Origin of the sequence: Acinetobacter gyllenbergii (genome assembly GCF_001682515.1) — a bacterium.
Lineage (GTDB): Bacteria > Pseudomonadota > Gammaproteobacteria > Pseudomonadales > Moraxellaceae > Acinetobacter > Acinetobacter gyllenbergii.
In genome coordinates this window covers 978,678-1,036,348 of sequence record NZ_KV575261.1, presented here as the reverse complement: position 1 = coordinate 1,036,348, position 57,671 = coordinate 978,678, and the positions used below count along the sequence as shown (strand labels likewise).

Here is a 57,671-nt window from a genome sequence, read left to right as displayed (position 1 = left end):
AGATTCACCATTCAGTCATTACCATGGATGGCGGTCCACAAATTGCCAATCAATATCGCTTGCGTCTGCATGAACATTTCCAAGGCCCATTTGGTTTTGGTACCCCAGATGATTCGGAAGCGTGGGAGCGTGTGCAACACGGTGCCAATGCGGGCAATGACCTGTGGATCATGCTCAATCGTGGCCTGCCTGGTGAAGTCAAAACTGAAGATGGCTTAAAGAGCGATGTCAGTGCCGAAACGGGGATGCGCGCTGCCTATCAGCAGTGGAAAAAGATGATGACGGCTTAAGGAGAGCGCCATGAAAATCGATTTAAATTTACTCAATGAAGTGACCGCTTTTATCTGGGCTGAAGCCGATATGCTGGACCATTCTGAGCATGACACTTGGCTGGATCTGTGGAATGAAAAAGGGGTGTACATCATCCCGATTGATCCAAAACTGACCGATTATGAAAATAATTTGAACTATGCCTATGACGATCATCATATGCGGAAGTTACGAGTACAGCGTTTGGAAAATGGTGAGGCGATTTCAACTGCGCCCAAAGCCAATACGGTGCGCAGTGTTTCGCGTATCCGCATCGTAAAAGATCAAGATGGTGAAATCATTCTACGTTGTGCACAGAACTTGCGTGAATTCCGTAAAGAAAACCTCAAACACTATACCGCTGATGTAACTTTCCATTTGGTTCGTGATGCGGAACAAGGCTTTAAGATCAATCGTAAAATTATCAATTTAGTCAACTCAACCGATACCTTGGCGGGTATTAGCTACATTCTTTAGGAGCAAAAAATGAAACAGGTTGTATTAGTCACAGGTGCTGCTTCGGGTTTAGGGAATGTCATTGCTGAGTATTTTGCAGCACAGGGACATCAGGTGATTGTCTCTGCCAGCACTTTAGAAAAGGCTGAGCAGGCCAAAGCACGCAGTCCACATGCACAGAATATGTCTGCCTTAAAACTAGATATCTCGGTTGAGGCGGATTTTCATGCCGCCGTACAGTGGATTCAGCAAAAATTTTCGAAACTGGATGTATTGATTAACAATGCCACCATGACCAAGGCAACTCCTGTTTTAGAGATTAGTGCAGCGGATTTTGACATGATCACGCAAGTGAATCAGCGTGGCACGTTCCAGTCTTGCCAGATCATTGGCAAATATATGGCCGATCAAGGCTATGGCCGTATCGTCAACATGGCGTCTTTGGCAGGACAAAATGGTGGCACTGCCACTGGTGCACATTATGCCTCTACTAAAGGTGCAATTATTACCCTGACCAAGATCTTTGCCAAAGAGTTTGCCGCCAAAGGGGTGACTGTGAATGCGATTGCTCCGGGGCCAATGGAATCACCGATTGTGCATAGCGTGGTCTCTGACGAGAAAATGGCGCAATTTATTCAAAATATCCCCGTCAAAGCTTTGGGAAGCATGGAATTTATTGCGGAAACCTGTGCGCTATTGGCCAGCCCAAGTGCAGCTTTTGTGACTGGGGCAACATGGGATATTAACGGTGGCTTATTTATGCGTTAAGCCTTCGGCGAGATGCATATCAGGGAGAGAAATCATGACGATACTTTATAACGTGGTGGTAAAAAACCGTCATGTCGAAGGTGGAAATGTTGCAGTCATGGAGTTTGAATCTGCAAATTCGACCGTTTTACCCAAAATTGAAGCAGGTGCACATATCGATGTGCATCTGCCCAATGGCATGGTGCGTCAGTATTCATTATGCCAAAACCCAAATGATGTCGGGACGTTCCGACTTGGAATTTTACGTGATCCAGAATCGCGTGGTGGTTCAGTGTCGGCATTTGATGATTTAAAAGATGGCATGCAGATTCAGGTCAGCGAACCGAAAAATCTATTTCCACTGGTCAAATCCAAACATGCGGTATTAGTGGGCGGTGGTATCGGGATTACGCCACTGATTACTATGGCTTATCAGTTGGCGCAGGAAGGCACTTCTTTTGAACTGCATTACTGCGGCGCAAGCCCAGAACGTTGTGCTTTTGTCGATGAAATTAAACATGGCATCTTAGCGCCTTTCACCACTTTCCATTTTAAATCGGAAGGGGCGAGTCACCGCGAATTTTTCCAATCCGCCATTCAGGACATTGATCCAGACAGCCATATTTATACTTGTGGCCCCAATGGTTTTATGGATTGGGTGATTAATCTAGCCCTCACTCAACATTTCCCTGAACAGCAGATTCATAAGGAATATTTTCAGGTTGAAGTGGAAACTGGTGGTGATGCTTTTGAGGTGGTGGCGCAGCAAAGTGGCAAGATTATTCTGGTTGATGCTGAAGAAACCATTTTACAGGCCTTGGCACGTGAAGGCATTGAGATTGAAATGTCATGTGAACAAGGCGTTTGCGGTACCTGTATGTGCGATGTGATCGAAGGCGAACCTGACCATCGTGACGTGTATTTTACCGATGAAGAAAAAGCCAGTAATGAGCAGATATTGGTGTGCTGTTCACGTTCCAAATCGGCCCGATTGGTACTGGATATTTAAGGGATTTAGGGACAGCGAACGGCCCAAGTAGGACAAAAGATTCAGGAGAGAAGAATGAATTCACTAAAATCAATGGATGAAATCACAATAGATCCAATGCAGTTCAGACGTGCTTTGGGCAATTTTGCCACAGGCGTCACCATTGTGACTGCGCAAAATGAACAGGGTGAAAAGGTCGGGGTGACCGCCAATAGTTTTAATTCAGTGTCTCTAGATCCACCGTTGATTTTATGGAGTATTGATAAGAACTCGTCCAGTTTCCCTGTGTTTGAGCAAGCGACGCATTTTGCAGTCAACATCTTATCAGGCTCACAAATTGAGCTGTCTAATAAATTTTCACGCCGCAATATTGATAAATATGAAGGTACCAGTTATCAAATCGGTTCAGGTCAAGCCCCGATTTTAGATCACTGTTCTGCGGTATTTGAATGTGAACGCCATGAGGTGATTGAAGGCGGTGATCACTGGATCATTATTGGTAAAGTGGTACGTTTTCGTGATGAAGGGCGTAGTCCGCTGGTGTATCACCAAGGGGCTTATTCGGGGGTAATTCCACATCCGTTATTGCAGTTAAAAGACACCGTTGAAGCTGAAGATATTGGTGAAATGCATCAAGGGCATTTATATAGCAATGTCTGCTATTTGATGAGCCGTGCATTTAAGTTCTATCAAACTGATTATATTCCCAAGCAGTTAGTGACAGGGTTCCGTACCAGTGAGGCGCGTTTATTGCTGGTACTGGGCAGCGGTACTGCATCCAATAAAGCAGATTTACCGCGTGATATTGCCATGCCGATGCGCGAAGTGGAGCAGGCAGCATCGATTCTGAAAAAAGATGGTTTGCTGATCGAAACAGATGGCTTTTTCAAACTCACTGAAAAGGGCAAGAAAACCGCACATTATCTATTTGATATTGCCGATAGCCATCAAAATGAGGTGTTTGAAAAATATCCTGACCAAGAGAAGGAGATTTTCATTAAAATTTTGAAGGATATTGCAGGGATTGTTTAAGCTTTAAGTTGCCGGCAAATTTTTATATGAATTTGTCGGTCATTTGGGGGAAGGACACCCTATATTTTAACTGAATGAAAAGTGAGATCAGTGTAATTTACCTATATGATTAAATCGATCTATCCGAGGGAAATGGATATGAATCAAGATCAAAAAAATGAAATGGTGCAGTGGACTGAATGCATTCAAAAAGTTTGCGGTGATTTTGAGACAGCTTTTGATAAACACCGTAGTTTATTTATTGGTGAGGTGAAGTCTTTTTTATTGGGTGAGACCGAGGTTGCATTTATCAAAAGTAATGCCAGTCATATTTCTCGGAAAAGTGGTATGCCTGATCGAGTCAAAGATCGATTCTGCTTCTTGGTGATTCAATATACAGGCAAGATGCGTATTGCATATAAAGATCAAAGTATTCAGTTAAATGAAGGAGATATTGCATTACTTGATCCAGATGAAACGATTGATATGTATCCACAAGGTCTGTTTAGTCATGTGTCAGTTCATTTGTCACGGGAGAAATTGTTCAGGCTAGGTATTACGGTCGACCATTTTGGCAAACTGATTACTTCCAATATGAGTGGGCATTTATTGAAGTGCATGCTGCAAAATCTGTCCCCTGAAAAGATTGAACTCTGGTATGCAAAAGAGGATGAAAATGCTTTTGAAGATGCCTTGATTGCACTGATTAAGCCAACCATTAATTATAAAAATGTTGAAATTGTTGATCATCTCAAAATAAAAGCAGAACGATTTATTTTCGAACACCTAGGCCAACAGGGTTTAAATGCTCAAATGATTGCAGATCATTTAGGGATTTCGCTTCGGCATTTACATCGAATATTTGAACATCAGCAGCAATCTGTGCATAAGTTTATTCAAATGCATCGCATTAAAAAAATTCAGTATGAATTAAAAGATAGCAAAAATAAAAGTTTGTCGATCACCGAAATTGCTTTGAAATGGGGCTTTGGTGACAGTGCACATTTTTCCAAATTGTTTCGTAAGATGATTGGACTGACGCCAAAAGAGTATCGCCTGAAAATTTAAATACGATATTTATTTTAAATACCATGCACATGTCACAATTGTGCATCATGTTTGTCACGTTTAAACAAGAACAAGATGAGTAAGTAATGATCAAATCTTAGTCATGGAGTTTAATGCGTAGGGAAGCATGATGAACACAGAATATGACTATATCATTATTGGAGCTGGTTCAGCGGGCTGTGTGGTTGCAGCACGTTTATTACAAGCCAATGCAGGACGAGTACTGGTGCTAGAAGCAGGGACGAAAGACAGCAGTCTGTTCCATACCATACCTGCAACAGTGATCAAAGTCTTTCAACAGAAATCGTGGCCGTACATGACGGTTCCGCAACAACACTGTAATCACCGTGAAATGATCCTTGCACAAGGCAAAGTCTTGGGTGGTGGCAGTTCAGTCAATGGTATGGTGTACTGCCGTGGACAGCGTCAGGATTATGATTTATGGGCATCAGAATGGGGATGCCATCAGTGGTCTTATCAATATGTGCTGCCTTTTTTTAAGAAAGCCGAAAAAAATGAAAGTCTTGCTGATGAATATCACGGACAAGATGGCATTTTAGCTGTCAGTGAAAACCGCTATCGCCATCCCTTAACTCTTGCTTGCATTCAAGCAGGTCAGCAAATGGGAATGAACTACGTCAATGATATCAATGGTTGGGATCAGGCTGGCGTTGGGTTTTATCAGACCACCACACAAAAGGGTGAAAGAGCCAGTACCTCAAAAACCTATTTAAAATCAGTTGAGCATCACCCAGATCTCACTGTCATTACCGATGCACTGGTGCATAAAATTGAAACTCAAGGCAATCAAGCAACAGGCGTGACATTCAGTATCGCTGGCAAACCAACGGTGACTGTAAATGCAGCTCAAGAAGTGATTGTCAGTGCAGGGGCGATTGGCAGTCCTAAGGTGTTATTACTGTCAGGGATTGGTCCAAAACAACATTTAGATGAACTCGGAATTGAATGTATTCAAGACCTACCTGTGGGTGAAAATTTCCACGACCATTTACATATGTCGGTCAATGCTACGGTCACCACACAGAATAGTTTACTTGGAGAAGATCAGGGCTTGAAAGCAGTGCGGAATTTTTTGCAATGGCGTTTTACCCGCTCAGGTTTATTGACCTCAAATATTTTAGAGGGGGGTGGGTTTATTGATACCCATGACAATGGTCGACCAGATGTACAGTTTCATTTTTTACCCGTACTGGATAATTTTGATAATACCCCAGGTGAAAAAGGCACAGCTCAGGCACATGGGCTGACGATTAAAGTCGGACATATACAGCCGAAAGCACGCGGATACTTACGTTTAAGCAGCAAAGATCCAAATGCATTACCAATCATTGATCCAAACTACTTAGGTCATCAAGAGGATATTGATGCCAATATTCGTGCGGTGCAGGCTGGACTGCGTTTATTACAGCAACCCGCCTTAAAAGCGATTGTAAAAGAGGTCATTGAACCTGCAAATCTCGATCCTGACAATATTGAAGCCATTGATACATGGATGCGGCAAAACATTAAAACGGTTTATCACCCAGCGGGCAGTTGCAAAATGGGCAATGCACCAAGAGACTCAGTGACTGACCAAAGTCTCAAAGTTCATGGTTTCCAGAATTTACGTGTGATTGATTGTTCCATTTGCCCACAAGTTCCAAGCGGAAATACCAACGCCATTGCGATCATGATTGGTGAACGTGGTGCCGACTTTATTCTTAATCACTGAACTGAATATGGATTGGGTAAGGGCCTAAATCAGTGATCTTTCCAAATAGAACCGAGGACAATAAAATGAGTGAAGTAAAAATTTTAGCGAGCGTTGAAACTTTTTTACAGCGCCAACATGGTCACTTTATTCATGGCCAACATTTAAAGGTAGACCGTCGTCGAATCGAGTTGATTAATCCTGCAACGGAACAGGTTGTTTCAAGTATTGCAGTTGGTAATCAACAGGATGTGGATGCAGCAGTGCATAGTGCCCATGATGCTTTTCTAAATGCGTGGGCCAATACATCACCCTACGAACGTGGGCAAAAGCTGAATAAATTAGCCGATTTAGTGGAATTACATGCAGAAGAATTAGCGCAACTGGAAACATTGACTACGGGCAAATTGATTTATCTAGCTCGACATTTGGAAGTGGCACAAACAGTTGTGTTTTTAAGGTATTTCGCTGGTTGGGCGACCAAGATCAATGGTCAGACTATGCAACCGTCAATTCCCTCCATGCAGGGTGAAAAATATACCGCTTATAGCATGCGTCAACCTGTTGGTGTGGTGGCCGGGATTGTGCCATGGAATTTCTCTCTGATGATTGGATGCTGGAAAATTGGTTCAGCATTAACCACGGGTTGTACTATTGTATTAAAACCAAGTGAATTTACTACCTTGTCATTATTGCGTTTGGCTGAACTTGCAATTGAAGCAGGTATTCCAGCAGGAGTAATTAATATAGTCACAGGTAAGGGGGAGACTGGACAACATTTAATAAATTCGCCTTTAATAAAAAAAGTCTCGTTTACGGGTTCAGTTCCTACAGGCATTGCGATTGGGCAACAAGCGATGAAGAATGACCTCACTCGGGTCAGTCTGGAGCTCGGTGGAAAAAATGCCGCAGCAATTCTCGCTGATGCCGATCTGGATGAAATCCTACCAACTTTGTTACAGGCAACCTTCGTACATCAAGGACAAGTCTGTGCAGCACCAGAACGTTTCTTTATACATCAGTCCAAATATGATGAATTTGTAGAAAAGCTGACAGGAGCAATTCAACAGATAAAAATTGGTTCGCCACTGGATGAATCGAGCATGTTTGGACCACTTTCCAATAAACCACATTTTGAAAAGGTCAAACATTATCTCGACCTTGCCAATCAAAATGATCAAGTGATTTGTGGTGGTAAGGCTTTGCAAGGAACGGGTTATTTTGTTGAGCCGACATTATTAAAGGTACATGGTGTGGATGATCCTTTATTTATTGAAGAAACTTTTGGTCCTGTGGTGGATGTGATTGCTTTTGAAAATGATGACGAGTTAATTCAGATGATGAATCACTCGCGTTTTGGTTTGACAGCCAGCCTATGGACCAATGATTTGGCAAAAGCATTACGTTTGATCCCGCAAATTGAAGCAGGCTCAATTTGGGTCAATATGCATACCTTCCTAGATCCTGCTGTTCCTTTTGGCGGAGTGAAGGCATCAGGACTAGGTCGTGAATTTTCTGATGCTTTTATTGATGATTATACTGAACTTAAATCGGTGATGATTCGATACTAACTTTATACCAGATCTAAAAAATGGCCTGAAAATGGCCATTTTTTTAATGCTTCAATTTATCAGCTAGTCAGTCAGAAAGTCTTTTAAAATATGATTGAAGCTTTCTGCTTGCTCAATATTCGAAATATGCGAGGCAGTGATTTCTACTAACTGGGCATCTGGAATCTGTTGTTGCATAAACTGTCCATCTGCCACTGTAGTCACAGGGTCTTGAGTTCCTGCAATCACCAAAACAGGAATGTGGATGTCTTTGAGTTGCTCACGGACATCCGCCTTAGCCAAAGCCTCACAACAATTGGCATAACCGTCTGCGCTGCCAGCACTTAAGTCGTTACACAGGTTATTGACAATTGCAGGGTGGCTTTGGATAAAGGGATCTGTAAACCAGCGTGAAGCCGCTGTCGTGGCGATTGGAACCAAACCTTGCTTTCGAACCAGTTGGGCACGATCTAGCCACGCTTGTTCCTGTCCAATTTTTGCAGCGGTATTACTCACAACGATCCGCTGAAAACGTTCAGGATAATGGATGGCAAGCCATTGACCTGTTATTCCACCCATGGAAATACCGCAAAAATTGGCTTTTTCAATCTTTAAATGATCGAGTAGGTGAATCACATCTTCACCCAGTTGTTGCAGAGTATATGGGCCTGTTGGCGTTGAAGATGAACCATGACCGCGTGTGTCATAACAAATCACATAAAATCGTTCTTTAAAATAATTGAACTGTTTTTGCCACATGCCATAGTTGGTGCCCAAAGAGTTGGAAAACACCAGTGCAGGGGAGCTAGGATTTCCAAAAGTTTGATAGTTGATCTGTGCATCGGCGGATTGAAAAACTGACATTGGCTATTCCTTAATTCTGTTCGATACGTTGAATAATCAAGGCAATGCCCTGACCAACACCAATACACATCGAACACAGGGCGTACTGACCTTTGATCTGTTCAAGCTGATTCAAGGCTGTGGTGACTAGGCGTGCACCAGAGGCACCTAAAGGATGACCTAAAGCAATCGCCCCGCCATTCGGATTGATTCGTGCATCATCATCCGCCAAACCTAAATCACGAGTGACGGCTAAGGCTTGTGCTGCAAAAGCTTCGTTTAGTTCAATCACGTCCATTTGCTCTAGCGTGAGATTGGCCTGTTTCAGTAATTTCTTGATGGCAGGTGCAGGCGCAAAACCCATAATCCGTGGTTCAACACCAACAGTGGTGGCTGCAATGATTTTGGCACGGGGTTTTAATTGATATTTTTCCACCGCTTGATCCGAAGCAATGAGCAAGGCAGCAGCGCCATCGTTAATTCCAGAGGCATTGCCCGCCGTGACGGTACCTTCGGCTTTAACCACACCCTTAAGTTTAGTTAGTGCTTCTAAAGTCGTTGATGCACGTGGATGCTCATCTGCATCTACCACAATCGCATCACCCTTACGCTGTGGAATCGTCACAGGCACGATTTCATTGGCGAAGAAGCCCTTGGCTTGTGCGGTTGCAGTACGTTGTTGGCTGTTAAGGGCAAATTGGTCTTGATCGGCACGATTAATGTTGAACTGTTCCGCCACGTTTTCTGCGGTTTGCGGCATGCTGTCGACACCATACCGTTCTTTCAGCTTTGGATTGATAAAACGCCAGCCCATGGTGGTATCTTCAATCTTTTGACTACGTCCAAAAGCACTGTCGGATTTACCCATCACATAGGGTGCACGGCTCATACTTTCCACACCACCCGCAATGATTAAATCAGCTTCATTGGCTTTAATGACACGTGCAGCCATGGCAATCGCATCCAGTGATGAACCACATAAACGGTTCACTGTGGTGGCAGGCACTTGATAAGGCAAGCCTGCCAATAATGCTGACATACGTCCGACGTTACGGTTGTCTTCGCCTGCCTGATTGGCACAGCCATAGATCACATCATCGACTTGCTGCCAATCGACACTTGGGTTGCGTTGCACCAAGGCCTGAATTGGAATGGCTCCGAGGTCATCAGCACGTACTGGAGCTAATCCACCTGCATAACGACCGAATGGGGTACGGATGGCATCGATGATATAAGCGTTTTTCATGTGTTCTTCCCTTTAATCCTCCCTTAATCCCTCCTTTAAAAAGGAGGGAGACTTTACTCTATTGTTTAGAGGAAGCCCCCCTTAACAAAGGGGGATTTAGGGGGATTTCAATCCTTAAGCTAGTGTCGCATCAATCAGTTTTGCACCCGTCAAAGCTTGCAATTCCTCAAAGCTCAGACCGTCTACTTTCTCAATCACTTTTAAACCGTCTGTAGTCACATCAATCACACACAGGTCGGTATAAATACGATCAACACATTTCAAGCCTGTTGCTGGATATGAAAGCGCTTCAACAATCTTGGGTTCACCTTGTTTGGTGTTGTGATCGGTGGTGATAAATACTTTCTTGGCACCCACTGCTAAATCCATGGCACCACCGACCGCAGGAATCGCATCTGCTGCACCAGTATGCCAGTTGGCCAGATCACCATTGGCTGCGAACTTGGAAAGCACCCCCAATACCGCGATATCTAAATGCCCGCCACGCATCATGGCAAAGGAGTCGCCATGATGGAAAAAGCTGCCACCAGTGAGCATAGTGACGTATTCTTTACCTGCATTGATCAGCTCAGGATCTTCTTCACCTTTGGCAGGCGGTGGCCCAAATGCCAGCAAGCCATTTTCAGAATGCAGAAATACATCTTTATCCGCAGGAAGATAATTGGAAATCTTGGTTGGTAGGCCGATGCCTAAATTGACATAAGCGCCATCGGGAATATCTTGTGCCACACGTTCAGCAATTTGGTCACGGCTTAGTTTTTGATAGCTCATGTTTATGCTCCTGCGCCATTGGCTGCATCGACAGCGACCACATGCTGTACAAAAATCCCAGGGGTAATGATGTGCTCAGGATCAAGCTGCCCCAGTTCGACCAGTTCAGACACTTGAGCAATGGTGACATCCGCAGCCATCGCCATGATCGGGCCAAAGTTACGTGCTGATTTGTTGTAGACCAGATTGCCCCAGCGGTCGCCCTGATGAGCTTTGATTAAGGCAAAATCGGCTTTGATCGGATATTCAAGCACATAGTCTTTGCCCTCGATATGACGGGTTTCTTTGCCTTCCGCCAAGAGTGTTCCAAAGCCTGTTGGGGTAAACACAGCACCGAGTCCCATACCTGCCGCTTGAATACGGCACGCCAGATTGCCTTGTGGCACCAGCTCCAGTTCAATCTTGCCAGCACGATACAGTTCATCGAAGACCCATGAATCAGATTGACGTGGGAAAGAACAGATAATTTTACGTACCGCACCTGTTTTAAGCAGTTTGGCCAAGCCATAATCGCCATTACCAGCATTATTATTGACGATGACAAGGTCTTTAATACCAAGTTCGATTAGTCCATCAATCAGTTCAGCGGGTTGTCCTGCGGTGCCAAAGCCACCAATCATGATGGTTGCGCCATCCTTGATCTGTGACAATGCCTCAGTCAATGAGAGCTTACTTTTATCAATCATAAGGCCAACCTTTTATCCATGTTTTCAAATTTCTATACATACAGATTGCTGTATAAACGGGTATGCATAGAAATTTAAAAACTGTGAGCTAAGGTCTAGCTCACAGTGATTCTGGGAAGTTAAGCACCGACACGACGACGGTCAACTTCAGTGCTTGGTGCACCTGTTTTTTCTGCCACCAATTCAACATTAAACGTAATGTGTTTGAATGGCTTATTCACACCACGACGAGCAAGTTCAGCTTCATCCGTCACTTCAACAGCAGTAGCGACCAAGCCTTCACGTGTTGCAAATGCAAAGTCATCCCATAGATATTGATCACCTTCGATATTGAACTGTGTGGTTAATTTGCGATAGCCTGGTGCAGACACAAAATAATGCACATGAGAAGGGCGGTTACCATGACGGCCGAGCAAGTTCAGCACGGCTTGAGTAGTCCCTTCAGGCGGGCAGCCATAACCGACAGGCATAGTAGTCTGTGCCACATAGTGACCATCGGCATCAGACAAAATGGTACGGCGTAAGTTAAAGTCAGATTGGGACTTATCAAAGAATGAATAGTTACCGAGGCTGTTGGCATGCCAAACTTCGACTTTAGCACCTTCGATAATATTACCTTCAGGATCAGTCACTGTACCTTCGATGAATAAGGTATCGACTTTGTCCGATTCAGAACCGTCATCCATACGGGCAAAACCGACAGATTCTGGCGCACCAGCCACGTAGAGTGGACCTTCAATGGTACGGGGTGTTCCACCCGTAATGCCTGCTTTGGCATCAGCTTCATCCGCACGTAAATCTAGATAGTGCTCAAGGCCTAAGCCTGCTGCCAATAAACCGAGTTCATTGGCTTGACCTGCATCGGTAAAATATTCCAGACCTTTCCATAGTTCGCTTTGCGAGATGTCTAAATCTTCAATCGCTTGAAAAAGATCACCAAGCAGACGAACTACGATTTGTTGTACACGTGGATTGACTTCATCTGTCGCGGTATCCACATTCATTTTTTTAACCAGTGCATCGATTTCTTGACGGTTCATACATAATCTCCTGAAGTATGATAATTTTTGGTGGCTCGCGGACTTGCTGTTTTGCTGCTTGCTTGGCTTGCCACATTCCTTGTTTAAATTCTGTTCGGATCTTCTTTAGCTATCGTCTTCGCGGATGGCTGATGGATGACGATTCATCGCCATCACTTCAATATTCATGTAGGGATACAACGGTAATCCCTGTAAAATATTGTGCAGTTCTTCATTGCTATCCACATCAAAGATACTGATGTTTGAATATTGTCCGGTGATGCGCCAGATATGACGCCATTTACCTTGACGCTGTAAATCTTGTGAATAGGCCTTTTCAACAGCTTTAATTTGATTGGCCTGTTCAACTGGCATATCGAGCGGGATATTTACATCCATTCGTACATGAAAAAGCATGGCAACTCCTTGAATTATTGACGACGCAGGTTGTCGATTTTGTCTTCATCCAGTTCAATACCGAGACCAGGGCCAGTTGGAATTTTGAGTTCAAAATTGCCATATTGAAGCGGTGTTTTTAAAATTTCTTCCGTAAGCAACAGTGGACCAAACAGTTCCGTACCAGCGGCTAAATTGCTAAAGGTAGAGAAGGCATGTGCGGAAGCGATGGTGCCAACTGGACCTTCTAACATGGTGCCACCGTAAAGATCGATCCCTGCCAGATTGGCAATTTTTCCGACTTCACAGGCTTCAATCAGACCGCCAGATTGGGCAATTTTTACTGCAAACACTGAGGCTGCATTGCTTTTTGCCAGTTGATACGCACTTTGCGGACCGGTTAAAGATTCATCCGCCATAATGGCAATATCGAACTTGCGCGTTAGGCGTTGCATGGCATCAATATTGTGAATTGCACACGGTTGCTCAATCAGATCGACTCCGCCATCCTGAAGCATTTGAATCCCTTTAATCGCATTTAACTCAGACCATGCACGGTTAACGTCGACACGGATCGAAATGTCTGAGCCTAAGGCTTGTTTAATTGCCAGTACATGTTCAACATCTTGCTCAACGGGGCGAGAGCCGATTTTGAGCTTGAACACATTGTGGCGTTTTAACGCAACCATTTTTTCTGCTTCAGCAATGTCTTTTTCAGTATTGCCTGAGGCCAAAACCCAAAGTACAGGAACGCTATCACGTAGGCGCCCACCTAACACTTCACTGAGCGGTAGACCTAAACGTTGTGCCTGAATATCCAATAGTGCTGTTTGAATGGCACATTTAGCAAAACGGTTCCCATTAATGCTGTGTTGAATGGCCTGAAGTGTCTGAGCCACATTAAAACTGTCCAAAGTTTTTAACAATGGCGAAAAGTAATGCTCGATATTGGTTTTGACACTTTCAGGACTTTCATCTCCATAACCTAAACCACCAATGGTCGTTGCTTCACCCCAACCAATCAAACCATCCTCTGTTGTCACTTTGATGAGGACTAAGGTTTGGGTTTGCATGGTTGCAACCGCCATCTTGTGTGGGCGGATAGTTGGGATCTCGACAAGTAGGGTTTCTATGGATTTATACATCTTGGGTATTTCTTTCGTCCTGAGCTATTTACATACCCTAAATTAATGTAATATCTATAACTAGGCTGAATTTGGTATTTTTAGATACTTAAAAGGTATATTAAATGGAATTAAGACATCTTCGTTATTTCGTGACAGTGGTCGAGGAACAGAGCATTACCAAAGCCGCAGAAAAGTTATGCATTGCACAACCACCATTAAGCCGGCAGATCCAAAAGCTAGAAGAGGAACTCGGTATCTTGTTATTTGAACGTGGTTCGCGACCTGTGAAAACCACAGAAGCGGGGCAGTTCTTTTATCAGCATGCGGTGCAGATTTTGACCCATACCGCCCAAGCGGCTTCCATGGCAAAACGCATTAGCACGGTGAATAAGATTGTGCGTATTGGCTACGTCAGTTCACTACTTTATGCACTGTTACCGCAAGTGATTTATTTATTCCGTCAAAATCATCCTGATATTCAGGTGGAGTTGATTGAACATGGTACAAAGGATCAGATCGAAGCGTTGAAGCTGGGTAAAATCGATTTAGGCTTTGGACGTTTAAGAATTAGTGATCCTGCGATTAAACGGATTTTATTGCGCAAAGAAAAACTCAAATTAGCCATTCATAAAAACCATCATTTAACCCGCTTTATCGATCAGGGGATTTATCTGTCCCAGATTATTGATGAACCTATCTTTTCTTATCCTGCCACGCAAAAGCCAAACTTTTCCACCTTGATTCAGTCGATTTTTACCGATTTGGGTCTGGTGCCTAAAGACATGGTCGAGGTACGTGAAATTCATATGGCGCTTGGTTTGGTGTCATCAGGTGAGGGGATTTGCCTGATTCCAGAAAGTGCCAGTGATATCGGCATGAAAAATCTGGTGTATATCCCCATTCTGGATTTGGAAGCCTATACCCCAATTTCATTGGCGGTGCGCAATATGGATCAGAGTCCATACCTACCGCAGATTTTAGAATGCATTAAGCAGGTATTTGAAGAGGAAGGTATTCCGATCCAACTAGAGGGTGATTAAGCCATTCTAGGCACCAAGTTTATTTATCAGCGGTCATCATGATCGCTTTTTTAATTGTGGTAAAAATGACCTAAAACTAGACTTAAAAGGTATAACTATATACTTCATTATCTATGGAAAATTACATTAATAATTCAAATAATAAGGTGTGACCAATATTTGTTCAAATATATCTTTCTGAATTTATATCAGTTTTAAAGGTATCGGCAAGCAGAGTCTCAGTTGTGAGGGCGGTCTTTACGCTCAGCGTGAATGAATAAGAATTTCAAATACTCAGGAAAGGATTTCCCATGTTAAAACCAGATACGCTGTATAAAGCACAGCGCGTAGCCTTATATACACTCTTTGGTTGTCTAAACATCAATGCGGCTTATGCCGATTTTTTTGAAGACAGCGAAAAAAGCATTTATCTACGTAATTTCTACTTAGAACGGGATTTTGAAAATACCAATAAAGATCTGGGCAGTTGGTCTCAGGCGATGACAGGACGCTTTGAATCTGGCTATACCGATACACCGATTCAAGTCGGTTTGGATCTGGGATTTCAATATGCACTGCGTTTAACGGATCGCTATGATGAACGTTTGGATACTGTATTTAAATATGATCAGCACGAAGGTCGGCAGGAGCGTGATTATTTAAAATTAGGCGCGACTTTAAAATTTAAATATCACAATACCGAACTGAAAGTCGGTGAGCTTTTCCCAAAGACACCAGTACTGTTTATTGATGATTCTCGGCAATTGGTCACCACTTATGCAGGTGCAATGCTAGAAAGCAAAGACATCAAAAATTTAAAAGTGTCAGCAGGGCGGTTTACCCATGTGAATGCTCGAGATGATGATGAATATCGAAAATTTACCTTAGGCAACTCGACAGACCCAAACAAAAGAAGTGATGGGCTGAATTTTCTGGGTCTCGATTATAATTTTACCCCTCAGTTGACGGGTTCTTATTGGTTTGGGCAGCTTGAAGATATTTATCAACAACAATATTTGAGTGCGGCTTATACGGAAACGGTCAACAAAAGCAAGCTTAAAGTGGATGCTCGCTACTTTAACTATAAAGAAGATGGCGATGCTTATTTTGGTGATATAGATGTCCAGTCAATCGGTCTGCAAGCCAGTGTGCAAAATGGACCACATACCATTTTGACAGGTTTGCAAAAGCATATGGGTGAGGACAATATTCCCTTGTTGAATGGTTATATACCACAAGCTTATTTACAGAGTTGGTCTGCAATTGCTTTCTACAAAGCCAAAGAGTTCACTTGGCATGTTTTATATAGTTATGACTTTAAAGAGCAAGGTATCCCCGGGTTAAAATTGACATTACGCTATTTAAATGGCAGTGAAATCTATCGGGAAGGGTTTAAGGATAATAAAGAAACCGAGAAGAATGTGATCGTTAACTACACCGTACCTGAAGGTAAACTGAAAGGCTTGGGCTTTGAATGGCGACATATCCGAGCCGATATTAAATATGGTGCGGGCAACAATCCAGGCACAGATTTTGTCGAAAATCGAATTATGACGACGTATACACATAAGTTTTAGTCGAATTTTAAAAGTAAGCTTATTTTTATAAAATAACTCGGTTTTTAGTTTTTTACCAAGGCTCATTGTTAATGAGCCTTATTTTATATTGAGGTGATTTATTTCTGATTGTTTTTTGTTCGAATATTTGTTAATTATAACTTTACTTAGCTGTGAAGGTTTTGTACTCATGAGTGCATATGCGATTTTTTTGATTGAAAATAAATAATGAGTGATATTGCTGTGAGGGAGGGAATGATAAAGTATATTAATTTTGTTTTTATATTATTCCTTTCAAATTTTTTGATCGCATGTGACTTCAACGATGAAAAAGGATTTAACACTCGGGATGCGATATACAGTGAAAGAAAAATTGACGAGTTATTGGCTAAGTCATTAAAAAATGGTGATTGTGAGGCTTTTCAGAATGCTGTTGTAAATAGGCATTTGGCAGATGATGGCTATTCTATATTTTACTATACCCAAATTATGGCAAATAAATATAATTGTCCAATTGCCTATTATTATTTGGGTGTGGATATGAGTGCTGATGAAGGAACATATATAGGGGGTATTCCCGTTTGGAGTGATGATGAACTAACAAGAAATATGGCAATATACAATCTTTTAAAAGCATATGAATTGGGTTATGAACCATCAAAGTATGAATTAGAAGTCTTTTTTGGTGATGATCCTAAAAAATTTCCAAAATCATCAGATTTTATTGTGTTCTTAAAAGTAAAAAATAAGTGAATAAATTAAAACTATATAAAAATTTAAATTCAATCTGGTGATTTTTGTGAGATGGAGGTAGGGGGAATAAATTTACCTGATAGTTTGTAATCTTAACTTGTAATCTAATTTAAGCTTTAATTTGGTGATTCTATGTTTCTGAAGTTATAAATATTTTAAGATCATTTACAGGAGAGGATTATCTTAAGTGAATATTAAAAGAGCATTTTGTTTTTTTGTTAAAATTCTAAAATGGTTTTTCATTGTGCAATTCGCTTTTATTTTATTTCTTTGGGCTGCTGCCTATATTGCAGATAAATATTTTGATAATGCAGCTAAAAAAGACAGTTGTGCAGATTCAGGTGGAGCATGGGACTATAAGCGAGATATTTGTACTTTTGGACCAAACGATCCTAGAACAAAAAGAGAAGAGTGTGAAAAGTTAGATGGAATTTGGAATTTTAATAAAAAACAATGTATTTATAAATCAAATGCATATGGTGGTCGAGAAGAGTAATTGAAAAATACTCTCTTGCTCTACTTGTTATGATATGAGTTTTACTCACTGTTGATATAATTTTTATTGAGCGTGGTGTTGTCTCTAAATTTAGTAATAAATAAGTGTAGATTGTATTTGAAATTTTATCTTTGAATTTATCAGGAGAAGCTAATGTCGAGTTCTTCAAGATTGATTTTAATGGTTTCTGGTATTGTTGTGATGATGATTTTTTTTACATCTTCATTTGTGTATGAAGATTATGTTAAAAAAGGGAAACGTGAGCTTCAATATCCATACGTAGAAAAAATTAATGATCATGGTGTGGATATTTATGTTACAAAGGAACAAAATAATATCATTAATACTTGTAATTTTATTAGTTTTTTTGTGATAGGTTCGTGGTTGATTCTATTTTATTTCTTAAAAAATAGAAATGAAATTGAGAATAAAAAGGAATTAGAAGAATAAATATTAAATAGATAAGTCGTGAGCGTATGTTCCGAGAAATACCGCAGTAGCTACACTTTTAAGCTTAGCTATTAATTGCGCTATTAGATCTGTATACCTACAAAGTGTGAAGTTACTCACAAACTTTAGAGTATTTCTACACATGACTACTGAGAGCATATAGCTCCTAATCTTGTCTAAAGTTGAGCACTTTATCCGCTGCTAAGACGGATTGATCACCTTACCCCATCATATAAGCTGTTGTTGTTATTGATGACTTTAAAACATGGAGAGATATGGGGTGCTAATGTTATTATTGATAATAATTATCATTATTATTGTCATTTTTGTTTGTTTTGTGTATTATTCACGAAATTTTTAATAATGAATTAAGGTTCTTACGTGTTAGAACAAAATAAGTCTCTCAAATCATCTCAATTTATTAGAACAACACTCTGCATTTCTGTTTTATTGGTGTTGTCATCTCCACAGGTATTTGCACAGGACAGTGCAGATAAAGCCTCGACGCTGCCGACCATTGCAGTGACGGCAAGTAAGGCCGATGTTGCCTATAAATCGGGCAATATGGATATTCCACGTAGCGAAGATGATGTCCAAGCCTACACCATGATCGAGCGGGAAGAGATTGAGCGCTCAGGTACCACCACAGTCACCGAGTTATTGTCTAAAGTATTGCCGATGGCGACCTCAACCAATAATTCCAGCTATTTCTCAGGTACATCGAGTCAAATTAATTTACGTGGACTTGGTGCTAGTCAAACTTTGGTGTTAATTAATGGTCGCCGTAGTGCGGGAACAGGCAGTCGTGGTACTTCTGAATCTACCGATCAGCCTAATTTAAATAATATTCCATTGGCTGCAATTGAACGGATTGAAGTATTACCGACATCCGCTGCCGCGATTTATGGCAGTGGGGCGATTGGTGGAGTAATCAATGTAATTTTGCGTAAAGACTATGTTGGCACCGAAGTGAATCTGCGCTATAGCGATACCGTGGATAATCAACAACCCGCCAAATCTTTTAATTTGGTTTCAGGTTTTTCTCTGGAAGATGGCCGTACCCATGTGATGTTGACTGCTTCCAAAAAAGATCAAGATAGTTTGCTAGCGAGTGAACGTGACTGGAAAAATAAATCTCGCCAAAATATTTTAAAAAATAATCCAAATAGTCTTATTGGGGACAAGGTCAACCCGCCTGCAGGCAATTTAACCAATATTCGTAGTAAAGATGGTTCTGAATTAGTGCCAGGATGGGGCTCATCTATGGCACATCTTCCAAAAGGTTGGAATGGTGATCTGAGCAAACTGGGCCAAGGCTATGCATTAGGTTTGTCAGATGGAGTGAGTGGCTGGTCGGGGAAAGAGGGATTACTTTACGATACCAAGACTGAGGCGTTTGGGCTTTCTTTAAATCGTGATTTTACTGATCGTCTGAATGTGTTTCTTGAGGCGGGCTATGAAAAAGAAGAGGGTTGGTCATTTAATACCTCACCGCACGGTTATAACGTGGTAACAGTGAGCAAAGATAGTCCGCATAATCCTTTTGGTAAGGATATTCTGGTGAATTATCCAATGCGTTTGGATAGCCTAGGTGGCTTTGCCAAGGACACCTTTGAAACCACCCAGAAGAAAATAGCAACAGGCTTTAGCTTTGACCTGACACCAGAATGGATACTCTCGGCAGATTATGCATGGAGTAAATCGGATATTCGTCAACGTTATACGCGTCAAGGCAGCAGAAATCCGAAAGCCAGTGCATGGAACAAAGATACCGCTAATAATGCAATTGATTTTCTGCAAGATTTCACCACCACACCAACGGACTTAATTTCAAAATACTGGAACTATCCAAAAAATAATACGCAGCAGACTTTAAATGATTTCTCGATTCGAGCCACAGGTCCGATCGCAAAATGGTATGCAGGTGATATTCGATTGGCAACGGGGATTGAGCATCGCCGTTATGAAAGTGAAGGCTTTGCGGAACATCAACATGTAGACAATCCTTGGGTGAAGCCGACTGAACGTAAGAGCAATGCATCCAGTGTTTACACGGAATTTAATATTCCTCTGATTTCACCTGAGCTGAATTTACCTTTCGCCAAATTACTCGATGTGCAACTGGCTGCACGTTATGAGGATTTCAATGTCCAAGCCAAGATACCGCAATATGACAGTAAAATTGATCCTGCTACGGGCTATCGTTCCAAGTTCTTAAATTATAGTGATTCGGGTAAATCAAAATTTGATGCGATCACGCCAACAGTAGGTTTCCGCTTCGCACCGAATGACCAATTGATGTTCCGTGCGTCTTATAGCGAAGGTTTTGTGACACCATCGGTTTCGCAGATTTCTCAAGCCACGTCGACCCAAGTGACGGGAGCGACATTAACTGATCCAGCAACGGGTAAAATCATTAGCACGTATGAAAGCATTTCTGGCGGTAATCCAGATCTGACGCCAGAAAGTTCAAAGAGTATTAATGCTGGGATTGTATTAACCCCTGAGGCGATTCCAGATTTGCGCTTATCCATTGATTATTACAACATCAAAAAAACCAATAATATCAGTTCGATCAGTGCGCAATATATTTTAGACAATCAAAGCAAATATGGTAGCCGCATTCAACGCAATCAAGCTGGCGATGTGGTTTCAATTGATATCACGCCATTCAACGCTTTAAACCTTAAAACCAGTGGGATCGATACCAATTTGAATTATCGTTTTGATAGTGTGATTGGAGAAACCACCTTTAATCTAGGTTATACCCATGTTAATGAATATCGCCAACAACATAATTTGATTGACCCAGAGAAGAATTTTGTCAGTGTGGTGGGTGGTGCGGTATCCGATGCACCGCTAAAACATCGCGCCAATGCCTCTATTTATCTACAAGCCAATGACAATTGGGGCTTTGGTTGGGCAAGCCAATATTATGGTTCTTATGACATGGTTAATGCGACTGCGATTTTGAATCAAACGGGTCGTGCCGATCAAAAATTGAAAATCGAAGATCAAATCTACCATGACATTTTTGCCAAAGTGAAATTGCCGAGCAGTAAGTTACTAAAACACAGCGCTAGCGAATTGAGTTTCGGTATTCAAAATCTATTTAACGATTACACGGTCGACATGTCTGGAACTCAGTCTTACCTCAGTAAATACAGTGATGTCCGTGGTCGCCAATATTATCTAAACCTTAAGTTTTCTTTCTAATCTTCCTGAAATGCTGGTGGCGATTATTTTGCATCATCGTCACCAGACTAGGTATCTTTTATGAATATTGAAGCGTCTGTGCCCTTGGCCTCCGCCAAGAGGATCACAAAAAAGAAGGAGGAACAATCATCATTGATTAAATATCGATTGATGATTTTTTCACGTTTTGTCTTGGCCATTTTTGGTGGTTATTACTTTGCTGCGATTGCTGCAATGTTGATGGGTTTCCTGTTTGCAGCTGAACCTTCCAAAGCCAATGCTGTGTTTGGGGCAACCATGTTGGCTTTTGTGATCCATTGTGCCGTGTTCATTTGGGTATTTTTGGTCAACTCAACTGTGAAAGTCTGGTTAGGCGTTATTGTTCCCAGTGTATTGATGACGTTGATTTATTGGTTTTTAAAAGGGTAAAGTCATGCGTGTTGATGGTAAAAATGAAGGCCCTCGCCAGTCGATGTCATGGTTACATACATGGACAAGCCTGCTCTTGGGATGGTTGCTTTATGCAGTTTTTCTGACGGGTACGCTCAGTTTTTTCCAAAATGAAATTACGGTGTGGATGAAACCTGAATTGCATCAGTCTGTGAATAATACTTCACAGCAGCAACAATTGGGTTATGCACTACAGTATTTGCAGCAAAACGGGCAGCCTGCCGAAAGTTGGAATATCCGTTTTGCCAATGAACGCCAACCTGCCATTATGCTGAATATCCGTAAGCCGGGTGAAGGCCGCCGTCGGGGTGGTGAAATCTATTTAGATGCTCAAACGGGCCAAGAGATTAAAGCGCGAGAAACGCGGGGTGGTGGTTTCTTGTATCGCTTCCACTTTGAACTTTATGGTATGCCACGTATATGGGGGCGTTGGATTGTTGGTATCGCAACCTTATTCATGTTTGTGGCGATTATCAGCGGTATTATCACCCATAAAAAGATTTTCAAAGATTTCTTTACTTTCCGTCCAGCCAAAGGACAGCGTTCGTGGCTCGATGCTCATAATGCAACGGCTGTGTTTGCCTTACCTTTTCATATCATGATCACCTTTAGTGGTTTGCTGCTGTTGATGTTCATGTTTATGCCTTGGGCGATGAACAGCCATTATGGAAACGGTCAGAATTTCTACCAAATGCTGAATGAACCTGTTGCGAAAACACCTGAGCAAGCACGGTTATTGGCAGAGCAAAAACAAAAACAAGCAGCAGAGGAAGGGCGTGGCAATCGAGGGGGTGGCCGTCGTGGTGAGGCCGAACAAGCAGTACCTGTACTTGCAGCAGCACCGATGGTGAATTTAGTCGCATTGAGTCATTACGTTCAACAAGGTTGGGAAGATAATCCGATTGCTTCAATTCGTGTGAATAAACCGAATACCGTAGAAGCAGAGGTTCAATTTAATGCAACCCATACCACCACATTGCTTGATCGAGAAAGCATTCCTTCAATGAAGTTTAATGCGGTGACAGGACAACTGATTGATGAAGCCAAGCCTGTAAATTCCACTTCGAAAGCTATTTATACCTTAGTGACTTGGTTACATATGGCACATGGTGTGGATTCAGTCCTACGTTGGTTATTATTTTTATCGGGTATCTTGGGTACCATGATGGTGGCTTCAGGTCTGATTTTGTGGGTGGTGAAACGTATTCCAGACGTGCAGAAACTGGGATATAAGCCGTTTGGTCATCGCGTAGTTGAGGTTCTGAATATTGCTGCAATCACAGGTCTACCAATTGCCTGTGCGGCTTATTTTATTGCCAATCGTTTTATCCCAGCTCAGTTGGCAGAACGTTCTCCGTTAGAGATTAATGTGTTCTTTATCGTATGGCTGCTGTGTTTAATTCATGCGGCTATTCGAGCGCATCGTCCCGCATGGTTGGAACAACTGGCTTTAGCAGCCGTACTGTTCCTGTTTATGCCTATCCTGAATTTCCTTACAGGCGGGCAGGCGTTGTGGATGAGTATCTATCATGGACAATGGATGATCGCCAGTTTTGATCTGGTGTGTATTATTTTAGGTCTGATTTTTATCTATTCGTACTACAAGTTAAAGCGTTACCAAGGCCTGCCACTGAAGCAGAAAAAACAGCCTAAGGTTCAAGCTGTACAGGAGCAAGCATAATGGCAGCAATGATGTTGTGGTGTGTTGCTGTGGTGGCCTTATCGGCGCTTGCGTGCGGGATGAGTAAGCATCAGCGTGATATTTTTAGTTCTCAGATTTCAGCTCAAACGAGCCGATGTTTTGAAATTACAGGTTGGGTAATTCTTCTTATATCTGCGTTGGTCATGATTTATTTAAAAGGGGCTTCTGTCGGCTTATCTGAGTGGTTGGGGTGTATCACCTTTGCTGCTTTGGCGGTGGGCTTATTACTAACGTATCAGCCTAAAAAACTCTTGCAGGCCAATGTGATTATGACTGTTTTATTTGGGCTAATGCTGATTGTGACCTTGATTTAAGCTTTGGCTGCATCGTAGTTAAATAAAAAGAGGAAACTTTCGTTTCCTCTTTTTATTTGTGAATGAAAGATAAGGCTAGTTTGGCTTACCAGTCATATTTCAAACCCACGCGGAAATTAGTTGGCGCACCATAATAACTATTGGTGGTCGCCAAATGATATTTTTCATTAAACAGGTTATTTAGGTTGAAATTTACCAACAGATTTTCGTTGATTTTATAACGTGCCATTAAGTCGACTAAAGCATAGCTGTCTTGAGTGAAGCGAACGCCATTTGGTCCACCATCTTGATAAATTTCACTTTGCCAACGAACGCCACCACCAATTGTTAGTGCTTCATCGAGATAAGGCAGAGTATAAGTGGTAAATAGTTTAGCCGTGTTGTTTGGAATGCTGGTATTTAAGTTTTTGCCATTTTTGTCCTGAGATAGATTTCGAGAAAAACTGGCAGAGAGCTGCCAAGTATCCGTGAGTTTACCTGTGGTTTCTAACTCAAAGCCGCGGCTTTTTGTACCAGATTCGGTACGGTATGCTTGAGAGCCATTTGGTGTCGTTGCTCCTTCTATCGCAATGTCTTTATTATCTTCTTGAGTTTGGTATATTGCAGCACCAAAGTTTAGTTGGTTATCAAAGAATTCACCTTTAATCCCCAGTTCTGTGCTATTTCCGATCAGTGGATCGATATAGCTACCTGTGGTGGTTTGCTTATCTTGTGGTAAGAAAATATTGGTATAGCTTGCATAACCTGTCCATTGCTCTGTTAATTCATAGGTAATGCCAACATAAGGAATGAATTTATTTTTTTCTTCACGTTTTGAAGGAACGAGTTCTTGATTAGAGTTGGTGTAGTCCTTATCTATGCGTTGCCAATTTTCTAAACGTGTTCCTAAAATCACTGCCAGTGGATCTGCAAGTTTTAGACGTATCGCACCAAATACAGATTGGCTCTTTTCATCATTGCTGTACCAGCCACCAATTGGCATTTCAGGACGCGTAGGTGTATTTCCATCCCATTCGAAAATATTATCTAAAGTGTTCACACTCCAACCCGAATAGGTTGGGCGTTTATTTTTACTTTTGGTGTAGGTGGTACCTAAAACCAGATCATGACTTTGGTTAAATAAGTCAAATGAACCATTTAAGGTTAAGTTAAATAAGTCCTGAGTTGGTTCGTAGTCCCAATGAGATCCATAAAGTAAAGTACCAGCCCCAGTTTCTTTATTAATTCCTGAACGCGAGTAACCATAACCGACAATTTCATCAGAGGCTGTGATCGTACGAGATATGATACCTTTGAGTTTCCAGCGTTCGTTAAACTGGTGTTCCACATCTGCAAAATAAGCTGTTGTTGTTCGATCAGACTTACTCCAACTTGCAGCGTTTGAGTCCGAACGTGACCAATTAATTAAAGTACCATCGGTATAAAATGAAGGTAAACCGCCGCGGGCAATACCTGAAATATCCATCTGTTGATAGCTAATTCCTAAACTGGCTTTGGTTCTTTCTGTAAGGTCTGCCTCAACGACACCGTAGGCAATTTTACGTTTTTCACTATAGCGGTCGATATAAGAGTCACCTGTTTGATAGGCTAAAACGGTACGTCCGCGGATTGTTCCAGCTTGGTTTAATGGGGCTGAAACATCGACATCGGTACGATATGTGTCCCATGAACCTGCACTAGTGCTGACAGAAGCTTTAAAATCTTGTAGAGGTTTCTTTCGTACCATATTAATACTGGCACTGGCAGAGCCTGCACCAGTCATTAAGCCATTGGCACCACGTACGACTTCAACACGGTCAAATAAAGCGGTGTCCTGACTTTGGAAAATACTACTATATGAACTCATCAGTTTTACGCCATCGAGCAAATAGTTATCAACCGTTTGACCACGTGCATAAATAGGTGAATTATCACTGCCAATGTTACCGCTTTGGTTAATGCTTAATCCTGCGGCCTGTGAAACAACATCGGTCAGTTGCGTCAGGTTTTGATCTTCCATTTGTTGGCGGGTAATGACACTCACCAATTGTGGTGTTTCTTTTAGAGTTAAAGCTAAACCTGTAGAGGCTGTTGTTGCTTTGGCTGTATAGGAACCAGAACCTTCTGTGGTGAGGTTTTGCCCTTTATCGGCACTTAAATGAATCGTTGCTAATTGTGCGACGCCAGTTTCGCTATTTTGATTTAATTCAGTTGTATTTGCCTTGGTGTGAATTGCTTCTAATTGAACCACTTTAGGTTCAATAGCAGCCACAGTTGCTTTGGCTTGAATGCTATATCCAGCATTGGCAACTTTGACTGCTTCAAATGCATGTGGTTTGAGCAAAGTCTCTAAAGCAGTTTCTACTGAATAATTCCCTTTCAGTGAAACGCTTTTTATTTTTGCAAGCGCAGTCGAGTCATAACTGATGGTCGTTCCAGTTTGAATGGCGAGTTGCTTCAATGCTTGGTCGAGTGTGGTTGAGCTAATTGAAATCTGATAAACATTAGCAGCATAAGCAGACGTTGTTGCAATGCTGGCAATACTGAGTGGCATGCCCCATAAAACGGCGCGTACAGCCAGCGCTAAGGTCGTTTTCGCCTGATAATCCTTCATGTGGTCTTCTCAACTGGGAGTGTATTTCTCTATAAGTCGGATCAGATTGAAAAAAGGATCATCTTTTTATCTTTTTTTTATTTTTAATACATATGGAGTGTAGTAGCTCAGCTCAAGTTGATGCGTATAGGCCAGTGTCTCTAAGCTTTGTTGAGGATTCTTTAATGAAAAAACGCCTGAAACGCGAAGGTCTTTTAACGCTGGTTCGATGAAATAAGTGCCTTTTTTATAACGATATAACTCATCGAGTACTTTTTGAAGCGGCCATTGTTCTACCACCAGTAATTGTTGAGTCCAGTAGGGTTGCTCGTTATTCAATGGCAACGGTTTAGAGATCTGTTGACTGTCGAAATATGCACGTTGACCTTGCTGTAAAATCTGCCGTTGCCCAGAATCCTGCGGCTGTAAAGCAACAGCATGTTGATAGACTTTGACCCGAGTTTGATCATCTTGTTCTTGGCGTACTGTAAATTGAGTGCCTAAGGCCTCGATTGCACCATCTTTGGTGTTGACCATAAAGGGGCGGTGTTGTGGATCTTTGGCGGTTTGGATATAAATTTCGCCTTCGATCAGTTGAATTTTTCGTATCTGTTTGGAGAAATCCACCTTGATATAACTATCACTGGCCAAGATCAAGGTTGAACCATCTTGCAATACAATGGTTTTAATTTCACCCACCTTGGTATGATCATCAGACTGCCATTTTGCCCAAGGCAATAGATATATGCCGCAACCGATAACCATCAATCCTGACAGGCTGAGCAGCATATTTCGTTTCGTGCTCAGATTAAATTTTTGCTTGGACTGGACTAAGGATTCTGAGGGAAAATGATTGGATAAACCTGATAAGCCCTGTGTAAATCTAGTGATGTGCTGAATGGCCAAGGCATGTTCTTGTTTTTCTGACTGCCAACGTTCAAATTGCTGCTGTTGTAGCTCGGTCATTTCGCCTGAATGTAAGAGCACTAGCCAATCGGTGGCTGCATCCAATACATGATCAGGAATTTTAGGAGCTTGAGACATGGCAGCAAAGCAGATTCAGCAAATTAATCAGTCTGATTATAAAGACTTATGCAGGCCAAGAAAGCCTGTTTCATCTCTCTTTTGACTGTTGCTTCAGAAATATCCAGTTTTTCACTAATGGTACGATAAGTTAGTCCATCCAGTTGCGATAATAAAAATACCTGTGCGGTACGCCGAGGTAGCTTTTCCAGCATCAAATGCACTTGATAAAGCGTTTCACGAATACAGACTTCGTATTCAGCTGAGGGATAGTATTCTTCTGGCAGTTGTGCAAGTGCATCTAAATATAAATGTTCAATATGTTGGCGACGCCAATGGTCAATGATCACGTGTTTGGCGATGCCCATCAGCCAAGCTTGGGGTTCTTTAATCTTTTCAAAGCAATAATCACTTTTTAAGGCACGGTAGAACACCTCCTGACTCAAATCTTCAGATTGGTGATGATGTTGCAGTTTATGCTTAAACCATGACAACAGCGTGCTTTGCTGGGCTTGATAAACTTGGCTAAACCATAACTGTTTTTCTACATTTAGGTTCATGACGGGGAGTCCAGATATTGGCGGGGAGAAGCCAATCACAAGAGGATGAAAAAATATTTTCAAATAGTAATGATAATTGTTATTAATATCAATAAAATTGTATACATACTTTTACAGAAAAAATTGAGCTGATTTTGATTTTCGTTCGACTAAACCAATGTAAGGGAACTTTTATTGTTCTCTACCTCTCCCATCTTTTTAATGCCTTTCGTTTGATTAAGTAGAGTATGTCATGAGTGAACAACAGATTGATTTAAAACCACAACAGCATTCTCGATCTAATAAAATCAAATGGTTGATTACATTATTGGTGCTTCTATTGCTGATTGCATGGGGATGGAATTATTGGAAGACGTCGCAAGCAAATAAACAAGAGTCATTTAGCCAATGGAGCAAACCCGTGCCTGTGCGTGTGGTCGGGGTACAACGGGGCGACTTGCAATTACAAATTAAGGCGATTGGTACGGTCGTGCCAGCCAATACCGTGAATGTGCAAAGTCAGGTATCAGGTGTACTACAAAAGCTGTATTTCGAAGAGGGACAATATATCAAGAAAGGGCAGTTGCTGGCACAAATTGACCCGACCCCATTTCAGGTGGCATTGGTGCAGGCACAAGGCACACAGCAACAAAATTTAGCGCAGTTGCAAAATGCACAAACCGAATTGAATCGTTATCAATTGCTGTATAAGCAAGACTCGATTGCCAAACAGCAGGTCGATCAACAGCAAGCCTTGGTTAATCAACTCAAGGGACAGATGCAAGCCAACCAAGCACAGGTCGATACGGCAAAGTTACAACTGTCTTATACCAAAATATATGCACCGATTGAGGGGCGTGTTGGTTTTCGTCTCAAGGATGCAGGCAATCTAATCCAAGCCAATGAAGCAACAGGTTTACTGAGCATTACCCAAATCCATCCTGTGTATATTCAGTTTGCGATTGCAGAAAATTATTTAGACACAGTGCGCCAAGCCACAAAAAATAAGCAAAGCATTCAAGTCAGTGCTTGGGATCGTGCAGAACAAAAACAATTGGCCACAGGTTCAGTTCAAGCACTGGATAACCAGATTGATCTGAATACCGGCACACTCAAAGTCAAAGCTGTGTTTGCCAATCTCGATGATGCTTTATTTCCGAATCAATTTGTCAATGTTCGTTTAAATGCCAAGACTTTGCAAAACGCGGTGCATTTACCGAGTGATGCCATTCAACATGGCGCAAAAGGCACCTATGTTTATATTGTGAATAAAGAAGATAAAGCCGAAGTACGGATGTTAAAACTAGGGGCGGTTTCACAAGGACAGACCGAGATTGTTGAGGGTTTACAAGGCAATGAACGGGTGGTGTTAGAGGGGATTGATCGGCTTTCCGAAGGGCAAGAAGTACAAGTCATTCAAGATGATGTGTCTAAGCCACTCCCAGCAAAAACGGTCGCTGGATAAGCGCATGAATATTTCCAGATTTTTTATTTTACGACCCGTCGCCACCACGTTATTGATGTTGGCGCTATTTTTCAGTGGCCTACTGGTTTGGCGCATGTTACCTGTGTCGGCATTGCCACAAGTCGATTATCCGATTATTCAGATTTACACCTTTCAGCCAGGTGCAAATCCAGATACGGTGCAACGAACCATCAGCTCACCTTTGGAAAGGGAGATGGGTAAGATTGCAGGCTTGAAGCAAATGTCTTCAAATAGCTCGGTTGGTGCTTCGGTGATCACCCTGCAATTTGAGTTGTCTGCTGAACTGGGCATTGTCGAGCAAGAAGTACAATCGGCCTTAAGTACCGCGAGCAGTAAATTGCCCAATGATTTACCGACGCCACCGATTTATCGCAAAGTGAATCCTGCCGATGTGCCTGTGATTACCCTTGCGATCAGTTCTGACAGTTTGCCATTGACCACGGTCTATGACATGGTTGATACCCGAGTGGCGCAAAAACTGTCGCAGCTTTCAGGCGTGGGGATGGTGAGTCTGGCAGGGGGGCAACGTCCTGCGATTCGGGTACAGATGAATCCTGCTGCGCTTGCAGCGTTTAAGCTCAGTGCTGAAGATGTGCGTGCTGCGATTGCTGCTGCCAATGCCAATCAACCGAAAGGGAGTTTTGATGGACCTTTTCGATCGACCATGTTGGATGCCAATGATCAGATGCGTTCGATTGCGGACTATGAAAACCTGATTTTACGTTGGAACAATGGCGCACCGATTCGTCTAAAAGATGTCGCGCAAGTGCTGGAGGGCAGTGAAGATCGCTATATGGCAGCGTGGGCGGACAGCCAATCGGCTATTTTGGTAAATATCCAGCGACAACCCAATGCCAATGTGATTGAGGTGGCCGATCAGATCAAAAAAATCCTACCTGAATTACAACAAAATCTACCTGAAAATGTTCACATTCGTGTACTCACTGATCGAACCGAAAGTATTCGGAGTTCGATTAAAGATGTGCAAAAAGAATTGGTTTTCGCCGTGTGTCTGGTGGTGTTGGTCACCTTCCTGTTTCTACGTAATTTTGCTGCGACCCTGATTCCAAGTATTGCTGTACCACTATCGATTATTGGTACGTTTGTGCTGATGTATTTCCTTGGTTTCTCGGTCAATAACCTAACTTTAATGGCATTAACCATTGCCACAGGCTTTGTGGTGGATGATGCCATTGTGATGCTTGAAAATATTGCACGACACCGTGAGTCAGGTGAAAGCATGTTGCAGGCAGCACTGAAAGGATCCAAAGAAATTGGCTTTACCTTAATTTCTTTGACGATTTCTCTGATTGCTGTTTTGATTCCTTTGCTCTTTATGGGCGATGTCGTTGGGCGGCTGTTCCATGAGTTTGCCGTGACACTGGCAGCCGCGATTGCACTGTCTTTGCTAGTGTCTCTGACCTTAACCCCAATGATGTGTGCCTATTTACTCAAAGATGCACCGAAGCATACAGAGCAACCGAGTCGATGGAGTCTGGATCGCGTCATTCAGCACTATGCGAAGTTGTTGCAATGGGTACTTCGACACCAAGTACTGACCTTGATGGTGATGTTGGCAACAGTGCTATTAGCAGGACTGCTGTACTGGTCGATTCCGAAAGGCTTTTTCCCAGTACAGGATAATGGTGTGATTCAAGTGGTCACTGAAGCGCCTGACCAGATCTCGTTTCAAGCCATGAGTGAACGTCAACAGGCCTTGGCAGCAGTGATTGTGAAAGATCCTGCGGTTGCCAGCTTATCTTCTTTTATTGGTGTCGATGCCAATAATCCAAAGTTAAGCAATGGGCGTATTCTGGTCAATTTAAAACCCCATGCCGAACGTGAACCCGCAATGGATGTGATGGCGCGGCTGAGTGAAAACTTTGCGCAGGTACATGGGATTAAAGGCTGGATGCAACCTGTCCAAGAGTTGAGTATTGAAGACAAAATTAGCCGCACCCAATATCAACTGAGTGTAACTGCACCGAAAAATCAATTGGTTGAGGAGTGGACACCCAAATTGGTTCAGGCCTTGCGCCAGCAGCCTGCATTTGCAGCAGTGAGCAGTGAAGATGCAGGGCGGGGTTTACAAGCCTATATCGAGGTCAATCGTGATGCGGCTGCACGTTTAGGTTTGAGTGTTGAAGACATTAGTTTGGCTTTGCAAAATCTATTTGCTCAACGCCAAATCGCAACTTTATACACGCAATCCAATCAATACCGTATTGTTTTAGAGTTAGATCCTCAACTGACCCAAGGCATTGAGGCTTTACAGCAAACCTATATTCATAATAATCAGGGACAGCCGATTTTATTGAGTTCTGTTGCTACGATTGTCGAAAAACATGCGCCGATTCTTTTACAGCAACAGTCGCAATTTCCTGCGGTTGGGATTTCCTTTAATTTAGCCAAAGGGGTGTCTTTAGGTGAGGCGATTGCTGCAATTGAGCAGGTTAAGCAGCGCCTCAATTTACCGCCAGAGCTACAGGTACAACTGCAAGGCGCAGCCGCCGCTTTTGAAAATTCACAGCAGCATACCTTTTGGTTGGTGATTGCAGCGATTGTGACCATGTATATAGTGCTGGGCATGCTGTATGAGAGCTTTATTCATCCTGTGACTATTCTTTCAACCTTACCGTCTGCCGCAATTGGGGCTTTATTGGCCTTGTTTATGGTGGGGAGGCCGTTGGACATGATTGCGCTGATTGGGATTATCTTATTGATCGGTTTGGTCAAGAAAAACGGCATCATGATGGTCGATTTTGCGCTAGCAGCGCAACGTCATCAGGGCTTATCGGCTGAGCAAGCCATTTATCAAGCTGCTTTATTACGTTTTCGCCCGATTCTGATGACCACGCTGGCCGCGGTCGTCGGTGCAATTCCGCTGATGCTGGCCTCTGGTTCAGGGGCTGAATTGCGACAGCCTTTAGGTTTGGTGATGGTGGGTGGATTGTTGGTGAGTCAGGTGCTGACCTTGTTTACCACACCCGTGGTGTATCTGTTTTTTGATCGCCTGCAAGCAACCCGAACTGATGCAAGTCAGTTTTCAGAGCAGACAGGAGCCTCGCAATGACGCTGCTGTCGGTGTTTGTGCAACGACCTGTTGCCAGTGTGCTATTGGGGATTGCGATTGTTCTACTCGGTATATTGGCTTATTTACGTTTGCCTGTTGCGGCATTACCACAAGCGGATATTCCGACCATTGTGGTGCGTGCCAATCTACCCGGTGCCAGTCCAGAAAGTATGTCTGCAACGGTGGCAACACCTTTAGAACGCGCCATGATGGGGGTTTCTGGGGTTAAAGCGATTAACTCATCCAGTAATCAAAGTTCGACACAGGTGGTTTTGCACTTTGATTTAAATACCGATATCAATGAAGCGGCACGTGAGGTTCAGGCTGCCATCAATGCGGCGATGTCGCAGTTACCCGCAGGCATGCCGAGCCCACCCGAATATTTTAAAATCAACCCAAGCCAAAGTCCAATTTTCTATTTGGCACTGAGCTCTAAACAGCTTTCTGCTGCAAAACTATACGAAATTGCATCCAATCAATTACAACCCAATTTGGCCCAGATCAGTGGAGTCGGTGAAGTGTCGATTGATGGGGCTTCTATGCCAGCTGTACGTATCACCATCAATCCAAGTGCTTTGGTTTCAACGGGGATGTCACTAGAGCAAGTTCGGCAGGTGGTCGCGAAAAGTAATGTGGTACAGGCATTGGGTGTGGTGGAACAACAGCAATTACGTTGGCAAGTGGCGCTTTCTACAGAATTAAAGACCGCCCAAGATTTTGCCGACCTGATCATCCGACACACAGATCAAGGGGTGATTCGCTTAAAAGATATTGCCGAAGTGCGTGATTCGGTTGAAAACCGCTATGTCAGTGGTTTTCACAATGGACAGCCTGCGGTGATATTAAAAATTAGCCGACAGCCCAATGCCAATACCGTGGCGACGATTGATCTGATCAAAGCCAAATTGCCTGCTTTACGTGAATTGATGCCACGCGATGCGCAGTTAACCGTGGTAATGGATGGTTCAAATATCGTCCGTAACAGTCTTGAAGAGGCAAGAGATACCTTGTTTCTATCCATGCTGTTGGTCGTGATCGTTGTTGTACTGATGTTAGGGCGATTGCAAAGTGCAGTGATTCCCACAATGGCATTACTGGTCACTTTAATTGGGGTTTGTAGTCTGATTTTTTTGGCTGGTTTTTCGCTGAATAATCTGTCGATTATGGCGATCATCGTGGCGATTGGTTTGGTGGTGGATGATGCCATTGTGGTACTCGAAAATATTGAACGCTATATTGAGCAAGGTGATTCTCCTGCACAAGCGGCGGTAAAAGGCATTCAAGAAGTTGGCTTTACCTTGATTGCCATGAATCTGGCATTGATGGTGATTTTCCTCTCAGTCTTGTTTATGGGCGGTGTGATAGAACGCTTATTCAGAGAGTTTTCGCTCACGTTGGTTTTTGTGGTGCTGTTATCGGTCTTTGTTTCCTTGATTTTAACCCCCAGCTTATCAGCACGCTGTTTAAAACCGCTATCTCTTAATCACCCTCCACGACTGTATCGTTATAGCCATGATCTGATTCAGGGATTGACCCAATCTTATATTCGCTCTCTGCATTGGGTGCTGAAACATGCTTATCTGATTGTGGTGTTGTGGCTGGCCGCAATCATGGCGTCAGTTTATCTCTATAATTTATTACCAAAACGGGTATTACCTGAACAAGACACGGGCCGAGTCGGCGCTTTTATTCGTGGCGATGATGGTTTTTCTTTTCAAATCATGCAACCAAAGATTGCTGCATTTAACCAAGCCTTACTCAAAGATCCTGCAGTACAAGATGTAGTCGGTACTTCCGGTGGCGGTGGTGGTATGACCAACTCATTTTTGATGGTCAGTCTCAAGCCCAAAGCTGAACGCGACGGATTAACCTCTAAACAAGTAGTCGAGCGTTTAAAGAAAAATGCACCTTGGCAAGCAGGGGCAGTGTTCTCTGCGGATGTCGAACAAGATTTGGAATTGGATGATCCTTTTTCCAGTGGCAATGCTCAAGAATATTTATTGTTATTGCAATCTGACAATGTGAGCTTATTACGTGAATGGGCACCTAAAGTAGCCGAGGCCATGCGCAAATTGCCTGAGTTTGAAGAGGTCGAAACACAAGGAGATGAAGGCGCTCAACACGTCACTTTAGATATTGACCGTGAAGCCGCAAAACGATTGGGCATTGATATTGAAAATATTTCCAGTGTTCTCAATAACTCCTTTTCACAACGGCAGATTTCTACGATTTATGACCGTAATGATCAGTTTTATGTGGTGATGGAAGTAGACCAACGTTTTACTGAACATCCTGAAGCCTTGGCGGATATCAAAGTGCCGAATCAACAAGGGGCCTATGTGCCTTTAAGCAATTTTGCCATGTGGACCTATGGCATTAGCAATGATCGGGTCTATCACCGTAATCAATATGCAGCGATGGGTGTGGGTTATGTGGTGGAGAAAGGCTATAGCTATGAACAGGCCGATGCTGCAATTCGCAAGGTTTTGCCTGAGATTATGCTGCCCAAAGAAATCTTTGTCATGACCGATCGTGATGTCGAAGCTGAAAGTCTACAGGCTGGAATAAGCACACCTGCTTTGATCGCGGCGGTGATCGTGCTGATTTTTATTGTCTTGGGGATCACGTATGAAAGTATTGTGCATCCTTTTACCATTTTATCGACCATTCCGACAGCGGCTTTGGGTGCTTTGCTCAGTTTATGGCTATTTCAGATTCCGTTTAGCCTGATAGCCCTGTTAGGTATCTTTTTGCTGATCGGGATTGTGGTGAAAAATGCGATCTTGCTGATTGATTTTACTTTGCAGCAACGACGTCAAGGCCACTCCGATTTAGACAGCATTATCGCTGCGGCAACATTGCGTTTTAGACCGATTTTAATGACCAATACTGCTGCTTTATTAGGTGCGATTCCTTTGGCACTGGGTTGGGGAGAAGGCTCGGAAATGCGTCAGCCTTTGGGGATTGCCATTGTCGGTGGATTGGCACTAGGGCAATTATTAACCCTCTATACCACCCCTGTGATGTATCTCATATTTGAAAAAATCGCTCAACTCCTGAATCGCTTCAAACTGCGATTGAATATCTTGCGTTGGAGTAAATAGGAAGTCGCTATGAAAAAAACAGTTTTTACATTTTCTATAGGGATTGTCTCAGCCATGCTACTTACGGCATGTCAGTCGAATACATTTAAGCCCGCAACCTATCAGCAGCCCGTTATTCCGAGTGCAGCACAGTATAAATATGCTGAGCTGCAATGGATTGATGTTTCTCAGGTAGAAGCAAGTTCTTCGCAATGGTGGGAGATATATCAAGATCCTATTTTATCCAAACTGTTACAACAATTGGATCAGGACAACCTGAGCATCCAACAGGCACAAGCCAAGTATCGTCATGCCATGGCATTGTTAGATGGGCAACGAGCCAATTATGCACCCACCTTAAACATAGGAGGAGATGCTCATCATAACGAGACAAAAAATCTAGCATCAAGCCGCCAATTTAGTACCAATTTAACTGCCAGCTGGATTCCTGATTTATGGGGCCGAGTGGCTAAAGCAGTGGAAGGTCAACAGGCCAATCTACAAGCATCTGCTGCAGATTTAGCTGCTATTCAGCTGAGTCAGCAACTGCTTGCCGCAGAGGCCTATTGGAGCATTCGTTTGTTCGACGCCAAACTGGATGTGTTAAATCAGACCCAGCAAAGTTATCAACGATCTGTGCGTATTTTACAGCAGCAATACCAAGCAGGCATGATTGCTCGTGCTGATGTGATTCAGGCTGAAACCCAACTGAAACAAGTTGCTGTGCAATTGTTAGAACTGCAACGCAGCCGAGATTTGCAAGAAAATGTTTTGGCTGTTTTAGTTGGACAGCATGTTGCTGCCTTTAATTTAAACAAAAGTCCTTATCGATTTAGCACACCAACGATCCCGAACCAAATTCCAAGCCGCCTTTTAGCACAACGTCCCGATGTGATTCGCACTGAGCGAGAGCTGGCGATGACGCATGCGCAATTAGGCTTAGCACAAACGGCATGGTTACCTGACTTGACCATCAGCTTGGAGAGCAGTGCCAATAGTCAGGTGTTTCATACGCTGTTGCAATCACCCAATACCGCATGGACAGTTGGGGCAAAAGTCCTAGGTACAGTGTTTGATGGTGGAAAGCGGCGCGCTGATATTCAACAGGCACAGGCCAGTTATGATGAAAAACTTGCCGCCTATAAGCATTCAGTTTTGACGGGTTGGAAAGAAGTGGAAGATGGTTTATTGCAAGCGTCGCTGTTTCAAAAACAGATGATAGAGCAACAACAACTTCTTAAGTTATCTACTGAAAATGAACGGGTAGCTACACAGCGTTATCAAGCTGGATTGGTCAGTTATTTAGAAGTCGCGACAGCACAGAATTTGCGTTTAAGTGCAGAAGAACGTTTATTGGAATTACAGCAATTGCATCTTAAAAACTCGGCACAGTTGGTGGCTGCATTGGGTGGTGGGATGACATCTTTATCTTAAATTAAGCGACTATCCATAATGACAGCGTTCCATGTTCAATCTGAATAGTGCTTGGATCGCTGTTATCACTAGATGGTTTGAATGCTTTTTTTGCCCTATGGCTGAAAAAGGAACAGTGATTGATGATTTTATTTTTGGATCGTTGAGGGGAAAGATTCCAGTTTGTTAGCGCGGTATTCTATCCAGATCACAATTTTCATTTTTCAGTGTCATCTGAATGCCTTTGTGTAAATTTTAGTAGTTAATCAAGCAAATAGCACTTCGATATGTAGAATAAAAAATAGCCATTTTGTTTGTCGAAGAATGACTTTAAATCATAAATTAATTTAGATCTTTCTCATTTCATCTTCATCCCAATCTGAGATAAAGGAGCAAATATGATTGTATTATTGATATTGCTTGGCCTATTGATTCAGTTAGTTGTGGTATGGGCTGTTTTTTATTTTGAAGCCAATCGAATAGTTGGCTGTCTTATTTCCATTGTCGCCGCCATTCTGTGTAGTGTGTTGATCACACCATGGAGTTTGTTACTGGGTGTGCCGATCATTCTCGCCAGTATTATTCTTCTAATCACACCGCTACGCGATGCTTTGATTAGCCGACCTGCATTTAAGTTGCTTTCCAATGCGATGCCAAGCATGAGTATCACTGAAAGAGAAGCTTTAGAAGCGGGCACCAGTTGGTGGGAAAAAGAACTGTTTGTGGGGGCGCCTGATTGGGAAAAATTTGATCAATATCCTTATCCAACTTTATCGACAGAAGAACAAGCATTTTTAGACAATGAAGTCCAACAACTCTGTTCCATGTTAGATGAATGGCAGATTCATCATCAAGAAAAAGACCTACCGCCAGAGGTTTGGCAATTTATTAAGGAAAATGGCTTTCTTGGTTTGATTATTCCAAAATCATTTGGCGGTAAGCAATTTACGCCGTTTGCACAAAGTCGAATTATGAGCAAAATTGCGTCTCGCTCCTTAACTGCTGCCGTCAGTTGTATGGTGCCGAATTCGCTTGGGCCGGGTGAATTACTGCTGCACTATGGTACAGAAGAGCAAAAACAACGTTATTTACCTGGCCTTGCAAATGGTACAGAAGTCCCTTGTTTTGGTTTGACCAGTCCTGAAGCAGGTTCGGATGCCGGTGCAATTCCTGATACGGGTGTGGTCTGTTATGGGCAGTATCAAGGTCAAGAAGTCTTAGGCTTGAAAATGAATTTCTCCAAGCGCTGGATTACGTTAGCACCGATTGCCACCGTGATTGGTTTGGCTTTTAAGTTATACGATCCAGAAGGTTTGCTTGGCGATAAAAATAAAGTGGAATATGGCATTACCTGTGCCTTGATTCCTGCTGAACATGAAGGTATTCAGATTGGTCCACGACATAATCCGGGTGCGCCGTTTATGAATGGTACGGTTGAGGGCAGCGATGTCTTTATTCCGCTAGACTGGATTATTGGCGGACAGCAAAATGCAGGTAAAGGCTGGCGTATGCTGATGGAGTGTCTCGGTGTGGGACGGGGTATTTCGTTACCTGCTTTAGCAACCGCGGCAGGGGAAATGAGTTATCTACTGGTCGGTGCATTTGCCAGTGTGCGTCAACAATTCAAAATCTCCGTGGGACATTTTGAAGGCGTACAAGAAGCCACCAGTGATATTGCCAGTGATGCCTATATGTTGGAGTCATTCCGTTATTTAGTGACTTGTGGTTTAAACCAAGGTGGAACGCCTGCAGTGATGACTGCGATGGCCAAATACTACGCCACGGAAACCATGCGCAAAGTGGTGAATCATGGTATGGATGTCGTGGGAGGGCGCGCAATTCAGTTGGGCCCAAGGAACTTCCTTGCACTGACGTATCAATCGATTCCTGTGGCAATTACGGTAGAAGGCGCCAATATTCTGACCCGTTCTTTGATGATTTTTGGTCAAGGTTCAATGCGTTGTCATCCTTATTTGTTTGAAGAATTGCAGCTGTTGCAATCCGAAGATAAAGCTGCTGCTTTTAAGGCGTTTGCGCCATTATTATTTAAACATCTGGCTTATACCTTTAATCGTGCAGCCAAAGCGCTTGCATATTCGATTAGCGGTGGTTCTGATGATGGTTCCAAACACGCCGATGATTTTTCCAAAGCGTATTACAGTAAGATCAATCGTTTCAGCGCCGATTTTGCCTTGACTGCAGATATGGCACTTGGGATTTTAGCCGGTGATTTAAAACGTAAAGAAATGCTATCTGGACGTTTGGCCGATATCCATGCGAATTTATTTATTGCCACAGCAATCTTGAAATACTATGAACAAGGTCAAAGAACTGAGGCTGAACAGAAACATGCAGCATTAGCCCTCAATAAAGCCTTATATCAAGTGCAAGAAGCCTTTTTTAGCTTCTATGCTAATTTCCCAATGAAACTTGCTGCTTGCATGGTGAAATTGATCTGTTTTCCATTTGGACGCCCAATTGCAGCACCATCGGATCAGTTGAAACAAGAGGTGGCGCAATTGATCATGCAAGAACATGCGTTCCGAGATCAGTTGAAACAACATGTCTATTACAGCACAGATAGCAACGATGTGATGGGGCGAATGGAGTCCACTTTCCAGAGTCTATTAAAGCTGCAACCGTTGTGGAATAAATTTAAAAAAGCAGAGTCGAAAGATCAGTTTAGTGGTTTGACCTTTGAGGCGCATATTGCCAATGCGATTGAAATTGGATTTATTACGGCAGCAGAGGCTGAATCCCTTTTACATTACAACGCGCAACGCTATGACAGTATGCTGACAGATATTTTTGATGCGCATTTAGAGCATGATTTACCGCTTGAAAATCCACATCTTAAAACGTGATGTTTTTTAATCAATTAAGATTGTAATGGTACTTTCCTGAGGCGATTGGTGCATGGTGAGATCCATGCACCAATTATATTTGGGACTGTTTTTCATAACAGTTGTGGTTTGTATCGATAGATCTGTTATATTTTTTTTAGAAAACTCTGTGTCTTTTTTTATTCTGTATCTTATTGCACTATAACTACATGAATTGAGCAAAGCCAAAGGTGCTGATATGAGTTTTTTGAAAAAAAAGAATAATGCCAGTTTTGTATTCTTCATTATTACTTTGTATGCATTCCTCGGATTCGGTCTAGGCTACATTATCTGGGAATACTTACTATAAACTGGGTTTTCTTGGTTTTGTCGAAGTTGAGTGGAATGAAAAGAGGATATAGGGAATCAAATTATTCCCTATATCACAGTCTGTTTTACTTACTTAGAAATGTCACAGCTTCAGTAATTAAGGCAGTCACTTCTTTTGGCTGTGAAGCCAATGAAGCATGGCTGGCATTTAAGGAGATCACTTTTTTGGCATTTAAACGATCAGACATCACCGCTTGGTTTTCTGGGCTGATCATGCGGTCTTGGGTTGAGATTTGATACCAAGAGGGTTTGGTTTTCCACGCTGGGTTGCTAATGTTATCGCCAAAAGTACTGGCTAAAGGTGCTTTTTGAGTGACACCCATGGCAAAACCTTCATCTTGAGTGAGATCCTGACAGAAACTTTCGTGAAATTTATCTACTTTTAACCAAAGATAACCATCACTATCTGGTTCTAGATTCGGTGCAGCAACAGGTAAGTGTTGTTGGGTAATTGCCCCAGGGCTTTCATTGCTGTCTGGTGCAAAGGCGGCAATATAAACCAGACCCACGACATTCGGATGATTACCTGCTTCGGTAATGACTGCTCCGCCGTAAGAATGACCCACCAAAAGCACATCACCATCAACTTGGGCAATCATTTTTTGAGTGCGTTCGACATCGTCTGCAAGAGAAGTCAATGGAAGTTCCACTGCACGTAAGGCTTTATAACCTTGATGGGACAATTCGGTAATGACTTTGGTCCAATGGGCGGCACCGCCCCAAAAACCGTGTACCAGAATAATGGTTGGTTGAGTACTCATATTTATCTCCTAGCTATATGCTATGGTATTGAATTTATGATGTTTAATAATGAAATCTGTACGGTATAAAGATCTGAGTGAAGGCGGGTGTTTTTTATACTAACGAAATCTTCTGAGAAAGATTATTGGTGATTTGTTCGGTCGCTACAATAACTGAAACGCCAATGTTTTTGCAGAAACACTTTTAAGGACAAAAGCACGCAATGATTGATGAGCATGATAATCAGGCTTTAACCGATATTTTCTTTGATATTTATCGTTTCGCTAATATTTCAGGTGAAATCTATGGCGTAGAACATCTCTCAGCACAAAAAAAGCTGTCTTTTCCTGCCCAATCTGCCTATATCCATATTATTCAGCAGGCCAGCTGTCGCTTGAGCATCAAACGGATGCAGGTTGATTTGATTTTGCAGCCAGGCGATATTCTGGTATTGCCTAGCAAGCTGGAACATTCGATCGAAGCGTGTAAGGAACAAAATTCAGTTGCGACTGTGATGAGTTGCATTTTTCAGTTGAATGGTATTTATGCTGAGGCGATGGCAGAAGGATTGCCGAGTTACATTCATGTACCCTCATATCATGATGCCAAAAAAGTCGCAGAATGGGTGCCGATCACGGTGGCAGCCATTCAGCTCGAACTTGAATATCCAACATTGGGTAGCCGAGTCATGTTGTCTCGGATTATTGATTTACTGCTGGTTTGGTCGATACGCTTTTGGTTGGCTAATGACAAGATTGAGCATAAAGGCTGGATTTCTGCATTACGTGATCCGAGGATGAGTAAGGCATTGTCGTTGATGCATGCACAACCTGCCTATGAATGGGATGTTGAATCATTGGCTCAACTTAGCAAACAATCTCGCTCCAGTTTTTCCAAAAAATTTGTTGAAATGGTTGGCGTACCACCGATGTTGTATTTAAAAAATTGGCGGATGAAATTAGCCAGCCAATTGCTCAAAGAAACAGATAAAAATATTGGTCAAGTCGCTGAATTAGTTGGCTATGCCTCTCAAGCCGCTTTTAGCCGCGCTTTTGTGCAGCACTTTGGTTGTGCACCTAAAAATTTTAGGATTATGATCACACAACATAGGTCTTAGCGCATTGGAGCCTCGGTATTGTTAGGAATTTAAACGGATGTGTTTTGAAATACAGCTGTTCATTGAAATTTAAGTTTGGCTTTTATTTGCTTAGTGACCATTGAATCGCGGCATCAAACAGTTCTTGGCCATCCTCAGACAGATTCGTAAAGGTCTCATTATTGAGAAAAAACATCAGTCGTTTTGCTGGTGCTAAAGATTCATAATCCATCGTTGCTCCTTTTTCATAACCCCAGATTGCGACTTTTTCAGGTTGCCCATAAATGGTTGCAATAATAGTGGCACCGAGTCCGGGTTTGCCCCAACTCATTGGCGCTTGTGCTTTATAGACGTTGCGTGTCCCCGCAGAAAGATGTGCCGACAGGGGATGCGGTGCATTGACCAGCCACAAGTAACGCTCTTTCTCCGCTTCACCAAAGTCAGTATCGATCCGTTTGCCAGTCATGGCTAGATCATCCAGATAATCATTTTCCCATGTCATCAATGGAATAGGGAGTTGTCGCCAACCTGATTGCAGATTTTTGGATGCCACCGTTGAAGAGATAATCACTAGATCGGTGTTTGTTAAACTGTTGGGGGAAACAGATTGATCGAGTAGCTCAACCTGATAGCCCTTGCGTTGTAAGTAATTTTGAATCGCAACATCGCTGGCAAAGGAAGACCCTTTGAGCTGTGAAATCAGCGCAATTTTTGTCTGTGCATAAACAGTCGATGTTAACGCAAACAGAAGTGCGATCAGCGTGATAGAAATAAGCCTTTTCATTTTGATCCCAAAAAAGGGGCAGTAAATAATTCACTGCCTCGCTTCCATAATTAGAATTTAAAGGTGGCACGTAATACCGCTTGGCGAGAATCCCCTTGAGACACAGCTAAATTATTGACACTCGCCGTGTAATAGGTCTTATCAAAAATATTATTTAAATTAAATTGAAAGTTCACCGCTTGTTTGGCAATACTGGTGTCATAACTGACAAAGGCATTGGCCAATGCATATTCAGGCAGGTCAAAGCTATTTTCCGAGTCTCCCGCACGTTTACCAACATAATTGCCACTCAGACCTAAACGTAATTTGCCATGATAAAGTTCGCCATAGTTGTAGGCTAAGGCTAATGAGGCTGTATCTCGTGCCACATTATTCAAGCGGTTGCCTTGTAGGCCAAGCTCATCTTCAGTGACTTTGGCATCGGTATAGGCATAGGTCAATGTCGCATCAAGCTGATCGGTCAGACGGCCTGTCAGGTCGAGTTCAGCGCCTTTGGAACTAACTGCGCCTGTGGTATGCAATTCGACTTCATTGCTCGATGGATTGGTCACTTTTGCTAAAACATTACGTTTCTTAATATCATAGAGTGCAAAGTTTGCCTTGATACGATCATTGAATTCGTATTTTGCACCGACCTCATAAGATTTGGCTTGCTCCGGTTTGACATCGGCATCAATGACTGCATTGCCGCCTAAAGGTGCAATTGAAGATGAGGGTTTAAGTGATTCGGTATAGCTGCCATAAAGTGAAAGTTGGTCATTCCATTGATAGACTAAGCCCGCATGTGGGAGCCAAGCATCATCGTTACTATTGGTATTTTCTTTAAATGGTCGTCCACGTCCAGCAGTCTGTTGATAATTCAGATAACGACCACCCAGTACCGCAATCCATTTTTCATTTAAATGAATTGCATCTTGCAGATAAAAACCATAGGTATGCAATTTATCGGTTTGGTCGCTATCGGATGCAACGATATTCTGAGACGCTTCAACGGTTCCAAACTTGGGATTTAAATAATCTAAAGTTGAGCTATCACCACGAACCATATCTGGACGGAAATATTTACGGTATTCGATGTCTGAACCGATTTGAAGATCATGCTTTAAACCTAGTAAATTGACCGAACCATTGAGATAGGCTTGGGCATTACTGTCGACACTTTCTGCATTTAAGGTGGCATCGGTACGGCGTGTCACCGTATGGTTGGCTGTATTTAGCTTGGTCACGCGGAGTTGATTAGCATCATAGCTTTCATAGTTATAGCTATAGCCCAAGTGAGCTGACCAGTTATCATTAAGCTGATGATCAACTAATAGTTGTGCCAAATGAGCTTCACCTTTCATTTGGTTAAAGGCTTCATCCAAGCGTTGATATTTCGAGATCGGTAAGGCTTGTTTCGTTTTAGGATCAAAAATAGTGGAACGATCAAAAGGGACATCAAAGTCACGATACTGATAGCTGAGATTGACTTTGGTTTGGCCATTATCCCAAGCTAAGGATGGGGCGATCAAGGTCTGTTTGAGATTGCCAAAATTACGCCAGTAGTCTGCATCGGAATGATCGGCAATAAAACGATAGGCAAAATTACTGTCGCTGATTGAACCCGTGGTATCCAGACTCGCACCTAAACCATTTTTACCGGCAGCAAAACTTGACCCATAAACTGAAAGCTCGGTTTTTTGTGTGCGTTCAGGTTTTTTAGTAATAACATTAACCACACCCCCTGGGTCCATGATGCCATAAAGTAAAGAAGCTGGGCCTTTTAACACTTCAACTTGTTCAACGGCGGCATTCATGGTGCGACCTTGTACAATCGGCATACCATTGACGGTAATTGAACCGTCACGATTATCGCCGAATCCGCGTTTCATCACGGTATCTTGAGTGCCCCCTAATGTATTGCCTTGGGTAATACCACTCACTTGAGTCAGTGCATTGTCTAAGTTTGCAGGCATATAATCCTTCACATACTGCTTAGACACCACATTGACTGTTTGTGGGCTTTCTAGATTGTTTTGATTACCACGTAAGGTTGATGCTGTTTGTGAGGCGATATAACTGGCGGACTGTTCAGCTTGAACATTAATGGTTGCGAGTTGAGTGGGTTGTATTGAGGTCGTTTCTGCCCACGACAGCACGGGTATTAAAGATAAAAGTAATGGGCTGCTTTGTTTTAAAATTTCAACAGTAATGAGGTTTTTGCGTGGGGAGAAAGCAGACATAGAGATACCTGAGCGATACAAAAAATCGGGTTAATGCAGGAGCGTCATCAACGTATTGGGCTGAAAAGGAGGTTGAGCATGCAATAAGCGGCTTAAGTATAGTTAAATAGGAATCATTTACAATAATGATAGGGTTTATAAAAATTAAAGTATTGATAATGCATTTATTATTTTTGCTAATGAATGCTATTCATAGTTAAATATTTAAATAAATCATTTTATTCATAGTGCTTTGTTCAGTAGGCTAAAGTCTCTAACAGTAGATTGAGAACAAAAGACAGATGTCATGGATGCACATCATTTCAGATTTTATGCGCTGAGCTTATATCGAGTACAACAATGACAAGATTAGATTTTGCAATCATCGACCCGCATATTCATCAGTGGGATCCTTATCACACACCGCATTCAGCAGCCTTGTTGGTCAAAGCTTTGGGGAAATATCCGAGGATGATGGATCGAGTGGTGCGCTGGGTTAAACCCAAACCGCTATTGGATACTTTAGGCTTAACAGAATATGCCTTGTGTCCTTATTTACCTGAGCATTATCAGGCAGACACTTCGCCATTCTCAGTCGAGAGTGTGGTTCATGTCGAAGCCAACTGGCATCACCACAAAGGTTTTGGGGTAGTGGAAGAAACCCAGTGGATTCAGCAATTAGACTTTAAAGCACAAGGCTTAAAACTCGGTGCTATTGTTGCAACAGCTGACCCAAGAGATCGAAAATTTAAGGATATTCTTAAAGCCCATCAGCAGGCGAGCCCACGCTTTCGCGGTATCCGTAAAATGGCGGCTTGGCATCAAGACAAGGGGGTTTACCGTTGGTGTGATCGGCCACATTTATATCAGAACAAGAGCTTTCTCAAAGGTTTTGAACAACTGGCAAAACTGGATCTATCTTTTGATGCATGGGGCTATTCTACTCAGTTAACAGAAATAACCAGTCTGGCGAAACAATTTCCTGAAACGCGTATTGTGGTTGACCATCTGGCGACACCTGTTGGTCTGTTTGGTGCAGTGGGCAAGAACACGGGAATTACACAATCGCAGCGTGATGCCATTTTTAAACAATGGCAACAGGATTTGGCACGACTAGCGGAGCAGAAAAATGTACATGCCAAAATCTCAGGTTTGATGATGCCCGTATTAGGACACCGTTTTTATCAGCAAGATCGAACGGCCAGTGTAAGTGAGATGGTGAATTTACTCACGCCGATGATTCAACATGCAATCACGGTATTTGGCACCGAGCGGATCATGTTTGCATCCAATTTTCCCATGGATAAGCCGAACACGCGTTTAAATGACTTAATCCATGCCTATATTCAAATGCTCAGTCCTTATGGTGAGCAGGCTTTGCATGCCATGTTTAGACAAAACGCTGCCAATTTTTATCAACTTCAAATAGAGTCATGATATGAAAAATTTTAATCAAAAAGTCGCTGCCATTACAGGCGCGGGATCTGGTATTGGACAACAACTGGCAATTTTATTGGCACAGCAAGGTGCGCATTTGGCGCTGAGTGATGTCAATGAAAAAGGTTTGGTAGAAACACAGGCATTGCTGCAACAGTATCCAGTCAAAGTCACTTTGACGAAACTGGATGTATCTGATCAACAAGCCGTTCGTGATTGGGCAGAGGATAGTTTCAAAGTACATGGCAAGATCAACCTGATTTTTAATAATGCAGGTGTTGCGCTCGCCAGTACCGTTGAAGGTATGAGCTATGAAGAGTTGGACTGGATTTTCAAAATCAACTTTTGGGGCGTGGTCTACGGTACCAAAGAGTTTTTACCTTATCTCAAGCAAAGTGGAGAAGGGCATATTATTAATATTTCCAGTCTGTTTGGCTTAACCGCACAACCAACTCAAAGTGCTTACAATGCCACTAAATTTGCAGTTCGTGGTTTTACTGAAGCTTTACGACAAGAGCTCAAACTTCAAAATGATGGCGTGAGTTCAACCTGTGTACATCCAGGAGGAATCCGCACCAATATCGCCAACAGTGCGCGCATGAGTGACAGTATTCGCAGTTTAGGCATGAATCCTGTCAAGGCGAGTCAGGCATTTAATAAGGTTTTAAAAACACCACCAGAGCAGGCGGCTAAAGTTATTTTAGATGCGGTGAAAGCGGATAAAGCACGGATCTTGATTGGTAATGATGCCAAAGTACTGGATCTGATTCAGCGCATTACCCCAACGCATTATTCACATGCGCTAAGCTTTTTCACTAAGAAGTCCAAGAAAAAGAAAGCTTAAAAATGCGGAATGCTAGCGAAATATTTGAGTTCACAATTCGTTTGAATCATGCGGCTTTATTATTTAGATAGGTGAAGGCATTGCTCATTGTCAAACAAGGAGCGTTATAGGGTGAGCAATGCTTTCACTTAGATCATATAAAACTGGCGATCATTTGCAAGAGATAGGGCTAAATTGTCCCATCTTGTTCGTTTTAAAGGGTGTAATGGTGGTGTAGAGAGCGATAGAAGAGAAAGAGTTGAATAACTAGAGTCAGATGATGCATGTCATATGATTTTAAAACAGCAAAGATTGACTACTTCGAACCAAGACAATATCTGATCGCCAAGCACAATGTCCGAGAGGAATGCTTATTAAAAAGCAGCTAGAACGATATCACTACAATTCTAAAGTCTCCTGAATGCAAAAATAATTCAAAATGTTGCATGAAAGCTTAAAAAACGATCCAAAATAGGGACTACTATTTATTTACTAAATATTGAATCGGTTTACATACAGTTAGATTATTCGGTTTCGAGCTCTGATTAGTGTAAATTATTGCCCATGCCAAAGCGCTTTTTTAAAGTACTTCAGCGAATCCATTTTTTGTACATTCGAGAGAGAGTCTAAAGAGTAAAGTATGTCTGTGAGCCTTAGTAAAATCAAAAAACCTTTATATATTCACTATGCTGGAAACGCTCTTTTAGAACTACCTCTGTTAAATAAAGGCTCTGCTTTTTCTGAAGAAGAACGAGAGAATTTTAACTTACATGGGCTAGTTCCATACAATATCGAGAATATTGAAGAGCAGACGCAACGTTCATATCAGCAGTACCTTTCATTTGATAGTGACTTGAATAAGCATATTTATTTGCGAAATATTCAAGATACCAATGAAACCTTGTTCTATAACTTGTTGAGTCAGCATTTAGATGAAATGCTACCGATCATTTATACTCCAACGGTTGGGGAAGCCTGTCAACGCTTCTCAGACATCTATCGTCGCCATCGCGGTATTTTTATTTCCTATCCAGAGCGTCAGTACATTGATCAAATTATCCATAACGTGAATAAGAAAAACGTTAAGGTGATTGTGATTACCGATGGTGAACGCATTTTGGGTCTGGGCGATCAGGGCATTGGTGGTATGGGGATTCCAATTGGTAAGTTGTCGCTCTATACCGCATGTGGTGGGATTAGTCCTGCTTATACCTTGCCGATTACCATTGATGTCGGCACCAATAACCAAGAATTGCTGGATGACCCAATTTATATGGGTTGGAAACAGCCACGTATTCGTGGTGAGCAATATTATGAATTTGTTGAGCAGATTATTAAGGCAGTGCGCCAACGCTGGCCAGATGTGTTGATTCAGTTTGAAGATTTTGCGCAAACCAATGCCATGCCGTTATTGACTCAGTACCGCGATAAGATCTGTTGTTTTAATGATGATATTCAAGGCACGGCAGCAGTGACAGTTGCGACTTTGATTGCAGCCTCACGCGCACAAGGAAAACAACTGAAAGACCAAACCGTTACCTTTGTCGGCGCAGGCTCAGCAGGATGTGGTATTGCTGAACAGATCGTTAGGCAGATGATGGACGAAGGTCTGAGTGACCATGAAGCGCGTTCACGCATCTTTATGGTGGATCGTTTCGGCTTGATGACAGATCAACAACCGAACTTACTCGATTTTCAGCAAAAACTTGCCACACCCGTCGATGCAATCAGTACTTGGGAATATACAGGTGAGAATGTCGCTTTGTTGGATGTGGTCAAGAATGCTAAACCGAGTATCTTGATCGGGGTGTCAGGGCAGGCTGGCTTATTTAGTGAAGAAGTGATTAAAACCTTAGCTAAATATTATAAGCATCCGATTGTATTGCCATTGTCGAACCCGACGTCACAAGTGGAAGCGCAGCCGAAAGATATTATCGAGTGGACCCAAGGCGCTGCAATTGTGGCAACAGGTAGTCCATTTGCACCCGTCTATTATCAAGGTAAGGTCTATAGCATTGCGCAGTGTAATAACTCCTATATTTTCCCTGGGATTGGTTTGGGCGTGATTGCATGTGGTGCAACCCATATCAGTGACTCGATGTTGATGGCTGCAAGTACCGCCTTAGCAGATTGTTCACCACGTTTGAAAAATGCCGCAGCGGATTTATTACCGAATATTAATGATATTCAACAGGTGTCTAAATTCATTGCCTTCAAAGTGGCAAAAGCCGCGATGGCTGACGGCTTGGCGGTACCATTAAGTAATGATGTGTTGAAACAAGCGATTGAAGATAATTTCTGGACGCCAGAATATCGTAATTACCGCCGTGTTAGTTACTAATCCTTCTGTGGATAAAAAGGACTCTTAATAGAGTCCTTTTTTTAGGTCTTATAGGTGGAGAGCAAGATACTGGTTTCACTATTGTAAATTCCTGAAATATTTCGGATTCGCTCCAAGGCTTTATCAAAATTTTCCAGACTATCAGATTGCAACTCAACCAGAATATCCCATTTACCGTTGGTGGTATGCAGACGTTCAACGGCTGATTCTAGGCGTAGCTCTCGAATCACGGCCTGCGCTCGGGTACCTTCCACCATGATATTCATCCATGCCCGAATGATGTTTTTTTCAGCATTGGGACGGAAACGCACGGTATAACCCGTGATAATCCCCGTTGATTCCATATATTCAATTCGCTTCTGTACTGTAGCACGGGACACACGTGCTTTTGCAGCCAAGTCGGTAATCGACATCCGTGCATTGTCTTTGAGTAAGCCTAATATAATATGATCGATATTGTTCATTTTGATTCTTTCTATTAGCAAATTGATAAAAAATAATTCATTTTAATCATTATAACGAATTTTGTGAATCAATTTGATTCTTAATAATAACAATACAACACCCCAAGCATTTTCACTTCGGCACGAAAGAAGCTGAATGCACATCAGGGAGGATGGGGGTAGGACGCCCTTAAACAAAGGGAATCTGTGAATAACAGGGACAATTGATTAATTAAGGAATAGATGATGTCTTTATCATATGCGGCTCAAAATGGCAGTGCTTGGCAAACTTTTCTCACTCAAGTCGATCGAGTGGCACCTTATCTGGATGCTGATCTCAGTAACTTTGTCAACACACTGAAAACCCCAAAGCGTACGCTTATCGTTGATGTTCCAATCGTGATGGACGATGGTTCAATTCGCCATTTTGAAGGTTACCGTGTACAGCACAATTTATCACGTGGTCCAGGTAAAGGCGGTATCCGCTATCACCAAGATGTTGAACTAAATGAAGTCATGGCCTTATCTGCATGGATGACCATTAAAACTGCAGTGCTGAACCTACCGTTCGGTGGTGCAAAAGGTGGTATCCGTGTCAATCCAAAAGAATTGTCACCGCGTGAATTAGAGCGTTTAACCCGTCGTTTCACCAGTGAAATCAGCCCAATTATCGGTCCTCAAATTGATATTCCTGCGCCAGATGTCGGCACCAACGCCAATATTATGGGTTGGATGATGGATACCTATTCAAGTATCAAAGGTCATACCGTAACAGGTGTGGTCACAGGTAAACCTGTACATTTAGGCGGTTCACTAGGCCGTGTTCGTGCAACAGGCCGCGGTGTATTTGTAACGGGTATGCAGGTTGCAGAACGCATTAAATTACCAGTCGAAGGCAGCAAAGTTGCGGTACAAGGCTTCGGTAACGTGGGGAATGAAGCGGCTTATTTGTTTAGTCATGCTGGCGCAAAAATCGTTGCTGTACAAGACCATACAGGTACCATTTTCAATGCAGAAGGCTTGGATGTCAAAGCATTGCAAAAGCATGTCGTTGAAACTGGTGGCGTGATGGGCTTTGTTGATTCAACTGTGATCTCAGACGAAGAATTCTGGACAGTTGATATGGACATTCTCATCCCAGCGGCATTGGAAGGTCAGATTACGGTTGAGCGTGCACAGAAGTTGAAAGCAAAAATTGTACTTGAAGGTGCGAACGGCCCAACCTACCCAGAAGCAGATGATGTATTTGTCAGTCGCGACATTACCGTTGTGCCTGACGTGATCTGTAACGCGGGTGGTGTAACTGTCAGTTATTTTGAATGGGTTCAAGATATGGCGAGCTACTTCTGGAGTGAAGACGAAATCAATGAACGTCTTGATAAGTTGATGATCCAAGCGATTGCTGATGTTTGGAACACGGCAGCACAGAAGGGATGTAGCTTACGTACCGCAGCTTATATTTTGGCCTGTGAACGTATTCTGAAAGCGCGTAAAGAACGCGGTATTTTCCCAGGTTAAGTCATTTATAAAATTAAAGTGAAGGGCTTGTTGAGCATTCAACAAGTCTGAAGATTAAACAGGAAGTGAGTAAATAAAATGAGCGAAGTCGCAATTACACGTAGCAATTTTAATGATTGGATGGTTCCAGTTTTTGCCCCAGCAAACTTCATTTTAGTGCGTGGCGAAGGGTCACGTCTTTGGGATCAAAACGATAAAGAATATATTGATTTTGCAGGTGGGATCGCGGTAAATGCCTTGGGTCATGCACATCCTGTTGCAGTAAAAGCCTTAACTGAACAAGCGCAAAAGCTATGGCACATTGGTAATGGTTATACCAACGAGCCTGTATTACGTCTTGCAAAACAATTGGTAGATAGTACTTTTGCTGACAAAGTCTTTTTCTGTAACTCGGGTGCAGAAGCTAACGAAGCTGCATTAAAACTGGCACGTAAAGTCGGTTTGCTCAGTGGCAATGCAAATAAGAACCAGATTGTTGCATTTAAGAATGCCTTCCACGGTCGTACTTTGTTTACCGTAACAGCAGGTGGTCAGCCAAAATATTCTCAAGACTTTGCACCTTTACCAGGCGGTATCGAACACACTGCGTTTAATGACCTTGAAGCAGCAAAAGCAGCGATCACTGAAAATACTTGTGCCGTGATTGTCGAACCGATTCAAGGTGAAGGTGGCGTTCTACCAGCAGATATCGAATTCTTAAAAGGCTTACGTGCACTGTGTGATGAAAAAGGTGCTGTGCTGATTTTTGATGAAGTACAAACGGGTGTGGGTCGTACAGGTTCATTGTATGCCTATATGAATACAGGTGTAACACCTGACATTTTGACCACGGCAAAAGCATTGGGTGGTGGTTTCCCGATTGGTGCAATGATCACTACAAATCATTATGCCAATATGTATGCAGTTGGCGATCACGGTACCACTTATGGTGGTAACCCATTGGCTTGTGCGGTTGCTGGCGCGGTATTTGAATTTATTAATACACCAGACGTGTTAGACGGCGTTAAACAACGCCACCAATATTTCATCGATGCCTTAAACAAAATCAATGCTGAGTATGGATTGTTCAAAGAAATCCGTGGTCAAGGTTTGTTAATTGGCTGTGTGTTGAAAGATGAACACGCAGGCAAAGCGAAGAATATTGTGACCTTAGCGGGTGAAGAAGGGCTATTGGCACTGGTCGCAGGTGCTGATGTGGTTCGCTTTACTCCTTCATTAATCATTCCTCAACACGATATTGATGAAGGTTTAAGCCGTTTTGTTCGTGCTCTAGCACGTCTCTAAGTCTGCTGTGAGCATCTAACCATGATGATTGTTCGACATGCAGCGCATCGGGACTTAGATGATATTTATCGTTTAGCGCAACGAGCTGGGGAGTCGGGCATTGGCCTGACTTCCTTACCCCAAAATAAAGACATCTTGGCTGAGCGTATTACACGTACCACTCGCACTTTAGAGGGTTTAACCGAAAAGTGCGAGGCAAGTTATCTGTTTGTATTGGAAGACACCAGCATTCACAAAATTGTGGGTGTGAGTGCGATTGAAGTTGCGGTCGGATTGAATGAACCGTTTTACAACTTCCGTGTGGCCAAACAGGTACATGCTTCTAAAGCTTTGAATGTCTATAAAACTTTAGACACTTTGTTTTTAAGTAATGACCATACGGGGTGTAGTGAACTCTGTACTTTATTCCTTGATCCTGAATATCGCAAAAACCAAAACGGCAAATTTTTATCCAAAGTCCGTTTTCTGTTTATCGCAGCTTTTCGTTCTTTCTTTGAAGAGCGACTGATTGCAGAAATGCGTGGTTTTTCAGACCAAAACGGACGATCACCTTTTTGGGATTCACTGGGTTATCTATTTTTTAATATGGATTTTGCCGCAGCGGATTATCTCAGTGGTGTTGGGCAAAAAGCCTTTATCGCAGAATTGATGCCGAGATTTCCAGTTTATGTTGACTTGTTGACCTCCGAGGCGCGTGAAGTGATTGCAGAAGTGCATCCACATACCTTGCCAGCAGCCAAAGTGCTGATGTCAGAAGGTCTTAAGTATCAAGGTCATGTTGATATCTTTGATGCTGGACCGACACTGGAAGCCAATACTGCTGAGTTACGGGCGGTGAAAGAAAGCCGCTTGCTTAAAGTCAAACTCACTGAGCAAGTCGAAAGTACGGAGACACACTTTTTGGTTGCCAATGACCAATACCAAGATTACGCCGTGTTGCTGATCAATAACAAAGTTGATGAAAGTGAGAATCTGCATATGACCGCAGCACAAGCACAGGCACTGAATATTGCTGAACACGATCAAGTCCGTGTTTTAGCATTAGAAAAAATGGAGAACAACTAATGTCACAAGGTGCATTATTAATTGATGGTGCTTGGGTTCAAGGACAAGGCACTACCTTCAATAAAACTAATCCAGTGAGCAATCAGCACATTTGGGCGGGGCATGAGGCAAGCCCAGTCGATGTTGAACAGGCGTGCCATGCAGCGCGTCAGGCTTTTCCAGCATGGGCACGTTTGCCATTGGAAGAGCGTATTGCAATCATTGAGCGCTTTGCGGGCTTACTTGAACAGCATAAAACTCAATTGGCTGAAGTGATTAGCCAAGAAACCAGTAAACCACTTTGGGAAACCCTAACTGAAGTGCAGTCGATGATCGGTAAAGTGGCAATTTCGATTCGTGCTTATCATCAACGCACGGGTTTTAGCGAAACTGAAATGCCAGATGGTGTGGCTTCATTACGTCACCGTCCACATGGCGTTCTCGCCGTATTTGGCCCTTATAACTTCCCTGGTCATTTGCCAAATGGTCATATTGTTCCTGCATTGATTGCAGGCAATACCGTGGTGTTTAAACCGAGTGAACTCACCCCTTGGACGGCCGAAGAAACTGCAAAATTGTGGCAGCAAGCGGGTCTACCAAACGGTGTGTTGAATATCGTACAAGGTGGACGCAGCACGGGTGAAGCACTTGCTGCGGCTGAGCAGATTGATGGTTTACTGTTTACGGGCAGTGCCAATACAGGCTATCACCTACATAAACAAATGGCAGGCGCACCTGAAAAAATCCTTGCTTTGGAAATGGGCGGTAATAATGCCCTGATCATTGATGAAGTAACCGATATTGATGCTGTAGTGAATTTAGCCATTCAATCCGCTTTCGTTTCTGCGGGGCAACGTTGTACTTGTGCACGCCGTATTATTGTCAAGCAGGGTGCCAATGGTGATGCCTTTATTCAACGTTTTGTTGAAGTGGCGAAGAGCTTGGTCGTAGGTCACTGGAATGCTGAACCTCAACCGTTTATGGGTGGAGTAATTTCTGCACATGCAGCGGAACAGATGTTGGCAGCGCAAAGCAAACTGATTGCCTTGGGCGCAAAACCATTGTTAGAAATGACCCGTCCAAAAGCGGATAGCTCATTGCTTACGGCGGGTATTTTAGATGTTACTCAGGTAACTGATATTCCTGATGATGAATACTTTGGTCCACTCACTACGATCTATCGCTACAACAGTTTCGATCAAGCTTTGAACATTGCCAATAACACCCGTTTTGGTTTGGCTGTTGGTCTGGTTTCACCTGACCGTGATTTATTTGATCGTGTACTGATTGAAGCACGTGCAGGCATTGTGAACTGGAATAAGCCATTAACAGGCGCTTCAAGTGCTGCACCATTTGGTGGGGTTGGAGCGTCTGGGAACCATCGTGCTAGTGCTTTTTACGCCGCAGACTATAGTGCATGGCCAATGGCATCGCTGGAAAGTGACAGCGTTACTTTACCTTCAAAACTATCACCGGGCATTGTGCTCTAAGACGGATCGCATCGGGACACAGGGAGAAAAAAATGTCAGGTTATGAAATCAATTTTGATGGTTTAGTGGGGCCGACGCATCATTATGCGGGCTTATCCTTTGGGAATGTTGCTTCAACCAAAAACCGTAATAATGCGTCAAATCCTAAGCTCGCAGCAAAGCAAGGCTTGAAGAAAATGAAAGCCCTTGCAGATTTAGGATTGAAGCAAGGTGTGTTTGCCCCACAAGAGCGTCCGCATGTGCCAACGTTGCGCCGTTTGGGCTTTACTGGCAGTGATATTGACGTGATTACCCAAGCCATGCGTACTGCACCAGCCTTATTATCATCGTTGAGTTCAGCTTCTTCGATGTGGACAGCCAACTCATGTACAGTGTCGCCATCGGCAGATAGTGCTGACAAACGCATGCATTTTACAGCGGCAAACCTGAATAATAAGTTCCATCGATCAATTGAGCATCATACGACTACCCGTATTCTTCAAGCCATGTTCAATAATGATGTATATTTCGCGCACCATGAAGCACTGCCTGAAGCCGCTTTATTTGGTGACGAAGGGGCAGCCAATCATAACCGTCTTGGTGGTGGGTATGATCAAGCGGGTGTACAGGTGTTTGTGTATGGTCAGCAACAGCTTGGTGGAACGGTGGCACCGCAGAAATTCCCTGCGCGTCAAACCCGCGAGGCAAGTGAAGCGATTGCACGTTTGCATCGTCTGGATGCGAAACGCACGGTGTTTATTCAGCAAAATCCAGCTGTGATTGATCAAGGTGTATTTCATAACGATGTCATCGCCGTAAGTAATCAACAAGTGTTGTTCCATCATCAACAGGCGTTTTTAAATCAGGCGGTGGCATTGGATGAAATCCGTAAAAAGATGGCGGGGATCGAGCAAGAGTTTATTTCGATTGAAGTTCCCGACAATCGTGTCAGCGTTGAAGATGCAGTCTCGACTTATTTGTTCAACAGCCAGATTTTAACTCGTGCAGATGGTGGCATGAGCATTGTGGTACCAGAGGAATCACGTCACAACAAGGCGGTATGGAGCTACTTGAATGACATGATTCAAATGGGTACGCCAATTGATGACATCAAGGTATTTGATTTGCGTGAAAGTATGCGTAATGGCGGTGGACCTGCATGTTTGAGATTGCGTGTTGCCGTGAATGAGGCTGAACTGGCTGCAGTGAATCCAAACTTGTTTATGAATGATGCGCTGTTCAAAACCCTGAATCAGTGGGTGGATCAGCATTATCGTGATGAGTTAACACAAGATGATTTGGCCGATCCAAGTTTATTGATCGAGAGCCGTACTGCACTCGATGAACTGACCAAGATTTTGGCTTTAGGTTCGGTTTATCACTTCCAAAGATAAACACAAATAACGGCTTTTAAGGATGAAAGTACATGGTTGATTTACTAACGTTGACTTTAGAACAACAAGTCCCAGTGCAAATGCAAGGGGAAAGCGCTGGATTTACATGGCAATGGCTAGGTGAAGGGCTATTGCAATGTACACCCAAGACAAGCTATGTAAAAACCATGGTACTTTCTGCTGGCATTCATGGCAATGAAACGGCACCGATCGAATTATTGTCACAGATCATTCATGATTTATTTACTGAACGGTTGGTACTGGCGGTACGTGTACTGTTTGTATTGGGCAATCCTGAAGCGATTCGTCATGGTGCACGTTATCTTGAAAATGATATGAACCGCATGTTCTGTGGTGCTTACCAAAATTTAATTCAAGATCAAGAGACTGAACGGGCGGCGCATTTAGAGCAAGTGACAACACAGTTTTTTGAACAGAGTCAGCCACAGGCACAGCGTTATCATTATGATTTACATACCGCTATTCGTGCCTCATTACTGCCTGTTTTTGCCTTATTTCCATATCAAACACATGCCTATGATGAATTCCTGATTCAAAGTTTAAAGGCGGCTGATCTGGATGCTTTGGTCTATCACAATGCCGCAGGCAAAACCTTTACTCACTTTACGGCTGAAAAATTTCAGGCAGCCAGTAGTACTTTGGAGCTAGGTAAGGCTAAACCTTTTGGGGCCAATGATTTAGCTGAGTTTGCCAGTACTGACCTGATGTTACGTGCAGTTCTTGCAGATCAAGCATTGCCTGCACGACTAAAAGGACCGATTCGCCAATTTAAGGTAGTGGATTCAGTATTAAAACAAAGTGATGATTTTCA

At 42.8% G+C, this 57,671-nt stretch carries 47 protein-coding genes (2 of these 47 cut by a window edge); 33 read left to right on the top strand and 14 right to left on the bottom strand.

Features of this window, described 5'->3' with window-relative positions; translation table 11 throughout:
* The 8 genes from NG55_RS05130 to NG55_RS05095 form a co-directional block, all read left to right on the top strand.
* On the top strand, positions 1-290 hold the final stretch of the coding sequence (locus NG55_RS05130; protein ID WP_065342550.1) for an aromatic ring-hydroxylating oxygenase subunit alpha. 991 nt of this gene lie to the left of the window's left edge; 290 of the gene's 1,281 nt are visible here — the last part of the coding sequence; the start codon falls outside the window, past its left edge; it ends in the stop codon at positions 288-290.
* Between the two features lie 10 nt (positions 291-300).
* Positions 301-786, top strand: coding sequence for an aromatic-ring-hydroxylating dioxygenase subunit beta (locus NG55_RS05125; RefSeq protein WP_005238964.1), 486 nt, complete (start codon positions 301-303; stop codon positions 784-786).
* A 9-nt stretch (positions 787-795) separates the two neighbouring features.
* Positions 796-1,533, top strand: coding sequence for an SDR family NAD(P)-dependent oxidoreductase (locus NG55_RS05120; protein WP_065342549.1), 738 nt, complete (start codon positions 796-798; stop codon positions 1,531-1,533).
* Positions 1,534-1,567: 34 nt separating this feature from the next.
* Positions 1,568-2,521 (top strand): PDR/VanB family oxidoreductase, encoded by a 954-nt coding sequence (locus NG55_RS05115; protein WP_065342548.1) that lies wholly within the window; start codon positions 1,568-1,570, stop codon positions 2,519-2,521.
* Positions 2,522-2,575: 54 nt separating this feature from the next.
* Positions 2,576-3,532, top strand: coding sequence for a p-hydroxyphenylacetate 3-hydroxylase reductase component (locus NG55_RS05110; protein WP_023270511.1), 957 nt, complete (start codon positions 2,576-2,578; stop codon positions 3,530-3,532).
* A gap of 138 nt (positions 3,533-3,670) precedes the next feature.
* A complete protein-coding gene (feaR, locus tag NG55_RS05105; RefSeq protein WP_016541835.1) occupies positions 3,671-4,579 on the top strand; it encodes a transcriptional regulator FeaR in 909 nt (302 codons plus the stop codon).
* Positions 4,580-4,709: 130 nt separating this feature from the next.
* Positions 4,710-6,311 carry a GMC family oxidoreductase gene (locus NG55_RS05100; protein WP_065342712.1) on the top strand — a complete coding sequence of 534 codons (1,602 nt, stop codon included), beginning with the start codon at positions 4,710-4,712 and terminating at the stop codon, positions 6,309-6,311.
* A gap of 65 nt (positions 6,312-6,376) precedes the next feature.
* Positions 6,377-7,861 (top strand): aldehyde dehydrogenase family protein, encoded by a 1,485-nt coding sequence (locus tag NG55_RS05095; protein WP_065342547.1) that lies wholly within the window; start codon positions 6,377-6,379, stop codon positions 7,859-7,861.
* Between the two features lie 63 nt (positions 7,862-7,924).
* Here NG55_RS05095 and pcaD read toward each other — a convergent pair whose 3' ends face one another.
* From pcaD to NG55_RS05060, 7 genes are all read right to left on the bottom strand, one after another.
* Positions 7,925-8,704 carry a 3-oxoadipate enol-lactonase gene (gene pcaD, locus NG55_RS05090; protein ID WP_065342546.1) on the bottom strand — a complete coding sequence of 260 codons (780 nt, stop codon included), beginning with the start codon at positions 8,702-8,704 and terminating at the stop codon, positions 7,925-7,927.
* A gap of 10 nt (positions 8,705-8,714) precedes the next feature.
* On the bottom strand, positions 8,715-9,929 hold the full coding sequence (gene pcaF, locus NG55_RS05085; RefSeq protein ID WP_065342545.1) for a 3-oxoadipyl-CoA thiolase: 1,215 nt from the start codon (positions 9,927-9,929) through the stop codon (positions 8,715-8,717).
* Between the two features lie 114 nt (positions 9,930-10,043).
* Positions 10,044-10,700: a 3-oxoacid CoA-transferase subunit B gene (locus NG55_RS05080; protein WP_065342544.1), complete on the bottom strand. Its 657-nt coding sequence runs from the start codon at positions 10,698-10,700 to the stop codon at positions 10,044-10,046.
* A gap of 2 nt (positions 10,701-10,702) precedes the next feature.
* A complete protein-coding gene (locus NG55_RS05075) occupies positions 10,703-11,386 on the bottom strand; it encodes a 3-oxoacid CoA-transferase subunit A (protein ID WP_065342543.1) in 684 nt (227 codons plus the stop codon).
* A gap of 119 nt (positions 11,387-11,505) precedes the next feature.
* Positions 11,506-12,426 carry a catechol 1,2-dioxygenase gene (gene catA, locus NG55_RS05070; RefSeq protein WP_065342542.1) on the bottom strand — a complete coding sequence of 307 codons (921 nt, stop codon included), beginning with the start codon at positions 12,424-12,426 and terminating at the stop codon, positions 11,506-11,508.
* Between the two features lie 105 nt (positions 12,427-12,531).
* Positions 12,532-12,822: a muconolactone Delta-isomerase gene (gene catC, locus NG55_RS05065; RefSeq protein ID WP_004654828.1), complete on the bottom strand. Its 291-nt coding sequence runs from the start codon at positions 12,820-12,822 to the stop codon at positions 12,532-12,534.
* A gap of 14 nt (positions 12,823-12,836) precedes the next feature.
* Entirely contained in the window at positions 12,837-13,946 is a 1,110-nt protein-coding gene (locus NG55_RS05060; protein WP_016660422.1) for a muconate/chloromuconate family cycloisomerase, read from the bottom strand.
* A gap of 104 nt (positions 13,947-14,050) precedes the next feature.
* Here NG55_RS05060 and catM point away from each other — a divergent pair, with 104 nt between their 5' ends.
* From catM to NG55_RS05015, 9 genes are all read left to right on the top strand, one after another.
* Positions 14,051-14,968 (top strand): cis,cis-muconate-binding transcription regulator CatM, encoded by a 918-nt coding sequence (gene catM, locus NG55_RS05055; RefSeq protein WP_004654826.1) that lies wholly within the window; start codon positions 14,051-14,053, stop codon positions 14,966-14,968.
* A gap of 290 nt (positions 14,969-15,258) precedes the next feature.
* A complete protein-coding gene (locus NG55_RS05050; protein ID WP_065342541.1) occupies positions 15,259-16,524 on the top strand; it encodes an OprD family outer membrane porin in 1,266 nt (421 codons plus the stop codon).
* Positions 16,525-16,731: 207 nt separating this feature from the next.
* Positions 16,732-17,256: a hypothetical protein gene (locus tag NG55_RS05045; protein WP_065342540.1), complete on the top strand. Its 525-nt coding sequence runs from the start codon at positions 16,732-16,734 to the stop codon at positions 17,254-17,256.
* Between the two features lie 187 nt (positions 17,257-17,443).
* A complete protein-coding gene (locus tag NG55_RS05040) occupies positions 17,444-17,752 on the top strand; it encodes a hypothetical protein (RefSeq protein ID WP_065342539.1) in 309 nt (102 codons plus the stop codon).
* Positions 17,753-17,905: 153 nt separating this feature from the next.
* Positions 17,906-18,202, top strand: a complete 297-nt coding sequence (locus tag NG55_RS05035) for a hypothetical protein (RefSeq protein WP_065342538.1) — start codon at positions 17,906-17,908, stop codon at positions 18,200-18,202.
* Positions 18,203-18,583: 381 nt separating this feature from the next.
* Positions 18,584-21,418 (top strand): TonB-dependent receptor domain-containing protein, encoded by a 2,835-nt coding sequence (locus tag NG55_RS05030; RefSeq protein WP_065342537.1) that lies wholly within the window; start codon positions 18,584-18,586, stop codon positions 21,416-21,418.
* 60 nt (positions 21,419-21,478) lie between these two features.
* Entirely contained in the window at positions 21,479-21,826 is a 348-nt protein-coding gene (locus NG55_RS05025) for a DUF3649 domain-containing protein (RefSeq protein ID WP_065342536.1), read from the top strand.
* Between the two features lie 4 nt (positions 21,827-21,830).
* Positions 21,831-23,528, top strand: coding sequence for a PepSY-associated TM helix domain-containing protein (locus NG55_RS05020; RefSeq protein WP_065342535.1), 1,698 nt, complete (start codon positions 21,831-21,833; stop codon positions 23,526-23,528).
* On the top strand, positions 23,528-23,863 hold the full coding sequence (locus tag NG55_RS05015; protein ID WP_016541818.1) for a DUF3325 domain-containing protein: 336 nt from the start codon (positions 23,528-23,530) through the stop codon (positions 23,861-23,863). Before NG55_RS05020 ends, NG55_RS05015 begins: the two co-directional genes overlap by 1 nt.
* An 85-nt stretch (positions 23,864-23,948) precedes the next feature.
* On the opposite strand, the gene NG55_RS21210 is transcribed toward NG55_RS05015, so the two are convergent.
* From NG55_RS21210 to NG55_RS05000, 3 genes are all read right to left on the bottom strand, one after another.
* A complete protein-coding gene (locus tag NG55_RS21210) occupies positions 23,949-26,456 on the bottom strand; it encodes a TonB-dependent siderophore receptor (RefSeq protein ID WP_065342534.1) in 2,508 nt (835 codons plus the stop codon).
* Positions 26,457-26,522: 66 nt separating this feature from the next.
* Positions 26,523-27,479 (bottom strand): FecR family protein, encoded by a 957-nt coding sequence (locus NG55_RS05005; RefSeq protein WP_065342533.1) that lies wholly within the window; start codon positions 27,477-27,479, stop codon positions 26,523-26,525.
* A 23-nt stretch (positions 27,480-27,502) separates the two neighbouring features.
* Complete coding sequence (locus NG55_RS05000; protein WP_016541815.1) at positions 27,503-28,018, bottom strand: sigma-70 family RNA polymerase sigma factor; 516 nt, start codon at positions 28,016-28,018, stop codon at positions 27,503-27,505.
* Positions 28,019-28,250: 232 nt separating this feature from the next.
* Here NG55_RS05000 and NG55_RS04995 point away from each other — a divergent pair, with 232 nt between their 5' ends.
* The 6 genes from NG55_RS04995 (at position 28,251) to NG55_RS20975 (ending at position 40,244) form a co-directional block, all read left to right on the top strand.
* Complete coding sequence (locus tag NG55_RS04995; protein ID WP_065342532.1) at positions 28,251-29,462, top strand: efflux RND transporter periplasmic adaptor subunit; 1,212 nt, start codon at positions 28,251-28,253, stop codon at positions 29,460-29,462.
* Between the two features lie 4 nt (positions 29,463-29,466).
* Positions 29,467-32,556, top strand: a complete 3,090-nt coding sequence (locus NG55_RS04990; protein WP_065342531.1) for a multidrug efflux RND transporter permease subunit — start codon at positions 29,467-29,469, stop codon at positions 32,554-32,556.
* Positions 32,553-35,660: an efflux RND transporter permease subunit gene (locus NG55_RS04985; protein ID WP_065342530.1), complete on the top strand. Its 3,108-nt coding sequence runs from the start codon at positions 32,553-32,555 to the stop codon at positions 35,658-35,660. The genes NG55_RS04990 and NG55_RS04985 overlap by 4 nt, the downstream gene beginning before the upstream one ends.
* Before the next feature lie 9 nt (positions 35,661-35,669).
* Positions 35,670-37,073 carry an efflux transporter outer membrane subunit gene (locus tag NG55_RS04980; RefSeq protein WP_065342529.1) on the top strand — a complete coding sequence of 468 codons (1,404 nt, stop codon included), beginning with the start codon at positions 35,670-35,672 and terminating at the stop codon, positions 37,071-37,073.
* Positions 37,074-37,450: 377 nt separating this feature from the next.
* Entirely contained in the window at positions 37,451-39,916 is a 2,466-nt protein-coding gene (locus NG55_RS04975; protein ID WP_065342528.1) for an acyl-CoA dehydrogenase, read from the top strand.
* 217 nt (positions 39,917-40,133) lie between these two features.
* Positions 40,134-40,244 carry a hypothetical protein gene (locus NG55_RS20975; RefSeq protein ID WP_005151495.1) on the top strand — a complete coding sequence of 37 codons (111 nt, stop codon included), beginning with the start codon at positions 40,134-40,136 and terminating at the stop codon, positions 40,242-40,244.
* Positions 40,245-40,329: 85 nt separating this feature from the next.
* On the opposite strand, the gene NG55_RS04965 is transcribed toward NG55_RS20975, so the two are convergent.
* Positions 40,330-41,025, bottom strand: a complete 696-nt coding sequence (locus NG55_RS04965) for an alpha/beta hydrolase (protein ID WP_016541808.1) — start codon at positions 41,023-41,025, stop codon at positions 40,330-40,332.
* A gap of 203 nt (positions 41,026-41,228) precedes the next feature.
* Between NG55_RS04965 and NG55_RS04960 the strand changes: the two genes are divergently transcribed.
* A complete protein-coding gene (locus NG55_RS04960) occupies positions 41,229-42,122 on the top strand; it encodes an AraC family transcriptional regulator (protein ID WP_065342526.1) in 894 nt (297 codons plus the stop codon).
* Positions 42,123-42,204: 82 nt separating this feature from the next.
* Here NG55_RS04960 and NG55_RS04955 read toward each other — a convergent pair whose 3' ends face one another.
* Complete coding sequence (locus NG55_RS04955; RefSeq protein ID WP_065342525.1) at positions 42,205-42,885, bottom strand: OmpH/Skp family outer membrane protein; 681 nt, start codon at positions 42,883-42,885, stop codon at positions 42,205-42,207.
* A gap of 50 nt (positions 42,886-42,935) precedes the next feature.
* Positions 42,936-45,107, bottom strand: a complete 2,172-nt coding sequence (locus NG55_RS04950; RefSeq protein WP_065342524.1) for a TonB-dependent siderophore receptor — start codon at positions 45,105-45,107, stop codon at positions 42,936-42,938.
* Between the two features lie 339 nt (positions 45,108-45,446).
* Here NG55_RS04950 and NG55_RS04945 point away from each other — a divergent pair, with 339 nt between their 5' ends.
* From NG55_RS04945 to NG55_RS04935, 3 genes are all read left to right on the top strand, one after another.
* Entirely contained in the window at positions 45,447-46,523 is a 1,077-nt protein-coding gene (locus NG55_RS04945; RefSeq protein WP_065342523.1) for an amidohydrolase family protein, read from the top strand.
* A gap of 1 nt (position 46,524) precedes the next feature.
* Positions 46,525-47,367, top strand: a complete 843-nt coding sequence (locus NG55_RS04940; protein ID WP_065342522.1) for an SDR family NAD(P)-dependent oxidoreductase — start codon at positions 46,525-46,527, stop codon at positions 47,365-47,367.
* Between the two features lie 619 nt (positions 47,368-47,986).
* Entirely contained in the window at positions 47,987-49,687 is a 1,701-nt protein-coding gene (locus NG55_RS04935) for an NAD-dependent malic enzyme (RefSeq protein ID WP_065342521.1), read from the top strand.
* 41 nt (positions 49,688-49,728) lie between these two features.
* On the opposite strand, the gene NG55_RS04930 is transcribed toward NG55_RS04935, so the two are convergent.
* Positions 49,729-50,151: an Lrp/AsnC family transcriptional regulator gene (locus NG55_RS04930; protein ID WP_016541799.1), complete on the bottom strand. Its 423-nt coding sequence runs from the start codon at positions 50,149-50,151 to the stop codon at positions 49,729-49,731.
* A 222-nt stretch (positions 50,152-50,373) separates the two neighbouring features.
* On the opposite strand from NG55_RS04930, the gene NG55_RS04925 reads away from it, so the two are divergent.
* The 6 genes from NG55_RS04925 to astE form a co-directional block, all read left to right on the top strand.
* On the top strand, positions 50,374-51,648 hold the full coding sequence (locus NG55_RS04925; RefSeq protein ID WP_171257920.1) for a Glu/Leu/Phe/Val family dehydrogenase: 1,275 nt from the start codon (positions 50,374-50,376) through the stop codon (positions 51,646-51,648).
* Positions 51,649-51,726: 78 nt separating this feature from the next.
* Positions 51,727-52,932: an aspartate aminotransferase family protein gene (locus tag NG55_RS04920; protein WP_065342519.1), complete on the top strand. Its 1,206-nt coding sequence runs from the start codon at positions 51,727-51,729 to the stop codon at positions 52,930-52,932.
* Positions 52,933-52,953: 21 nt separating this feature from the next.
* The gene (astA, locus tag NG55_RS04915) at positions 52,954-53,997 is read left to right on the top strand and encodes an arginine N-succinyltransferase (RefSeq protein WP_065342518.1); all 1,044 of its coding nucleotides are present in this window, start codon (positions 52,954-52,956) and stop codon (positions 53,995-53,997) included.
* Positions 53,997-55,466, top strand: a complete 1,470-nt coding sequence (astD, locus tag NG55_RS04910; protein WP_065342517.1) for a succinylglutamate-semialdehyde dehydrogenase — start codon at positions 53,997-53,999, stop codon at positions 55,464-55,466. Before astA ends, astD begins: the two co-directional genes overlap by 1 nt.
* A 32-nt stretch (positions 55,467-55,498) precedes the next feature.
* A complete protein-coding gene (gene astB, locus NG55_RS04905; protein ID WP_065342516.1) occupies positions 55,499-56,839 on the top strand; it encodes an N-succinylarginine dihydrolase in 1,341 nt (446 codons plus the stop codon).
* Positions 56,840-56,871: 32 nt separating this feature from the next.
* A protein-coding gene (gene astE / locus NG55_RS04900; protein WP_016541793.1) for a succinylglutamate desuccinylase crosses the window boundary here: on the top strand, positions 56,872-57,671 show its 5' portion. It continues 175 nt past the right edge of the window; only the first 800 of its 975 coding nucleotides appear in the window; it begins with the start codon at positions 56,872-56,874; its stop codon lies beyond the right edge, outside the window.

Coding starts and splice junctions, on each gene's coding strand:
- NG55_RS05060 (WP_016660422.1), bottom strand. CDS start 13,946: ATGTATAAATCCATAGAAACCCTACTTGTCGAGATCCCAACTATCCGC.
- NG55_RS04925 (WP_171257920.1), top strand. CDS start 50,374: ATGATGTCTTTATCATATGCGGCTCAAAATGGCAGTGCTTGGCAAACT.
- NG55_RS04920 (WP_065342519.1), top strand. CDS start 51,727: ATGAGCGAAGTCGCAATTACACGTAGCAATTTTAATGATTGGATGGTT.
- astB (WP_065342516.1), top strand. CDS start 55,499: ATGTCAGGTTATGAAATCAATTTTGATGGTTTAGTGGGGCCGACGCAT.
- NG55_RS04960 (WP_065342526.1), top strand. CDS start 41,229: ATGATTGATGAGCATGATAATCAGGCTTTAACCGATATTTTCTTTGAT.
- NG55_RS04995 (WP_065342532.1), top strand. CDS start 28,251: ATGAGTGAACAACAGATTGATTTAAAACCACAACAGCATTCTCGATCT.
- NG55_RS04940 (WP_065342522.1), top strand. CDS start 46,525: ATGAAAAATTTTAATCAAAAAGTCGCTGCCATTACAGGCGCGGGATCT.
- NG55_RS05120 (WP_065342549.1), top strand. CDS start 796: ATGAAACAGGTTGTATTAGTCACAGGTGCTGCTTCGGGTTTAGGGAAT.
- pcaF (WP_065342545.1), bottom strand. CDS start 9,929: ATGAAAAACGCTTATATCATCGATGCCATCCGTACCCCATTCGGTCGT.
- NG55_RS05015 (WP_016541818.1), top strand. CDS start 23,528: ATGGCAGCAATGATGTTGTGGTGTGTTGCTGTGGTGGCCTTATCGGCG.
- astD (WP_065342517.1), top strand. CDS start 53,997: ATGTCACAAGGTGCATTATTAATTGATGGTGCTTGGGTTCAAGGACAA.
- catA (WP_065342542.1), bottom strand. CDS start 12,426: ATGAACCGTCAAGAAATCGATGCACTGGTTAAAAAAATGAATGTGGAT.
- NG55_RS05005 (WP_065342533.1), bottom strand. CDS start 27,479: ATGTCTCAAGCTCCTAAAATTCCTGATCATGTATTGGATGCAGCCACC.
- NG55_RS05125 (WP_005238964.1), top strand. CDS start 301: ATGAAAATCGATTTAAATTTACTCAATGAAGTGACCGCTTTTATCTGG.
- NG55_RS05000 (WP_016541815.1), bottom strand. CDS start 28,018: ATGAACCTAAATGTAGAAAAACAGTTATGGTTTAGCCAAGTTTATCAA.
- catM (WP_004654826.1), top strand. CDS start 14,051: ATGGAATTAAGACATCTTCGTTATTTCGTGACAGTGGTCGAGGAACAG.
- NG55_RS05035 (WP_065342538.1), top strand. CDS start 17,906: ATGTCGAGTTCTTCAAGATTGATTTTAATGGTTTCTGGTATTGTTGTG.
- feaR (WP_016541835.1), top strand. CDS start 3,671: ATGAATCAAGATCAAAAAAATGAAATGGTGCAGTGGACTGAATGCATT.
- NG55_RS05115 (WP_065342548.1), top strand. CDS start 1,568: ATGACGATACTTTATAACGTGGTGGTAAAAAACCGTCATGTCGAAGGT.
- NG55_RS04965 (WP_016541808.1), bottom strand. CDS start 41,025: ATGAGTACTCAACCAACCATTATTCTGGTACACGGTTTTTGGGGCGGT.
- NG55_RS04950 (WP_065342524.1), bottom strand. CDS start 45,107: ATGTCTGCTTTCTCCCCACGCAAAAACCTCATTACTGTTGAAATTTTA.
- NG55_RS04945 (WP_065342523.1), top strand. CDS start 45,447: ATGACAAGATTAGATTTTGCAATCATCGACCCGCATATTCATCAGTGG.
- NG55_RS20975 (WP_005151495.1), top strand. CDS start 40,134: ATGAGTTTTTTGAAAAAAAAGAATAATGCCAGTTTTGTATTCTTCATT.
- NG55_RS04955 (WP_065342525.1), bottom strand. CDS start 42,885: ATGAAAAGGCTTATTTCTATCACGCTGATCGCACTTCTGTTTGCGTTA.
- NG55_RS04985 (WP_065342530.1), top strand. CDS start 32,553: ATGACGCTGCTGTCGGTGTTTGTGCAACGACCTGTTGCCAGTGTGCTA.
- NG55_RS05025 (WP_065342536.1), top strand. CDS start 21,479: ATGAATATTGAAGCGTCTGTGCCCTTGGCCTCCGCCAAGAGGATCACA.
- NG55_RS04990 (WP_065342531.1), top strand. CDS start 29,467: ATGAATATTTCCAGATTTTTTATTTTACGACCCGTCGCCACCACGTTA.
- NG55_RS21210 (WP_065342534.1), bottom strand. CDS start 26,456: ATGAAGGATTATCAGGCGAAAACGACCTTAGCGCTGGCTGTACGCGCC.
- NG55_RS04935 (WP_065342521.1), top strand. CDS start 47,987: ATGTCTGTGAGCCTTAGTAAAATCAAAAAACCTTTATATATTCACTAT.
- NG55_RS05095 (WP_065342547.1), top strand. CDS start 6,377: ATGAGTGAAGTAAAAATTTTAGCGAGCGTTGAAACTTTTTTACAGCGC.
- NG55_RS04930 (WP_016541799.1), bottom strand. CDS start 50,151: ATGAACAATATCGATCATATTATATTAGGCTTACTCAAAGACAATGCA.
- NG55_RS05045 (WP_065342540.1), top strand. CDS start 16,732: ATGAGTGATATTGCTGTGAGGGAGGGAATGATAAAGTATATTAATTTT.
- NG55_RS05080 (WP_065342544.1), bottom strand. CDS start 10,700: ATGAGCTATCAAAAACTAAGCCGTGACCAAATTGCTGAACGTGTGGCA.
- NG55_RS05110 (WP_023270511.1), top strand. CDS start 2,576: ATGAATTCACTAAAATCAATGGATGAAATCACAATAGATCCAATGCAG.
- NG55_RS05075 (WP_065342543.1), bottom strand. CDS start 11,386: ATGATTGATAAAAGTAAGCTCTCATTGACTGAGGCATTGTCACAGATC.
- NG55_RS05050 (WP_065342541.1), top strand. CDS start 15,259: ATGTTAAAACCAGATACGCTGTATAAAGCACAGCGCGTAGCCTTATAT.
- astA (WP_065342518.1), top strand. CDS start 52,954: ATGATGATTGTTCGACATGCAGCGCATCGGGACTTAGATGATATTTAT.
- NG55_RS04975 (WP_065342528.1), top strand. CDS start 37,451: ATGATTGTATTATTGATATTGCTTGGCCTATTGATTCAGTTAGTTGTG.
- catC (WP_004654828.1), bottom strand. CDS start 12,822: ATGCTTTTTCATGTACGAATGGATGTAAATATCCCGCTCGATATGCCA.
- pcaD (WP_065342546.1), bottom strand. CDS start 8,704: ATGTCAGTTTTTCAATCCGCCGATGCACAGATCAACTATCAAACTTTT.
- NG55_RS05020 (WP_065342535.1), top strand. CDS start 21,831: ATGCGTGTTGATGGTAAAAATGAAGGCCCTCGCCAGTCGATGTCATGG.
- NG55_RS05100 (WP_065342712.1), top strand. CDS start 4,710: ATGAACACAGAATATGACTATATCATTATTGGAGCTGGTTCAGCGGGC.
- NG55_RS04980 (WP_065342529.1), top strand. CDS start 35,670: ATGAAAAAAACAGTTTTTACATTTTCTATAGGGATTGTCTCAGCCATG.